This window comes from Peribacillus simplex, from assembly GCF_001578185.1.
GTDB lineage: Bacteria > Bacillota > Bacilli > Bacillales > DSM-1321 > Peribacillus > Peribacillus simplex_A.
Genome location: NZ_CP011008.1, coordinates 3,259,329 through 3,316,999 on the forward strand (window position 1 = coordinate 3,259,329; position 57,671 = coordinate 3,316,999).

The 57,671-nt window shown below is 40.5% G+C and carries 56 protein-coding genes, 1 other RNA gene, 1 pseudogene and 1 riboswitch (2 of these 59 cut by a window edge); of the genes and pseudogenes, 10 read left to right on the forward strand and 48 right to left on the reverse strand.

Annotation, left to right across the window (positions count from 1 at the left end):
• From UP17_RS15065 to UP17_RS15135, 17 genes are all read right to left on the reverse strand, one after another.
• On the reverse strand, window positions 1-179 hold the beginning of the coding sequence (locus UP17_RS15065) for a dynamin family protein (protein WP_061463814.1). The gene continues 3,538 nt to the left of window position 1, outside the view; only the first 179 of its 3,717 coding nucleotides appear in the window; the start codon lies at window positions 177-179; its stop codon lies off the left edge, out of view.
• A gap of 422 nt (window positions 180-601) precedes the next feature.
• On the reverse strand, window positions 602-760 hold the full coding sequence (locus tag UP17_RS27705) for a hypothetical protein (RefSeq protein WP_155727335.1): 159 nt from the start codon (window positions 758-760) through the stop codon (window positions 602-604).
• A gap of 141 nt (window positions 761-901) precedes the next feature.
• Window positions 902-1,432 carry an isoprenylcysteine carboxyl methyltransferase family protein gene (locus UP17_RS15070; RefSeq protein WP_061463815.1) on the reverse strand — a complete coding sequence of 177 codons (531 nt, stop codon included), beginning with the start codon at window positions 1,430-1,432 and terminating at the stop codon, window positions 902-904.
• Window positions 1,432-2,520 carry a type III polyketide synthase gene (locus UP17_RS15075; protein WP_061463816.1) on the reverse strand — a complete coding sequence of 363 codons (1,089 nt, stop codon included), beginning with the start codon at window positions 2,518-2,520 and terminating at the stop codon, window positions 1,432-1,434. Before UP17_RS15075 ends, UP17_RS15070 begins: the two co-directional genes overlap by 1 nt.
• A 683-nt stretch (window positions 2,521-3,203) precedes the next feature.
• The gene (locus UP17_RS15080) at window positions 3,204-4,517 is read right to left on the reverse strand and encodes a nucleobase:cation symporter-2 family protein (RefSeq protein WP_061463817.1); all 1,314 of its coding nucleotides are present in this window, start codon (window positions 4,515-4,517) and stop codon (window positions 3,204-3,206) included.
• Window positions 4,510-5,109 (reverse strand): xanthine phosphoribosyltransferase, encoded by a 600-nt coding sequence (locus tag UP17_RS15085; protein ID WP_061463818.1) that lies wholly within the window; start codon window positions 5,107-5,109, stop codon window positions 4,510-4,512. The genes UP17_RS15080 and UP17_RS15085 overlap by 8 nt, the downstream gene beginning before the upstream one ends.
• 160 nt (window positions 5,110-5,269) lie before the next feature.
• Window positions 5,270-5,371: riboswitch (purine riboswitch) on the reverse strand.
• Between the two features lie 356 nt (window positions 5,372-5,727).
• On the reverse strand, window positions 5,728-7,239 hold the full coding sequence (locus tag UP17_RS15090; protein WP_061463819.1) for a carboxypeptidase M32: 1,512 nt from the start codon (window positions 7,237-7,239) through the stop codon (window positions 5,728-5,730).
• 122 nt (window positions 7,240-7,361) lie between these two features.
• On the reverse strand, window positions 7,362-9,275 hold the full coding sequence (locus UP17_RS15095) for an ATP-dependent DNA helicase (RefSeq protein ID WP_061463820.1): 1,914 nt from the start codon (window positions 9,273-9,275) through the stop codon (window positions 7,362-7,364).
• Between the two features lie 230 nt (window positions 9,276-9,505).
• Window positions 9,506-9,706, reverse strand: coding sequence for a cold-shock protein (locus UP17_RS15100; RefSeq protein ID WP_034307871.1), 201 nt, complete (start codon window positions 9,704-9,706; stop codon window positions 9,506-9,508).
• 193 nt (window positions 9,707-9,899) lie between these two features.
• Entirely contained in the window at window positions 9,900-11,048 is a 1,149-nt protein-coding gene (locus tag UP17_RS15105; protein WP_061463821.1) for a THUMP domain-containing class I SAM-dependent RNA methyltransferase, read from the reverse strand.
• A gap of 683 nt (window positions 11,049-11,731) precedes the next feature.
• Window positions 11,732-12,120: RNase P RNA component class B (gene rnpB / locus UP17_RS15110), an RNA gene on the reverse strand.
• Between the two features lie 80 nt (window positions 12,121-12,200).
• Window positions 12,201-12,512, reverse strand: coding sequence for a cell division regulator GpsB (gene gpsB, locus UP17_RS15115; protein ID WP_061463822.1), 312 nt, complete (start codon window positions 12,510-12,512; stop codon window positions 12,201-12,203).
• Window positions 12,513-12,717: 205 nt separating this feature from the next.
• Window positions 12,718-13,269, reverse strand: a complete 552-nt coding sequence (locus tag UP17_RS15120; RefSeq protein ID WP_061463823.1) for an SLOG family protein — start codon at window positions 13,267-13,269, stop codon at window positions 12,718-12,720.
• A gap of 68 nt (window positions 13,270-13,337) precedes the next feature.
• Window positions 13,338-13,829 carry a CotD family spore coat protein gene (locus tag UP17_RS26725; protein WP_250211681.1) on the reverse strand — a complete coding sequence of 164 codons (492 nt, stop codon included), beginning with the start codon at window positions 13,827-13,829 and terminating at the stop codon, window positions 13,338-13,340.
• Between the two features lie 456 nt (window positions 13,830-14,285).
• Window positions 14,286-15,548, reverse strand: coding sequence for a ribonuclease H-like domain-containing protein (locus tag UP17_RS15125; RefSeq protein ID WP_061463824.1), 1,263 nt, complete (start codon window positions 15,546-15,548; stop codon window positions 14,286-14,288).
• 32 nt (window positions 15,549-15,580) lie between these two features.
• Window positions 15,581-17,860, reverse strand: coding sequence for a DEAD/DEAH box helicase (locus UP17_RS15130; RefSeq protein ID WP_061463825.1), 2,280 nt, complete (start codon window positions 17,858-17,860; stop codon window positions 15,581-15,583).
• 118 nt (window positions 17,861-17,978) lie between these two features.
• Window positions 17,979-18,743 (reverse strand): alpha/beta fold hydrolase, encoded by a 765-nt coding sequence (locus tag UP17_RS15135; protein ID WP_061463826.1) that lies wholly within the window; start codon window positions 18,741-18,743, stop codon window positions 17,979-17,981.
• A 141-nt stretch (window positions 18,744-18,884) separates the two neighbouring features.
• On the opposite strand from UP17_RS15135, the gene UP17_RS15140 reads away from it, so the two are divergent.
• A complete protein-coding gene (locus tag UP17_RS15140) occupies window positions 18,885-19,337 on the forward strand; it encodes an Hsp20/alpha crystallin family protein (protein WP_061463827.1) in 453 nt (150 codons plus the stop codon).
• A gap of 70 nt (window positions 19,338-19,407) precedes the next feature.
• On the opposite strand, the gene UP17_RS15145 is transcribed toward UP17_RS15140, so the two are convergent.
• On the reverse strand, window positions 19,408-19,875 hold the full coding sequence (locus tag UP17_RS15145; RefSeq protein WP_250211682.1) for a YppG family protein: 468 nt from the start codon (window positions 19,873-19,875) through the stop codon (window positions 19,408-19,410).
• On the opposite strand from UP17_RS15145, the gene UP17_RS28330 reads away from it, so the two are divergent.
• On the forward strand, window positions 19,866-20,030 hold the full coding sequence (locus UP17_RS28330) for a hypothetical protein (protein WP_167555956.1): 165 nt from the start codon (window positions 19,866-19,868) through the stop codon (window positions 20,028-20,030). The genes UP17_RS15145 and UP17_RS28330 overlap by 10 nt on opposite strands.
• 94 nt (window positions 20,031-20,124) lie before the next feature.
• Here UP17_RS28330 and UP17_RS15150 read toward each other — a convergent pair whose 3' ends face one another.
• From UP17_RS15150 to UP17_RS15160, 3 genes are all read right to left on the reverse strand, one after another.
• The gene (locus tag UP17_RS15150; protein ID WP_061463829.1) at window positions 20,125-20,493 is read right to left on the reverse strand and encodes a YppE family protein; all 369 of its coding nucleotides are present in this window, start codon (window positions 20,491-20,493) and stop codon (window positions 20,125-20,127) included.
• A 70-nt stretch (window positions 20,494-20,563) separates the two neighbouring features.
• A complete protein-coding gene (locus tag UP17_RS15155) occupies window positions 20,564-20,839 on the reverse strand; it encodes a hypothetical protein (RefSeq protein WP_061463830.1) in 276 nt (91 codons plus the stop codon).
• Between the two features lie 355 nt (window positions 20,840-21,194).
• Window positions 21,195-22,142, reverse strand: coding sequence for a DUF2515 family protein (locus tag UP17_RS15160; RefSeq protein WP_061463831.1), 948 nt, complete (start codon window positions 22,140-22,142; stop codon window positions 21,195-21,197).
• Window positions 22,143-22,285: 143 nt separating this feature from the next.
• On the opposite strand from UP17_RS15160, the gene recU reads away from it, so the two are divergent.
• Window positions 22,286-22,897, forward strand: a complete 612-nt coding sequence (gene recU / locus UP17_RS15165; RefSeq protein WP_061463832.1) for a Holliday junction resolvase RecU — start codon at window positions 22,286-22,288, stop codon at window positions 22,895-22,897.
• Between the two features lie 27 nt (window positions 22,898-22,924).
• Window positions 22,925-25,651, forward strand: a complete 2,727-nt coding sequence (locus tag UP17_RS15170; RefSeq protein WP_081108848.1) for a penicillin-binding protein 1A — start codon at window positions 22,925-22,927, stop codon at window positions 25,649-25,651.
• Between the two features lie 493 nt (window positions 25,652-26,144).
• On the opposite strand, the gene UP17_RS15175 is transcribed toward UP17_RS15170, so the two are convergent.
• The 4 genes from UP17_RS15175 to asnS form a co-directional block, all read right to left on the reverse strand.
• The gene (locus UP17_RS15175; protein WP_061463833.1) at window positions 26,145-26,681 is read right to left on the reverse strand and encodes a YpoC family protein; all 537 of its coding nucleotides are present in this window, start codon (window positions 26,679-26,681) and stop codon (window positions 26,145-26,147) included.
• Complete coding sequence (nth, locus tag UP17_RS15180; RefSeq protein WP_061463834.1) at window positions 26,678-27,334, reverse strand: endonuclease III; 657 nt, start codon at window positions 27,332-27,334, stop codon at window positions 26,678-26,680. The genes UP17_RS15175 and nth overlap by 4 nt, the downstream gene beginning before the upstream one ends.
• Before the next feature lie 22 nt (window positions 27,335-27,356).
• On the reverse strand, window positions 27,357-28,052 hold the full coding sequence (locus tag UP17_RS15185; protein ID WP_061463835.1) for a DnaD domain-containing protein: 696 nt from the start codon (window positions 28,050-28,052) through the stop codon (window positions 27,357-27,359).
• Window positions 28,053-28,168: 116 nt separating this feature from the next.
• Window positions 28,169-29,461, reverse strand: a complete 1,293-nt coding sequence (gene asnS, locus UP17_RS15190) for an asparagine--tRNA ligase (protein WP_061463836.1) — start codon at window positions 29,459-29,461, stop codon at window positions 28,169-28,171.
• A gap of 344 nt (window positions 29,462-29,805) precedes the next feature.
• On the opposite strand from asnS, the gene UP17_RS15195 reads away from it, so the two are divergent.
• From UP17_RS15195 to UP17_RS15205, 3 genes are read left to right on the forward strand one after another with little or no spacing between them, the layout of a single operon-like run.
• Entirely contained in the window at window positions 29,806-30,594 is a 789-nt protein-coding gene (locus tag UP17_RS15195; RefSeq protein WP_061463837.1) for a fumarylacetoacetate hydrolase family protein, read from the forward strand.
• Entirely contained in the window at window positions 30,591-31,379 is a 789-nt protein-coding gene (locus tag UP17_RS15200) for a fumarylacetoacetate hydrolase family protein (RefSeq protein ID WP_061463838.1), read from the forward strand. Before UP17_RS15195 ends, UP17_RS15200 begins: the two co-directional genes overlap by 4 nt.
• Window positions 31,380-31,396: 17 nt before the next feature.
• Window positions 31,397-31,780 (forward strand): 5-carboxymethyl-2-hydroxymuconate Delta-isomerase, encoded by a 384-nt coding sequence (locus UP17_RS15205; protein ID WP_061463839.1) that lies wholly within the window; start codon window positions 31,397-31,399, stop codon window positions 31,778-31,780.
• A 68-nt stretch (window positions 31,781-31,848) separates the two neighbouring features.
• On the opposite strand, the gene hpaB is transcribed toward UP17_RS15205, so the two are convergent.
• Window positions 31,849-33,321, reverse strand: coding sequence for a 4-hydroxyphenylacetate 3-monooxygenase, oxygenase component (hpaB, locus tag UP17_RS15210; RefSeq protein WP_061463840.1), 1,473 nt, complete (start codon window positions 33,319-33,321; stop codon window positions 31,849-31,851).
• 158 nt (window positions 33,322-33,479) lie between these two features.
• Between hpaB and UP17_RS15215 the strand changes: the two genes are divergently transcribed.
• On the forward strand, window positions 33,480-34,349 hold the full coding sequence (locus tag UP17_RS15215; protein ID WP_061463841.1) for a LysR family transcriptional regulator: 870 nt from the start codon (window positions 33,480-33,482) through the stop codon (window positions 34,347-34,349).
• A gap of 158 nt (window positions 34,350-34,507) precedes the next feature.
• On the opposite strand, the gene UP17_RS15220 is transcribed toward UP17_RS15215, so the two are convergent.
• The 21 genes from UP17_RS15220 to UP17_RS15315 form a co-directional block, all read right to left on the reverse strand.
• The gene (locus UP17_RS15220; RefSeq protein WP_061463842.1) at window positions 34,508-36,073 is read right to left on the reverse strand and encodes a solute symporter family protein; all 1,566 of its coding nucleotides are present in this window, start codon (window positions 36,071-36,073) and stop codon (window positions 34,508-34,510) included.
• Window position 36,074: 1 nt separating this feature from the next.
• A complete protein-coding gene (locus tag UP17_RS15225; RefSeq protein ID WP_061463843.1) occupies window positions 36,075-36,416 on the reverse strand; it encodes a DUF485 domain-containing protein in 342 nt (113 codons plus the stop codon).
• Between the two features lie 196 nt (window positions 36,417-36,612).
• Window positions 36,613-36,870 carry a nucleotidyl transferase family protein gene (locus tag UP17_RS15230; protein ID WP_061463844.1) on the reverse strand — a complete coding sequence of 86 codons (258 nt, stop codon included), beginning with the start codon at window positions 36,868-36,870 and terminating at the stop codon, window positions 36,613-36,615.
• A gap of 112 nt (window positions 36,871-36,982) precedes the next feature.
• Window positions 36,983-37,966: a 3,4-dihydroxyphenylacetate 2,3-dioxygenase gene (gene hpaD, locus UP17_RS15235; protein WP_061466130.1), complete on the reverse strand. Its 984-nt coding sequence runs from the start codon at window positions 37,964-37,966 to the stop codon at window positions 36,983-36,985.
• A gap of 31 nt (window positions 37,967-37,997) precedes the next feature.
• Window positions 37,998-39,512, reverse strand: a complete 1,515-nt coding sequence (gene hpaE, locus UP17_RS15240; protein WP_061463845.1) for a 5-carboxymethyl-2-hydroxymuconate semialdehyde dehydrogenase — start codon at window positions 39,510-39,512, stop codon at window positions 37,998-38,000.
• Window positions 39,513-39,591: 79 nt separating this feature from the next.
• Complete coding sequence (gene hpaI, locus UP17_RS15245; RefSeq protein ID WP_061463846.1) at window positions 39,592-40,509, reverse strand: 2,4-dihydroxyhept-2-ene-1,7-dioic acid aldolase; 918 nt, start codon at window positions 40,507-40,509, stop codon at window positions 39,592-39,594.
• 109 nt (window positions 40,510-40,618) lie between these two features.
• Window positions 40,619-41,296, reverse strand: a complete 678-nt coding sequence (locus UP17_RS15250; protein ID WP_061463847.1) for a GntR family transcriptional regulator — start codon at window positions 41,294-41,296, stop codon at window positions 40,619-40,621.
• Window positions 41,297-41,609: 313 nt separating this feature from the next.
• Window positions 41,610-42,794 carry a pyridoxal phosphate-dependent aminotransferase gene (locus UP17_RS15255; RefSeq protein ID WP_061463848.1) on the reverse strand — a complete coding sequence of 395 codons (1,185 nt, stop codon included), beginning with the start codon at window positions 42,792-42,794 and terminating at the stop codon, window positions 41,610-41,612.
• A 20-nt stretch (window positions 42,795-42,814) separates the two neighbouring features.
• A complete protein-coding gene (locus tag UP17_RS15260) occupies window positions 42,815-43,291 on the reverse strand; it encodes a cell wall elongation regulator TseB-like domain-containing protein (protein ID WP_061463849.1) in 477 nt (158 codons plus the stop codon).
• An 18-nt stretch (window positions 43,292-43,309) separates the two neighbouring features.
• Window positions 43,310-43,480, reverse strand: coding sequence for a YpmA family protein (locus tag UP17_RS26730; RefSeq protein WP_064505144.1), 171 nt, complete (start codon window positions 43,478-43,480; stop codon window positions 43,310-43,312).
• Between the two features lie 153 nt (window positions 43,481-43,633).
• Window positions 43,634-46,414: an ATP-dependent DNA helicase DinG gene (gene dinG / locus UP17_RS15265; protein WP_061463850.1), complete on the reverse strand. Its 2,781-nt coding sequence runs from the start codon at window positions 46,412-46,414 to the stop codon at window positions 43,634-43,636.
• Between the two features lie 205 nt (window positions 46,415-46,619).
• Window positions 46,620-47,003: an aspartate 1-decarboxylase gene (panD, locus tag UP17_RS15270; RefSeq protein ID WP_061463851.1), complete on the reverse strand. Its 384-nt coding sequence runs from the start codon at window positions 47,001-47,003 to the stop codon at window positions 46,620-46,622.
• Window positions 47,004-47,025: 22 nt separating this feature from the next.
• Window positions 47,026-47,874 carry a pantoate--beta-alanine ligase gene (panC, locus tag UP17_RS15275; RefSeq protein ID WP_061463852.1) on the reverse strand — a complete coding sequence of 283 codons (849 nt, stop codon included), beginning with the start codon at window positions 47,872-47,874 and terminating at the stop codon, window positions 47,026-47,028.
• Window positions 47,871-48,707: a 3-methyl-2-oxobutanoate hydroxymethyltransferase gene (gene panB, locus UP17_RS15280; protein WP_061463853.1), complete on the reverse strand. Its 837-nt coding sequence runs from the start codon at window positions 48,705-48,707 to the stop codon at window positions 47,871-47,873. The genes panC and panB overlap by 4 nt, the downstream gene beginning before the upstream one ends.
• Before the next feature lie 346 nt (window positions 48,708-49,053).
• Entirely contained in the window at window positions 49,054-50,034 is a 981-nt protein-coding gene (locus tag UP17_RS15285; protein ID WP_061463854.1) for a biotin--[acetyl-CoA-carboxylase] ligase, read from the reverse strand.
• Window positions 50,019-51,212 carry a CCA tRNA nucleotidyltransferase gene (locus tag UP17_RS15290; RefSeq protein ID WP_061463855.1) on the reverse strand — a complete coding sequence of 398 codons (1,194 nt, stop codon included), beginning with the start codon at window positions 51,210-51,212 and terminating at the stop codon, window positions 50,019-50,021. The genes UP17_RS15285 and UP17_RS15290 overlap by 16 nt, the downstream gene beginning before the upstream one ends.
• Window positions 51,213-51,225: 13 nt before the next feature.
• Window positions 51,226-52,365: an N-acetyl-alpha-D-glucosaminyl L-malate synthase BshA gene (gene bshA, locus UP17_RS15295; protein ID WP_061463856.1), complete on the reverse strand. Its 1,140-nt coding sequence runs from the start codon at window positions 52,363-52,365 to the stop codon at window positions 51,226-51,228.
• Window positions 52,366-52,369: 4 nt separating this feature from the next.
• Complete coding sequence (gene bshB1, locus UP17_RS15300) at window positions 52,370-53,083, reverse strand: bacillithiol biosynthesis deacetylase BshB1 (RefSeq protein WP_061463857.1); 714 nt, start codon at window positions 53,081-53,083, stop codon at window positions 52,370-52,372.
• Window positions 53,067-53,492, reverse strand: coding sequence for a methylglyoxal synthase (locus UP17_RS15305; RefSeq protein ID WP_061463858.1), 426 nt, complete (start codon window positions 53,490-53,492; stop codon window positions 53,067-53,069). Before UP17_RS15305 ends, bshB1 begins: the two co-directional genes overlap by 17 nt.
• A gap of 16 nt (window positions 53,493-53,508) precedes the next feature.
• Window positions 53,509-54,309 (reverse strand): 4-hydroxy-tetrahydrodipicolinate reductase, encoded by an 801-nt coding sequence (gene dapB / locus UP17_RS15310; RefSeq protein ID WP_061463859.1) that lies wholly within the window; start codon window positions 54,307-54,309, stop codon window positions 53,509-53,511.
• On the reverse strand, window positions 54,302-54,661 hold the full coding sequence (locus UP17_RS15315; protein WP_061466131.1) for a nucleotide pyrophosphohydrolase: 360 nt from the start codon (window positions 54,659-54,661) through the stop codon (window positions 54,302-54,304). Before UP17_RS15315 ends, dapB begins: the two co-directional genes overlap by 8 nt.
• Window positions 54,662-54,827: 166 nt before the next feature.
• Between UP17_RS15315 and UP17_RS15320 the strand changes: the two genes are divergently transcribed.
• Both UP17_RS15320 and UP17_RS27710 read left to right on the forward strand, forming a co-directional pair.
• Entirely contained in the window at window positions 54,828-55,700 is an 873-nt protein-coding gene (locus tag UP17_RS15320; protein ID WP_061463860.1) for a YitT family protein, read from the forward strand.
• 423 nt (window positions 55,701-56,123) lie between these two features.
• Window positions 56,124-57,482 (forward strand): annotated as a pseudogene (locus UP17_RS27710) (IS1182 family transposase).
• 144 nt (window positions 57,483-57,626) lie between these two features.
• Here the strand turns inward: UP17_RS27710 and UP17_RS15330 are convergent.
• Window positions 57,627-57,671, reverse strand: partial view of a zinc metallopeptidase gene (locus tag UP17_RS15330; RefSeq protein WP_061463861.1) — the 3' portion only. 630 nt of this gene lie beyond the right edge of the window; the window shows 45 of its 675 coding nt (coding positions 631-675); its start codon lies beyond the right edge, outside the window — the gene reads right to left on this strand; it ends in the stop codon at window positions 57,627-57,629.

A 57,671-nucleotide genomic window follows, 5' to 3' on the forward strand; every position in this document is an offset into this window, starting at 1 on the left:
GATTTCCCCGCTGAAAAATGCCCGCAAAAAGCAATGATGAACTCCTCATCATTCACTTTCATGATTAATTGTTTCAGTTTATCTGCATTGCCTGTATCGCCTGCCGATTGAAATTTATCATACATGGCAGTCAAAATCCCCAACAATTTGGACCGTTGTTTTAATGTTTCTTGAATCATGAATCCATACCCCTTAATCTATCGTCATTTTAATACTCTTATTGTAAACGATTTCGTTTGTTATTCATACAGTCAGCTTTAGTTTTACTTTATGATTTATTATAGGCCATGTTCAAAAAAAAACCACCTATTGGCGGATTCATGCAGTTTGATTCATATCTTGTTAATTCATTTGAATAAAAAAGGCTCTTTTCGTAAAGATTGTTGTTTTTAAAACGAAACTATTTAAGGTTGATTGGAGCGGAATTGCGAGACTCCTGCGGGAGCAGCGGGACAGGTGAGACCCCACAGGCGTTTACGCCGAGGAGGCTCACCGCCCGCACCAAGGAAAGCGAGCATCTGGAGGGGAAATCTACCACAACTCACTACCTGGTAAATAGCAACAAAGTATGTGAAAACAGCCATAAAAAAAACCAGGATGATTACCTGGTTGTAGGAGTGGGGTTAAATGCAGCTCGGTTTTCCATTGTTGACCCGGTAAAGGGTTTAACTGCCTTTGCCGGTTTTTGAATATTATTTAATAAATGTTTCATCACAAAACCATATGTAGCGATTGTCAATAAAATGAATAACCAGACCATTACCAACACCATCCTCTTATATATTGAGTAGCTTTAGTTTTATTATAAAATTTATCGATATTTGATTGAGAATAATTTTCATCTTCATTTAGAATCTTATCATGAACGATAATCATTTTCAATAAGAAAATAAAGTTTTTATTATTTTCCCTTAAAAACCGTAGAATATTCCGTATGTTCCTTTAATGCCTTTTCTTCGAGGGGGATTCGAACCGCCATCATCCATGCGTTCAAAAAACTAAAGATGATAGCTGTATAATATGCATTGAATAATAAAGAAATAACTATAATCTCCGTTGCCACTATTATATAGTTCGGATGTTTGAAATATTTATAAGGACCTTTAATGACTACTTCGGCATTAGGAACCACAATGATTTTTGTATTCCAGTGTTTTCCCAATGAACTGATCACCCAAATCCTTCCCGACTGCGCAATCAGAAAAAGGATCAGCCAAATCGGCCAAAGTCCAGCCACATCCCTTTCATAAGCGAGCACTTCAATAATGAGAACAATAAAAAAACTAAGGTGCATAAGAACCATCCATCTGTAATGGGACTCACCGTATTCTACAGCTCCTGCACCTTTCAACTGCTTTTCATTTTGTTTGGCAATATATAATTCAACCAGGCGCTGAATGGCAATCAAGATGATGAAAATGGCAAAGAGCATCATTCCCACCTCATTAACACAAGTTCAGATGAAAAACCAGGCCCCAATGCTGCAGCCAATCCCACCTCACCTTTATTCCCGCCACGCTGCATGAATCTCTCAAGGACGTACAAAATAGTTGCTGAGGACATATTTCCAAATTCCCTTAATATTCTCATTGATACTGCAGTCATGCTTTCATCGAATCCTAGGGATTCGTGATAAGCATCAATTACTTTTTTCCCTCCAGGATGGGCAATGAAATCTTTTATATCCCCGAGATCCATTCCATTTCCCGCTAAGAACTCTTGGACATTCGGTTTAAGCCAATCCTTGATGATTGTAGGGATATCTTTCGAAAAGATCACATATAAGCCTTGGTCTTTAACATCCCACCCCATTACATCCAATGAATTCGGCATTAGCGTGGATTGCGAATCCAAAAATTTCAAATGTCGTCCTTTTCTTGAATACTGTTCATCCGGCACTTCATCACCGCAAACCAAAACACAGCTTACTCCATCAGAGAATAAGGAGGTTCCAATTAAATTACTTTTGGAGATATCATTCCTTTGAAAAGTCAGACTGCATAACTCCACACTTAAAACAATGACCTTAGCCGTCGGGTACGCTCGGCAATATTCAAAAGCACGTGATAGGCCGCTCGCTCCCCCTGCACATCCAAGCCCCCATATCGGAATTCTTTTTGCATGCGGGTTAAATGGAAGTTCATTCATTATCCTGGCATCAATGGTCGGGGTAGCCACCCCGGTGCTTGATATAAAAAAGAAAGCATCTAGTTCGAATGCCTGCAGCTCTTCTTTTAAAAATTCTGAGTTGGTTAAACATTTTTCTATAGCCTCTTTCCCAAACTTTACAGCCTGCTTTATGTATAAATCATTCCGATCAGCAAAAGAATGATCCTTTTTAAACCAATCAAGATCATTGGAAAAATATCGATTTTCCACTTGTCCATTCGTAAAGGCCTTTAATAGCCGATCTATACTTTTAAATGAGGATCCAAAGATTTCTCTTGAAAATTCCATGATTTTTTCCTGTGAAAGTAAATATGGTAGCTTTATATGTGATGCAGATAATAAATATGGCATGATCCCACCCCTTATTATTCATGATATGGTTAATATACCCACCAAGATATCATTTATGCTCTATAGCTTAATGGTCATCTAAGGTGAAACTCTTGAATTTTTCGCAGCAGAACTAAGACAACATGCTTAGCCGGCAATATCGCCACCTCCTTAGCATTTGCGAGAATACAATCATGGATATTACACCTCCCGTCATTGCGGGCCATACAAAAATGTATAGGTTTACATGAAGCAAGCAATTTACCCATTTCATTGGATGGCGTAGGTACCCTACATATCACCTTAATGATCAAAATGTAATCGGAAACAATAAAACCCCCTTACCTAGAAAGTCGGTAAGGGGGCTGCTTTCATTCTTCCTTCTTTACTGAAGATTGATTTTGTACTTGTATTATGATGTTTTGAAACTCCTCTTTACCGCACACACTGCACCTATACTCCTGACTTAAAATGGTCCGACAATGAATACAATATTTTTTCTCCATCTCTATCACTACTTTCCTGAACATATACTATCAATATATTCAAAAAGTGAAGAGAGTTTCCTTTTATCTGACAAAACTCCATTTCATTAAAAAACTTCATTTAACAATGATGAGTTTTCGGACTAATAAAAAATGCCCCCTAATCCTCATCATCTTTGGGTTAGGGGGCATTTAATAGTTTACAGAATCTATTTTTAATCAGGCAACATTCTGTCTTTCAACACGGGCTTCCTTTACTTTCCCTTTTGTAGGGACGATGTTAAAGACGATATTCAAGAAAATGGCTGTCAAACTTCCAGCCACGATTCCATTATCCGTTAATATTTGAATGCTTTCCGGAATTTTAGCAAATAGCTCAGGAACGACCGTTACCCCAAGTCCCATACCTACGGAACAAGCGATGATCAATAAGTTTTCTTGAGAGGCAAAATCTACCTTACTTAACATCTTAATTCCAGCGGCAATTACCATGCCAAACATGGCCACCATTGCCCCGCCTAACACGGACGAAGGGATAATGGTCGTGAATGCACCAATTTTCGGGACAAAACCAATGAAAATGAGCATCCCTGCCGTTGTATAAATGACATTTCTTGTTTTAATACCGGACAATTGAATTAAACCGACATTTTGTGAAAAAGCTGTATAAGGAAAAGCATTAAACAAACCGCCAAGCATGATGGCAAGCCCTTCAGAACGGTATCCGCGTGCCAGATCATCTTCCGAAATCTCTTTGTCCGTGATTTCTCCTAAGGCATAATAGACGCCAGTCGATTCCACTAAGCTGACTATCGCCACCAAAGTCATGGTAATGATCGCAGTGATGTTGAAAGTCGGAGTGCCAAAGTAGAAAAAATGTGGCAGATGCAACCAACTTGCACTTGCAACTGAGCTAAAATCCACTTTCCCAAGGAAGAAAGCTGCAAAAGTTCCGACTAACAGTCCTAATAATATAGAGATGGAGCGCACGAATCCCGTTGAGAATTTATACATGAAAATGATGAAAAGCAAAGTTCCAAAACCAAGGGCTATGTTATCCAAGGCTCCAAAGTCAGCAGCACCTTGTCCGCCCCCAAGATTGTTGATGGCAACAGGAATGAGTGTGATCCCGATGATCATAACGACTGAACCAGTAACGACCGGCGGGAAAAACCTAGCCAGTTTCCCGAAGAATTTACTAATTAAAACGACGATTAATCCCGACACTAAAATGGCCCCATAAATGGTGGTGACTCCATATTGGGTACCTACCGCAATCATTGGGCTGACTGCCGTGAATGTACAGCCTAGAACGACGGGTAGGCCGATTCCGAAGAATTTATTTTTCCAGACTTGCAATAAGGTCGCTATTCCACACATTAAGATGTCAATCGAAACTAAATAGGTTAACTGCGCAGCAGTTAAACCTAACGCTCCCCCAACAATCAATGGAACGACGATCGCACCAGCATACATTGCAAGAACATGTTGTAATCCTAAGGAAGCAACTTTTAATGGTGATTGATTAGACATTGACAGTTGCCCCTTCCATTTCCTCAACGAAAGTTATCTCACCGAATTTCAACTTCGCAATTCGTGCCAGGGATTCCACTTGAAACCCTTGTCCCCGAAGGTCCTTACCACCACTTTGGAATGCTTTTTCAATAACGATTCCGATCCCGGCTACTTCTGCTCCAACCTGCTCACAGATATCCACCAAGCCCCGAGCCGCTTGTCCGACCGCAAGGAAGTCATCGATGATCAGAACCTTATCACCAGCTTCTATATATTTATTGGAAACTGTAATTGTATTGGTTTCTTTTTTTGTAAAGGAATGAACGGACGCCGTCACTAAATCATTTGTCAAAGTAAGTGATTTACGTTTACGGGCAAAAATTAGCGGAACTTCCAATTCCAAGGCAGCCATCAAACCAGGTCCAATGCCTGAAGATTCAATGGTAAGCACTTTAGTTATTTCCTTTTGTTCGAAACGTTTAACGAATTCTTTACCTATTTCTTTCATCAGCATAGGATCCATTTGATGATTCAAGAATGAATCTACTTTTAAAATATCTTCTGATAAAGCTTGACCCTCGGACAAGATTTTTTCCTTTAAAAGTTGCATGAAGGTTCCTCCCAATCTTGGATGTTTATTGACCTATAAACCATGCAAGTGTTTCCCAGATATAAAAAAGCCCAAGAAACATTGCAGCACTTTTTTGAGTGAAGCAATATTTCTTGGGCATGAATGAAAAATGAAACAGCAAAATCCGTCCATTATGCAACAAGATCAATTACTCACCCATAGTCGAATTATTTACGGTAATCCGGTAGAAACTTGCAGGCCATATTCCTGCTATTATACGAGTGAAACTTTATATTTTATTAATATATAAATTATAACAATGCTGTCTTATTTTGAAAAGTCATTTTTAACAAAAACCGAACTTTCAATTAAAAATATAAAACATTATTCGTAATTTTAGAAGATTGCGAAATCACCAAGACTAATTAATCTCGATTTATCATCAACAAAAAGCCATCACTTGAAATTACGGGTATTTTTCAAAAAATTAGAAATATTATAGTCGGAATAACGGCGGCCTCATTTTATTCGCCTAAATGATACCTTTTATTGATGTTAACAAAAATGCCCACCGGGTTTATAAGGATTTAAATTGTGTGAACCATTGAAAAAAGAAGAAGACCTTGATAATTATTCCAAGGCCTTCTTTAATTAAATTCATTTGATTTTATAAACTTCTTTATATTTATTTTCAAGATACTTTATTAAATACTGAACATTCAGGCCTTCCCCTGTCGTTTCTTTCAAAATCTCTAGGGGCTCTTTTGTTTTTCCATATTTATGTATCTTTTCATTAAGCCATTTCCTGATTGGAGCAATATCGCCCGCTTCCAAAAGCCCATCAAAATCAGGCAAATCTTTAAGCATCGACTGCTTGATTTGGGCTGCATACATATATCCCAATGCATACGATGGGAAATAACCAAAACTGCCATCTGCCCAATGTACATCCTGTAACACGCCCATTGCATCATTTTCAGGAACAATTCCCAAATAATCCTTGTATTTTTCATTCCAGACTTCCGGTAAATCCTTCACTTCAAGTTCTCCATTAAAGAGAGCCTTTTCCAGTTCATACCGAATCATTATATGTAGGGGATAAGTTAGTTCATCTGCTTCAATACGGATGAACGATGGTTTTGATTCGTTAATCCCCCGGTAGAATTCATCCAGCGTCACATCATTGAATTGTTCAGGAGCATATTCTTTCAATAGGGAGAATTTATTTTTCCAGAAGCTATAGTTCCGTCCAATGAAGTTTTCAAAAAACAGGGATTGGGATTCATGGATTCCCATTGATGTCCCATTATCGAGCAGTGTCCCGGTTAACTCTTCGGCGATATTCTGCTCATAAATGGCATGTCCACATTCATGAATGGTACCAAAGATCGCCCCCCTAAAATCACATTCATCGTAACGGGTCGTCACCCGGACATCGCCCATATTTATTCCAGTAGCAAAAGGGTGAACTGTTTCATCCAGCCTGCCAGCCTTGAAATCGTATCCTAGATGTTTTAAAACTTCCAGGTTGAGGCGATGCTGTTTTTCTTTTGGAAATTCTTTATAAAGGAACGCTGTTTCAGGTCTATTTTCGCTTTTTGCAATCTGTTTTACCAGAGGTACTATACTCGACCGAAGCTCACTGAATACGCTGTCAAGTAGATCTACAGTCATGCCGGGTTCATACATGTCTAAAAGGGTATTATATTTCTGTCCTTCGTATCCCCAGTACTCTATGAATTTACGGGTATAAGCAACAACTTGCTCCAGATAAGGTTGGAATAACGAAAAATCCGCTTTTTCCCTTGCCTCTTCCCAAGCACTTTCAGAGCGGGATTGTAAAATGACGAATTCCTTATATTCGTTTGCAGGAATCTTCTTATTCCTTTCAAACTCTTTTTTACACTCTTGTACCATCTTATTCGTCGTTTCACTAAGAGGCCCCTTCGAAAGTTCCGTAATGAAGGATTCCATCTTTTTACTTGTGATCATATTAAAAACCTCAGAGGAAAGCACCCCGATCACTTCAGAACGCTGCTCAACTCCCTTTTTCGGTGCACCTGTACGTAAGTCCCAAAAAATTAACGCGAGCGCTTCATTATAGGCCGAGATTTTCTTGACATATTCTTTAAATTCTTTTTCTATCAAATCTATACCTTCTTTTTCCATATTCACTGCTCCTTCCAACTACACTTTACCATATTATACAAAAATCTTTCTTATCAGAACTACCCGTTAAAAAAAAATAAGAGCCAAGGGCACCCCTCCCATGGCTCTTAGATTAAATTGACTTAAAGCGTTACAGGAAGAACGGATACAATCTTCTCTTTCACCAGTTCCGAGAGATCCTTTTCCATCAAAATCTGTACGGTTCCCGAATCATTGCTAGTCCTGATCAAACGCCCTATACCCTGACGCAATCGAAGGAGCATGTATGGAAGATCCACTTCTTCGAATGCATCGGTAACCGAATTACGTTTGGCCTCGAACACTGGATCGCGTGGTGGGAATGGAAGTGAGTGTATCACTACATTTTGTAATGAAGGCCCTGGAACATCAAGTCCTTCCCATAAATGATAGGAGAAAAGAACAGATTGCTCATTCTCTTGAAACTTCTTAACAAGCTCGCTGATTTCCGCTTCCCCTTCAAAATAAAAAGGATAGGATGATGTTGGGCAGTTTTCCTTGAACCAATGCAATTCTTCTTTTGATTGGAATAACACAAGCGTTCGGCCCTCATTTTCCTCAATTGACTTCATGGTGTATTGAAGTTTAGCCAATTGGTCGCCGTTTTCGAAGGCAGGCATGTTCATTTTCATGACTTCATCGTAATCAAATGGTGATTCAACAGAGAAGCTGTCATACTTCTCTATCCCTAAGCTATCTGCAATGTATTGGAAAGATTTATTATCCGATAATGTCGCCGATGAAAAAATGTAAGGGATTTTTTTAGAGAATACCTGTTCAGACAAAATATCCTGTACAAGCCGTGGCATAATGACCAATGTTTTGGTCATTTCATTTTCTTCAAACCAGGAAACGGCCTGTTCATCCTTCACAAATAGAGAAATGGAGTAGCCCAGCTGTTCTAAATATTCTTCTGTCACTTTTAAATCATAATCATTGATCGTATACATTTCCGCCTCGAAAACAAGGTTCTCCTCTAACTCTTCAACCTTTTTATGCAGCTTTTGCGCAAAGCTTGTTATTTCCTTGGACATTGGGATTTCATAACGATTAGATCCGGTGACATGTATGGATTTTTCATCCAACAAATCAAAAAACTCTTCATTAATATCAATTAAGTCCTCAATGATGTATAAGGTTTCTTCACGAACCTGATTGGCAGTAAGCAATTCTAAAACCGAAGCAAGGGTTTGTTCCCCAACTTTATAAGTTAAAGCCTTTTGAGCAGCAAATTCCAGTAGATGACCTTCATCAAAGACAACACAGCTATGTTCAGGCAACAGTGGTAATTGTCCTTCACGCTTACGTTTTTCCTTAGTCCAAACATGTTCCATGAAGAAGTCATGTGAACAAATGATCAAATCGCTTGATTTTCGGTAGTGGTCCCGCGATAGGGTCTGTCCACAACGATGGCGCTTATCACAAGTAAAACAGTTTTGAAGCTGATCCCAGCCAACTTTAGACCAGTCTTCATCATTTAAATATGGATACTGTTTACGGTCCCCATATGCTGAATAAGCGTTCATCGATGAGTTATCATGGACAAACTTGGGAAGTTCATCATAGAGTTGATCTATTCCCTCTGAATCTTCATGATTCACTGCGTAATCCAATTTCTTAAGACATACATATTGATCGTGATATTTGGCAAGCCGAACATCCACTTCAATACCTAAAGCATTCTTAATTTTTTGGATGTCGCCTTCTTCTTTGACAAGCTGTTCAATCAACGTTTCGTCTGCACACGAAATAATTGCCGGTTTATTCGTATATCTCGCATAACAAATCGCATATAGTAAATAGACCAAGGTCTTACCGGTCCCTACCCCTGCTTCAGCAAAGCTTACATTCTTTTCTTTAAAGGCTTTTTCTAACTGAAAAGCCATGAAGATTTGTTCATCACGCAGCTCAAATCCTTTTTCGGGAAGAATATCGTAAAAAACATCACCGATCCATTCTGAAAGCTTATCGTAAAAAGAATCTTCCTTTGTTACCGAAAAAGGCAGTGTTTTAAGCATCTTGGTCTCCCCTTTTATCTATCATCAGTGTATCGATCCGTATCATAATATTTCTAGGCAAAAGGATATTATCCTTTATTTCACATTAATAGTCAAGATATTTACCCTACCATAAGAAACGAAATGTAAAAAGTATGTTTTTCTTCTATGTATGCTGCCATGTTTCCAGACTTGTAAAATAAAAGACAGGCTCCAAAAGAGAGCCTGTCTGTAAATAATATAGGGTTGAATTAAGCTTTGTTTACGTTTGATGCTTGTGGTCCACGTTGACCTTGTTCTACATCAAATGTAACGTCTTGGCCTTCTTCAAGTGTTTTGAAACCTTCGCCTTGGATAGCTGAGAAATGTACGAATACATCGTCTCCACCTTCACGTTCGATGAATCCAAAACCTTTTTCTGCGTTAAACCATTTTACTTTACCTTGTTCCATTTTTGTTGCCTCCTAGTGTGTTCTCCACACATTATATTACTATCCTTGCTCAAAAGAATATTAAGGTATTCCTTAAATCTGAACAAAAATAATTCATTATTAGAATAACAGAAAAGGAAATGATAAGCAAGACTGGAACCTATTATGAATAAATCGTCCTGACTATTGAAATCCTCCGTTATATTTTACCTACTCATTCACCTTGAGGCTGTCTCGGCGGCCTTTTTCCCCAATATTGATAAAGGTCTGCACGGATGAACCCATTGAACAGTTTCCTTTTTTTCGTTGCAGGCTTACCGTAATGCTGTTCGAAGTCAGGATTGGAGGTAATCATGTATACTGACCAGGTGTCAAGCTTCTTGAAAGCTTGACCCATTTCTCTATACATCTGCTCAACCGCTTTTTGCTCACCAAGACGTTCTCCGTAAGGCGGGTTCCCGACAATGACACCATACTCTTTCCTAGTCGAGATATCCCTCACCTGCATTTGTTTGAATTCAATCAGATCACCAAGGCCGGCTTCAAAACTATTCGCTTTAGATATATCGACCATTCGATGGTCAATATCACAGCCGGTTATGTCCAAGTACTGATCATAATCGGCTAAATCTTCAGCCTCAACCCGCGCTTCATCCCAAACCTTGCTGTCAATCCATGACCAGGTCTCAGAAACGAATTCCCTGTTAAACCCAGGTGCTATGTTCTGTCCAATTAAGGCAGCCTCGATAGGAATCGTTCCAGATCCACAAAATGGATCAATGAAAGGTTTATCCGGCTTCCAATTGGTCAGCATGATTAACGCAGCCGCCAATGTTTCTTTAAGGGGCGCCTCCCCCTGCCCTGTGCGATATCCCCGTTTATGCAAACCAGCACCTGAAGTGTCCATGGTAAGTGTCACTACATCTTTTAAAATAGACACTTCAATTTTAAACAAAGGACCAGTCTCTGCAAACCAAGATACTTGCTTATATTTGCTTTTCAATCTATCAACAATCGCCTTTTTGACGATAGCCTGACAATCAGGAACACTGTAAAGCTGTGACTTAACCGATTTTCCACTCACAGGGAACTCAACATCGGCTGATAAGTAATCTTCCCAATTCAAGGCCTTTGTTTTTTCAAACAACTCATCAAATGAATATGCTTTAAATTCTGCAACTTTAATTTTAACCCTGTCGGCACTCCGCAGCCATAAATTAGAGCGGGCAATGGCAGATTGGTCCCCTTTGTACGTGATCTTACCATTCTCGACTTGACAATCGTAACCAAGATCCCGAACCTCCTTAGCGACAATTGATTCCAATCCCATTGCTGATGTTGCGATAATATCGAATTGTTTCATTTATCCTGCACCTTCTTTCCATTAATCCAACTCTATTGCATATCTACCTAAATTCCCCTAATTAAGAATAAGGTATCGATTTTAGACATGTAAACCTTATTTAAAAGTTCCACTGGTCAATTTATATTTTGCTTATAGTCCGTCATTGATTGCCTAGATTAAATGTCATTGTCATGTAGTAGAGCATTTTTTTAATAACCGGGATCAACGCGATAAAATAAAGTTTAACTCAATTATCTATGTATCAATAAGGTAGGCTGCAAATATTCATGAATGAAATCCTCCAAGGCAACGAAGGGCCATTTATTCACAAACAATTATGTATACTCATAACAAAATGCTTAAGGCATATCTTAATACCTTCAAATAAGGGCAATCAGTAAAGGTAAAAAAAACCTTTTATAAATAGGGTACCCATAATCCAGGAAATGCTTAACACTTCAACGCTATTTTTTAAATCGTTACGGTCAGATGTCAATTAGCCATTGTCCTTCTGCTGAACACTTTCAATTAGAAATCTTTCGATGGAATTAAAAAGTTGCCAAGACCTTAGTTTAACACAGCATGGTTTCAGAAAACGAAAAATAATTTGGAATGCCCGGCTTTTTATTAATGGGCAATTCCCAAAAACAAAAACTCTCCTTTTAAAAGGAGAGTTGTGCTTTTGGTGTCATATGATAACGTTCTGTAAGCCATGTTTTGTTCCTCAGTACTGCAAGCGACTCGCGTCTCGTACTTCGGCGGTAATCATCTATCTACAGAAGCATGGCTTCTGTCCTTCTCCTCGTTCAATTCCAAGGAAGAAAGCGCCCCTACCATTAATTTGGGTTTCTCGCTCGTGGGGTTTACCTCGTTCCACCCTTTACATTTCTGTAAAGGCTCCGTCACTGTGGCACTTTTATAGGTATTCATGCCATATCCAAAAGGACTTAGGCATTTTCCCAGCCGTCAGCAATCCAAGATTGCTGCCCAAGCTTATTTTTTCGCCAGGCACGAACACTACGGACATCGCAGTCCGTGCGAGCATGGACTTTCCTCTACTGCAAAAATGCAGCAGCAATTACCCAAACGTTAACATAACATAATTGATTATACTCCATCATTCATTAAAACACAATACCTAAATCAATTTCACTTTTAACATGCAAAACCTCAATCAAAAAGCTTGTTTCCAAAAACGTGCTTTTCCAGGTTGGATAACCGTTTAAGGATGTCAAAGTTAGTGGTTCCCGGAGTAGCACTGGGAGCAGGTTGATTTGGACGTTTTGTACTCTCTTCGGCTTGTTTTTTCAATTTAAGATTTTCTTGTTTAAGATCTTCAATTTCCTGATGGAACACTTCATAATCTTTAATGATCAGATCCAGGAATTGATCCACGTCTTCTGGTTTATAACCGCGCATTGCTGTTTTAAAATCTTTTTCAAGAATATCTTTAGCCGTTAATTTTATCTTATCGGATAGCATAAGACTTCACCTCAATACTTTCGCCAATACAATCGACTTTTTATTATTTTTTCAAATCTGCTTGGGTTTGTCAACGAAACACCTTTTTATCTGCATAATGATGTTTCAGTGAACGATATGTACCCCCATGAATCTGTATCTAAATTTCATCATAATATGAATATGCTTTAGAAACAACTTTTAATCCATAATTATTTTCACTCCGTCATTCTTCGGACCAGCTGCCTTCTTCCGCAGCCAGTTGCAGATCATCAAAGTTTATCTGAAAGATGGGGTATGGCTGTGTTTCAGCCTTTTTCATCGCTTCGAAATATGGATATCGTGCTGACCCTTCTTTTTCGGCTTCGAAAATGATGAGCATGGCGTCACTTTTATGAACCATATACCTATTTTTGATTTTCAGCTGTTGCGGCCCTTCATATGGTTTGTTGAAAATGGACTCAACAAAATCGGCACGGGCCAATATGGAACGGTAATAGTCCTGATTCGTCTCGTTCCATGACTCTTCCTGTTTCAGGAAAGGAGTTAGCACCCCTAATTTAAGCTGACTGTATTCTTCCTGTATATCGAACACCACTTCGGCACCCCATAGCTCCGTACCCAACTGACCTGATATGATCACCCATTCCAGCCCATCTTCCACCAATGGCAGAAGACGTTGCTTCATCGCTTTCTTAATATATTTTACGGCTTCATGGTCATTTTTGAATATCCCGAATTCAAAAGCCTTATAGCCAGTCATATACAAAACCTTCATTGCTTGGTTAATCTCCCTTTTAACATGTTTATGTAAGAAAATAAGGGCTAATTAGGCCCTTACTTTTTTTAGTATCCGAAATGCATAGGCGGACAGCATGGGGGGGGCGGACAGCATGGATTAATCGGCGGCCTTCCGCAAATCAAGTTTTGCGTAAAGCATTGGTTCACCACGGATTGAGTATGTGGGAAGTAATGTTTATACGTGTTCAAATGTTTATTGACAGTTGTAGTGTGTGATGGATGAACGACAGGAATCACTGTGTTCGATACATTCGTATTAACAAATTGCTGTGTTGGAGAGACTTGCGCTGGGGCAAGTTGAGTAGGAAGTGCTTGCGTTGGGCCAAGTTGCGCTGGAGATACAGCCGATGGGCCATATTGCGCTGGAGATACAGCCGATGGGCCATATTGCGCTGGAGATACAGCCGTTGGACCAGTAAAGGCTCCCATTACGTTAGAGTGTTTATGTTTCCCGGTTGATGCGCCCATTACTCCAGGAGCGTTCCCGTATGCTCCCATTACATTGGATTTATTTCCTCCACAATTACGAAAATACATATATAATACGTCCCCTTTCATTATGATAAGTTTAGTCTTACCATTACAGACTATGAAAAAAAGGGGAGACGTGTACTGATGAAATGACCTATTTATACAGAATAAGTATAAAACTATGTATGGCCGTCAATAAGTACACTATTATAATATATGGCTACCCTTCAAATGCACTGTGGGTAATTTTCTATAAAAAGGAATAGAGACTGTCTTTTAATGATGTAAAAATAACAATCGTTAAACAAAGGACAACAAAAAATAGAAATAAAGTCGTTTTATACATTTCTCCGCTCCGCTTTCAACTTAAATTTATTTGATGTAAAGGTATGAAATGAATGCTTCGGAAATTCACCCTCAACTCTTTCCATTTTACACATTATAGTTGAAGGCTACAATATTTGTATCCATATTTTTTATTTTCGGCATTTCGCACTTAAAAACAATTCTGATTCGCTTATCTTATACAGACATACCCTTGGAATCCTCTTTCATTTCGAGACGCTTGATCCTCTTTTCCAATTCCGACTTTTGTTTCACCACAATGGTACCTTCCCTCAACATCTCTTGATGCGCGTTTAATGCACATTTTAGAGCATTGCCGACTTCCTTAAATTGATGTTCATATAATTTTGCACATTCAATCTGTGCCTGTATCCTTATTTGAACATTCCCTTTTATGGCGACCTCCTTCCAAATTTCCAATGCTTCGTTGAATTGTTTTTGCTTCTTTTTCTGAAAGGCTATGGCATGGCCAGCTATTATCCGATCTTCCTCATTTCCCGCTTCCACTATTTTTTCATAAGTCTCGACCGATTCCTCTTTTTTTCCTAGATAAGCGAGCCAGCGTGCAATTTCCATGGAATCTTCCGTATATCCATCAATTTGGAGGATTTTCCGGGACAAATGAATATACAATGTGATCAGTGATAAAATATCCAATTCATTATGCTTCATGATCCCAAATAAAATTTCCGGATTTTCCCTCTCGACAAAATCAAAATAAATCATCGGTGCCAAATATCCAGGAATATCATCTTCTCTATGTACACCTAGAATATCCGTTTCGACTGCTGATAATTTAACTCGTTCCAATTTGTTTCTCCAAAGGCGTCTTGAAGCATGATACAAATCGAAATGTCCGAATTCCGGTAGTTTTGGAACATGTTCTTTAATCAAGGTATGTCGGGTTTTCAGCTGGGGCCAATCAAAAGATTTACCATTATATGTGACAAGCGTTTCGTAATTGATGTTTTCCAGAAAGCTTTGGTAAAGCGGTATTTCACTTCCGGGCTGCGGCAGGATATGTTGTTTCACCACAACTTCATCACCTTCTAAATAGGCATAACCCAGTAAAAAAATGGTATTTCCCGCTCCGCCTCCAAGTCCTGTTGTTTCCGTATCGAAGAAAAACAGGTCTTCACTTTTAACGCCCCTAGCGGATAAGGGATGCTCCAATGGAGTTTGATTCCACTCTTTTACGATCTTTTTCAGCTCAGAAAATGCATATAACCCGTGTTTGTGATTTATAGGGTAGCGGACCTCCCTAATGAAACAATAATCATCATCGAAATGAAAGGAAACGGTATCGTTCTTCAGCCACTTTTCAAGATAAGGAATTTCTTCCTTCACTGCTTGGCTATTTTCCTGTTCAGGAGAAGGATGTTTCACTGGTTCTATGTTCATATGCGTTTTCAAACGGTTCAATTTATTTTTCAAAGACAAAAAAATACACCTCTTTTCACTTATCCCCGTATCTATGATTGTTTTTCCTTACAAAATTGACCTAATAACTGTTTTGCATCATTTTTGGCTGTTTTCGCAGCGGATTCCGTTCCGATACAGGAAGGGCAGCCGCTTTCACAAGAACAATTTCCGATCATGGATATGGTTTCCAGTAGGATGACTTCAGAGTTTTCATATACTTTATCACTTAGCCCTATGCCCCCCGGATAACTATCATAGATAAAAATGGTTGGTTTTTCATTATGTGCTGCCTTAACCTGTGGATAAACATGGATATCATGCGGATCACACATAACATATAACGGAATCATGTAATTAAGAGCATGGGATGCACCTATCATACCTTGTTCTATTCGATTTTCGTCCCACTCGAATATATCAGGCTCCATGGAAAGCATAGCCGAACTCGTGTGCAGTTCCATCTCAGGCAGGGTGATTGGCCCTGAACCAATATTTTCATGAGTTTCAAATTTGATTTTTTTGAAGATCGTAGGCATCGCCCGGATGGCGACGTCACCAAAGGCAGCTGTGGTGGAAGCGAAAGTTCGCTGTTTATCCACTTCCAATACAGACAACTGCACAGCAAGGTTAGCATCCGTATAATAGTCCACATTGACTTCACGTACATATGCCTTCTTTTCATCCCAATCAAGTTCTTCCACCTGAAATTGCATTCCCTGGTGCAAATAAATGGCTTCATCGTGGAGAAGGGTCATTGCACTGAACGTATCCATTTCTCCTATGACCCGGTTAACCGGTGCATTCGTTTGGTCGATGATTACGACATTTTCCTGTGCAGCAGAACGCAGGCTTATATTGCTTGCTGGAAAAGCATCGTTCATCCAATGCCATTTGTCCCCATTTTGGTGTAAGACCCTTTCTTCGGTAAGGAATTCCAGTACGTCCATAATCTCTGTTTTTCCAAAGGCATCACCTTTTTTAAATGGCAGCTCATATGCTGCACATTTGACATGATCAACCAGGATCAAAAGATTATCTGGATTGATTCTTGCAGTTTCTGGATTTCTGGTAAAGAAATAATCGGGATGCTGGACGATATATTGATCAAGGGCACTTGAACTGCCGACCATGATGATCAGCGCTTCACCATGCCTTCTTCCTGCTCGTCCCGCCTGTTGCCAGGCACTCGATATCGATCCAGGGTAACCAGTCATTATGCAAACCTGGAGCTGCCCGATATCGACACCTAACTCAAGAGCATTCGTGGATACCACCCCATAAATGGAACCATCCCTGAGGCCCTGTTCAATTTCTCTACGCTGTGTTGGCAGATACCCGCCACGATAGCCCCTGATTGATTTGGGCCCCAATTGCTTTGACACGAGTCCCTGTAAATAGGTCAATAGAATTTCCACACGAACCCTGCTTCGCGCAAAAACGATTGTTTGAATTTTATTTTTCAAAAATTCATTTGCGAGCTTCCTGACTTCCAAAACCGCACTCCTTCGAATGTTTAGCGGTTTATTGACTATTGGGGGATTATAGAAAACAAAATGTTTTTTCCCACTCGGGGCCCCGTTATTATCGATAAGCACCATTTGTTTTTCCGTAAGCTCTTCTGCCAACTCTTTTGGATTATTGATCGTTGCAGAAGTACAGACGAATACAGGATCACTGCCATAAAACTTGCAGATCCTTTTTAACCTTCTTATGACGTTAGCCGTATGACTTCCGAAAACGCCGCGGTAAATATGGAGTTCATCGATGATCACATACTTCAAGTTTTCAAACAATGAGACCCATTTCGTGTGATGCGGCAAGATTCCGGAATGGAGCATATCGGGATTGGTGATGACGATATGCCCTGCCTGACGGATTTTTTGCCTGATATTTGAAGGTGTGTCCCCATCGTACGTATAACTATTTATCTCGGCATCCATTTCATGTATCATTTCGTTCAATTCGCTTTTTTGATCATAACTCAGCGCTTTTGTCGGAAATATATATAGCGCTCTAGTTTTTTCATCTTCAAGTATTTTTTGAAGGACCGGCAAATTATAGCATAATGTTTTACCAGAAGCCGTTGGGGTGACCGCTACAAGACTTTCGCCACTGACAGCCGTATCAAATGCGGTCGCCTGATGGGTATACAACCCATTTATCCCCCGTTTTTCAAGAGCATGCTTGATCTTATCATTCATTCGATCGGGAAAAGGAACATGTTTTGCCTCTTTCGCTTCAATTACTTGCCAGTGTACAATATTATCCTTATAATCCTCATTGGTTTTTAATTCCGTGATGACTTCTTGTAAATTTTTTCGCAGTTTCATATAACCACCTCATACTCCTATTCTACCGAATGAACGTTCTATGCAAAAGGGAAACTATTTCCTATTCAAAAAAAAATCAGGAAACGGCTACTCCCGCTTCCTGATCATTCTTTTTCAGTTAATTCTTCTCGACATATCGAATGATTTCTTTTGCTAGTCTGCTCGGAGCTTCCAACATTCCCATATGACCGCTTCCCTCAAGTATAACCTCATTAATATGGCTCCCTTTAACAGAAAAGGTTTTTTCAACGGGAATTACTTTATCCTTTTCACCTGCAACCAAAAGGACTGGGAGCTTCGTCTCTTTGAGTACATGATTTCTGTCTGTTCTGTTCCTCATGGCATGCAAAGACCCAATCGCACCACTTTCACTTGTTTTATAACCGATTTCCTTTGTATGTTCAATATTCGGATCATCGGAATTAGCGAAAAGCTTTGGTACAAGTCCATCAATGAAAGGAATGATTCCATCCATTTCTATTTTCCCGACAGATTTTAAACGCCCCTCCTTACCAGCTTCATCGTCAGGCAAAGCGGTAGAATGAATCAGTGAAAAACCAGACAATTTCCCAGGAAACCTTTCTGCGAATGCCAAGGTGATATATCCTCCAAGAGAATGACCAAACATATAAACCTTTCCGATTCCCTGTTCTTCCATAAATGAAGCAATATCAGCAGCCATATCATCAATCGAGAAAGATGCCCCTATTTCTTCACTTGCACCATGCCCTCGTAAATCAATGGCAACAACTCGGTATTCATCTTTTAATTCAGCAATGATGTTCTTCCAATATTCATGACTTCCACAAAACCCATGGATGAACAACAATGTTTTATTTCCTTTCCCGGTATCTATGTAGGAAAGCTTGCTATTTTCTGTCATATCAATCCCTCATTTCCTTTACTAATCAATCAGTAACGTTATTCCCTCTATATCCGTATCTAAAACCCATTGGTTCATTCACAATTCTTCAGTCCTAACATAGCCTATAGGCAAAGGAATTTTTTAGGAAGGAGAACCGTGATGACCTCTTCTGAAAAAAATAATAATCGAAATCGAATTGAACCCTTTACCCATTTTATTAACAAAATGGATCGATTGTTTTCCGAAAGGCCTCCTAAAGGCATGCTGCAATCTCTTGACGATTTCTTCGGTTCTACTAAAGAACGCAGCTTTCCGGTTGATGTCCATGAGACAAATTCAGAGTATACCCTTACCGCTACCTTGCCCGGCATTGCACGCAGCCAAATATCCATTGATGTGCTGACCCATGCCGTGACCATTTCTGCAAAACATGTTGATAGGCAGCATAAAACGCAAGGAATGTTTCAAAAAGAAGCTTCAGCCGGTACATTTTCAAGAACTATTTCCTTTCCAAAACCGATTGATGAAGCAAAAGTCACCGCACGACATCGCGATGGCATCCTCACGCTTCACCTGCCCAAAATTAGAGGGAATCGGATTGAAATCAATTAGGCAAAAATTAAAAGCAGACTTAAATAAGTGGCTGGGTCACTTGTAAGTCTGCTTTTCCTTTATTCACCATCTAAACTTTGAAGAAGCCCCCTACTCCTTTGACCATTGACGAAACTTGAGAAACTGTATTCATCATTTGTCCAGCTGTATTCATCATTTTCGTTATATCCATGGAACCATCTTGTGTTTTGAATTGATTCATGACCGATTTGATACCAGATGGCTGGGGTTTTTGCATGAACTGTTGCTTTGGATAGGGATTATGAGCCTGCTGCTGACCTTGCGGGGGTCGTTTAGCTGGCTGCAACGGATTATCGAACGGACTAAAAGCCTGCGGCTGCAGCTGCTGATTGGACTGAATCGGCTGCATTTGTGGCATTTGCATTGGCTGCATTTGTGGCATTTGCATTGGCTGCATTTGCGGCATTGGCTGCATTACACTGTTACTCGGATAAGCTCCAACAGGCATCGCCTGCTGCTGAATTTGTTGGAATGGATGATAGGCCGCCTGCTGATAAGGATCATGATATGGCGTCATATAGCCCCCTGTATCCTGGGTATGATATGGATACATTAATGGCCGTTCAAGATTATGATTATTTTGCAGAGGATACTGTATTGGCTGCTGGTACCCTCCCCAATATTCCGGCATTGATTGAGGATACTGTCCTTGATTTGGGGAGACTTGGTTAAAACCGGATCTCATCATGTTCAATGAGCCCTCCTCTTTTTTCATTACATGGTTCTGATAATATATGAAAAAAGAGGAAATAAAGTGTAGGTGTTTTTATGATAAAATCCGATCGATCTCCGCTTTTACATTATGAAGGATAAATTCGACTGATTGGACATGACTTTTAAATCGCTTGTAACTGGTTTTAGGAAAGAATGCCTGAACGGCCACATCAGAAAGGTTATGAGCGGTTTGTTCGATTTGCTCGGGGAAAAGATGCTTAAACTCGGTTTCTTTCATCCACTCCTTCATTCCGTTTTCCCAATCGATGCATGAGGACCTGACCTGATCAGCAAACGGCTTGACTTCCGAAAAGAAATCCTTTTCCTTTTCTTCTTTGCGTACATCCTCATAGATATCATCCGCTTGGACCGTATATTTTATTAATTGTTCGGTTAATAGCTGCAGTTTCTCTTTTTGCACAATATATTCCTCCGCACATTTGTTTCCTCTTAGTATAATCCAGTTCTTTATAAAAGGAAATTCTATCGGCTTATACGTGCAATTCGGTGAAAACCTTGTGCTTTATAATTGGTTTTTCCAGAACAATGGAAAAGGAATGGTTTACACCTTCAGCATTCACCCAATAATCCTCGGCATTCTCAATGGCTTCCTGGACATTGTTAACCAATGTATATTGCTCTGCCCAAAGTTTGCACCTCACTGTATTTACAGTTTCCCCATATGAAATTTCCAAACGATCCAGGCTGGTACTGATCTCAGCTATCATCCTTAATATTTCCTCTGTTGAGACACTTTTATTGACCATGCTGATCCCTCCATTCTATACGTGTACTATTCTTTTTTTTAGTAGAAAGCCCTTCAAGGTTGACAAAACTAGAAGGGAATCGGCAAAGAAAGTGCTATTCACTTAATTTATTATGCCCTTCGACAACAATGGCAGAATGAAGAATGGAGTTTTAAACAAAAATACAGACAGGAGGTGATTTTATGCAGTCGAATGAAAGCAGACAGCAAGAAAACGAAAAACGACAAAAGCCGCCTACTAAAAAGGCAGGAACGGGAAACCCGAAACTTAGTGGGGAAAACCGCCCCTCAACGTAAGGCATCAATACCTGTACAATTAACAGGGAAGGCATAATCGACGCCTTCCCTGTTTCCTTTTAAAAAAACCACTTTTTGATCATTGCAGCGGTGTGCAGCTGCTTTTGTTTATGGTCATACCAATCGGTCAATTCCGGGTTTTCCTCCCATTTGGGTTCAATAAACCAATCTTTTTTAATCCTTTTATTCACATCCCATTGCACTGTCCCCCCTGCTTGATGATGAATCAATGGATAAACTCCCCTCAGCATCGGGGTTTCATGGTACCTAGGCTTTTTTCGATATTGTTCGTAATCAAATCTAGCCCCGGTTGGTTCAGTCCTGCAGGAAAATTCATAAAATAACGGAAACAAATCTTCAGAAAATAAAAGGCCGGCCAACCTTTTCCCCAATTCAATCCTTTTATCGATATTTCTAAAATTCGAAACGGACGAACCATACAGCTTACCATTGCAGGTAGGAAATAATACAGTGCTAAAATGCATCCAGTCCTGCAGGAAAAATAATATAGAATGAAAAACGAAAGTTTGCTTTTTAATAACAGGCTTTTCAATGACGTTTTGTTCATTTATTATAAGCGCAGTGACTAACTTTTCACGATTTCCATGTTTCCAAAAGGAATACCATTCGTTCGTCATGAATTCAGTAATAAAAAAATAATGACATAAATGAAACATTGGACGCCCATACTTCGTCGAATAATGATAGAGAAGCAATTGAGGATACGCATCCTGGAATATTCTCCAATTGGCTTCTTCATAAGTTAGGAATAGGTGATGCCTGTATTTAAGGCTAAGCAAATGGGAATACCATATTCCTTCAAGGTCACACATATTCCAGCCTGCATTTCTAGAAACCATCCCGGCTAAAAAAGACCATTGTATTTCTGGGTGGTTTCTGAAAAATTGTTCATATGCCTTTGTTCTTGATATATTATCCCTATTCCCTTTCGCGGTTTGGACTTTTATGGAATGGAGCATTTGCTTTTCCGTATTCAACACTTGCATCTATATGTCCATCCTTTCCATAGCGATTAATTGTGACATTTAGTTGTACATAAATTCTATCGTTCAAAGAAACAATTCTTTTTATTCACATATTGGATTCTTTTTTTGCTAATATAGATAAGTGAAAAAAAGGAGGGGTAAAAGTGGCATTTCATTATCCCAATGGACGAAGATTTGTACCGCAGGCTTTGGAAGAAAAGAAAAGCCCACTAAAAAAAATCAGTTATAGCAACCGGGGAAAAACATTGGAAGACGATTTGAACGAAACCAATCAGTTTTATTTAGCACACGGCATTGCCGTCATTCATAAAAAACCGACGCCCATTCAAATTGTTGATGTCCATTACCCGAAGAGAAGTGCTGCAGTCATTAAAGAAGCCTACTTCAAACAAGCATCGACCACCGATTACAATGGTGTTTATAAAGGAAAGTACATTGATTTTGAGGCAAAGGAAACGAAAAACAGCAGTTCGTTCCCTCTGAAAAATTTTCATGACCATCAAATTGAACATATGAAACACATCGTTCAGCATGACGGAATTGCATTTGTCATCATCCGGTTTTCCGCAATGGATGATATATATCTAATGGGTTCTGAACAACTTAGTTTTTATTGGAAGAGAATGAAAGACGGCGGACGCAAATCTATAACTCTTCAAGAAGTTGAAAGCTGTTCACGAAAGATTACTCTTGGCTTTCAACCGAGAATTGACTATATTAAAGTAGTAGATTCGCTCATCTCAGAAAATTTTTAGTTTTTTTAGAAAGGCAGGTTAGCTGTAATGGCTGAAAAATATAATACTAGAGAAGAACGCCGAAAGCAGGGGCAGACACAAAAAAAGGAACCGAACAAAGGTCCTAAGAAGCCAACCAATATGCTTAAGCGCATTTTCCTTATACTTGTTACAATCGGAATTATAGGCTTGGTTGGCGGAGGAGCTGCAATGGCTTACTTTATAAGCGATGCTCCAAAACTTGATGAAAAGCTTTTAAAAGATCCAGTCACATCCAAAATTCTCGATGAAAATGGTAAATTGCTAGCCGAAGTCGGAACAGAAAACCGGGATTATGTAAATTATGAAGACATTCCCAAACGAGTCGAAGATGCTTTCCTGGCTACGGAAGATTCACGCTTTTATAAACACCACGGGGTGGATTTCTTGCGTCTGGGCAGTGCCGTCATAGCCAACTTCAAACACGGATTCGGCTCAGAGGGTGCAAGTACATTGACGCAGCAGGTTATCAAGCGTTCTTATTTAACACCTGATAAGACCATTAAAAGGAAAGTCCAGGAAATGTGGCTAGCCATACAGCTGGAAAGAAAATATACAAAACAAGAAATTTTCGAAATGTATGTGAATAAGATTTTCTTTGCAAATCGTGCAAACGGGATATTAACTGCTTCCCATACTTATTATGGAAAAGAACTAAGCGAATTGAAATTGAATGAAGTGGCCATGCTTGTAGGTTTACCGCAAAGCCCAAGCCGTTATAACCCTTATTTACACCCAGAACGCGCGAAAGAACGCCGTGATATTGTCCTTCACTTAATGAATAAACATGGATATATCACTGAACAGGAAATGAAAAATGCACAAAGCATCGATATAACAGAAGGACTTCAAGAAATCGATAAAAGCAAAAAAGACACGACTGCTTATGATGCATTCATCGATTTGGTCATTGAGGAAGTCGGACAAATGGGTGACTATAACGTCTTTACCGATGGTTTGGAAATCCATACGACCATTGATAAAGATGCCCAAGAATATGTCTATAAAATGTTGAACGGTAATGAAATCATCAATTATCCAAGTAAAGATCTCCAAGCTGGAGTTACCTTAATAGATACTAAAACTGGTGAAATTAAAGCAGTTGGCGGCGGCAGGAACACGACGGTTAAACGCGGCTGGAATTATGCAACGGACGCCAAGCGTTCACCTGGTTCGACCATTAAGCCAATTCTGGATTATGGTCCTGCCGTAGAATATTTAAATTGGTCCACCTACCATCCAATCAAAGATGAGGAATATACCTACAGTGATGGAACACCGCTTAAAAATGCTTCCGGGAGACATTATGGTACTGTAACAGCTCGCGAAGCACTAGCACGGTCATTAAATATCCCTGCCTTAAAGACGCTTCAAGCAGTCGGCTTGGACCGGGCGCGTGATTTTGCCGTTGACCTTGGCATGCCTTTCAAGAATGAAATAAGTGAATCTGCTGCAATTGGAGGCGGTCAAGACGTTTCTACGCTTGAACTTGCCGGTGCATACAGTTCATTCGGAAACAACGGTATTTATAATAAACCGCATAGTGTGACAAAGATTGTTTTACGTGACAAAACCACCATCAAAAACAAGACGGAATCGAAACCGGTCATGAAAGATTCCACGGCTTTCATCGTGACGGACATGTTGAAGAGCGTCATTAAAGAACCTTATGGAACAGGAAGGCTAGCCAATATACCTAATCTTCCAGTAGCCGGTAAAACGGGTTCAACCAATTTCACGCCTGACCAGCGTGCACGGAACAACATCCCAGCCTCCGGTGTAAAAGATAGCTGGATGGCGGGTTATACAACCAATTATACAGTCGCAGTATGGGCTGGATATGATAATGCACCAGGCAATAAAATGGAATATCTTGGCGATTCATCTCAAAGGATCCCTAAATCAATTTTCAAGAACTTGATGGAACATATGGCTCAGTCAAAAGAAACGAAAGACTTTAATCAACCTGACAGTGTTGTGAAGGTTGGAATCATAAAAGGTTCCAATCCAGCTGTTAAAGCCAATCAATATACACCAAGCGATAAAATCACTTATGAATATTATGTTAAAGGTCACGAGCCAACACAAGTGACGACAGAATATGAGAAAGTCGATTCACCTGGCATTAACGCTTCTTACGATAAGGAAAGTAATGAAATCAATCTATCATGGTCATATCCTAAAGGTAATGCCAAATTCGAGGTTATGATGTCCGTTGATGGCGGAGCACAGAGCGTGTTAAAAAAATCGAAGGATACTAGTTTAACGATCCCTAATCCAACCCCTGGAAGTAAATATACTTTCTCAGTGGTAGCCATAGTGGATAACCAACAAAGTGATCCTGCCAGTACATCGGTCGAAATCCCTGCAGAAGCGGAAGATCCTAAGGGTACTGACGAGGAGATTAAAGATCCGGCAGAGGGTGAAAATCCGGAACAAGAAACTCCTGCTGAAGGTGAAAAAGATAAGCAAGACGAAGATAAAAATAACAACGGCAACAATGGCAACGGCAGTGGAAATGAAAATGGAATTGATAATGGAAACACTGATAATAATGGAAATGGAAACAATCCTGATGATGGAAAAGGCAATAAGGATGATGAAGACGTTGGAGGTGGGGATATTGTCACCGACCCTGGGACTGTAGAAGAAGAAAAACCAGGCGAAACCCCTGACCCTATCCCGGCTCCTGAACCAGAAAAAGAGAAAGACAAGGATAAAGAAAACAAAGATTAACTATTAAACGTCTAAGCTAAATGCTTAGAGCAGTTTGTAGACAAAAAGGTTTCGGAATGAGTACATTCCGAAACCTTTTTCATTTTTTATTGGATTTGAAGCAGTTATAGAGAAAGACCTTTTCTGGCCCTCGGCACCCAGTTGGCCATCGCGAATACAAAAGGTATGTTTAATGAATGTCAGTTTGTACAAATAACTGGATCTATACTTAGGCGTCCTACCTTGGAATACTTTCACCTCAAGTTCTTCTTTTAAAACAAAAAAGACTGTTGGCAAACGGGGTTCTGTCTAAATGTTAAAACAAAGTTGATTGGAACGGGTGTGCGTGACACCTGCGGGAAAAGCGTGTCCAATGGAGACCCCGGGCGGACCTCCCGCGGAAAGCGGGTTCCCTACGTTCCAATCAATGTTTAAATTACAAACCCTCAAAAAAACTGTAGACAAACTCAATTTTTTATCGAGTTTGTCTACAGTTTGCGTCTAAGCTAAAAGCTTAGACGTTTCTATTATTCTTATTTATGGTCATGAACTTCACATATAGTTTCTCAAATTCTCGGAACAACTCACTAAGTTGTCTATAAGAATGGAAAGAAGCGGGTCTTGCAAGGATGAAAGAAACCCTTTCAGCCGCGTTCACCGGAATATTATAAAAGGACTCTATTTGCACTCGGCAGTCACTCAATACCACTGGCTTTCCATGCATCCAGAAGACTGCATTTAAAAATAAACCGATACCCTGCTTCATGAGTCCCAAGGTCCTTCCCGCTTTTCGCTCTGAAAATAGTATGCTGCATTCAGTATCTATTCCCTTCCATTTTTCCAGTAGTTCCTTTATATGCATTGCCCCCTTGGTCCAAGGAGCATACGACACTACATTATTATAATAAAGTATCTCATACGGGAAAGCCTCGAATGGGATTGATCCATTCCATCCTGTATAGCATTCTTTTTCCAAAATGGTTTCCTTTTCAGGGAAAAAGAACGGATGGTCCAATTCGGCCGGGACTTTTAATGATATGGACTGCGTCAATTGGCTTCTTTCCTTTTCATTCTTTTTTTTCCTTCACGGCATACTTCTAGGAGTGGGCAGGTTTCACATCTTGGTGACTGTGCCTTGCAATGATAGCGTCCAAAGAATATCAGACGGTGATGCGTAACGGACCATTCATCCTTCGGTATCTTAGCCATCAACGTTTTCTCAACATCGAGGACACTATCCTTCCAGCGGCATAATCCCAGGCGCTTGGAAAGCCTCTCTACATGGGTATCTACAGCTATCGCTGGCACATCATACGCAACTGAAACGACTACATTCGCCGTCTTTCTGCCCACGCCAGGCAATTTAACAAGCTCATCACGATCCCTGGGAACTTCTTTACCGTATTCTTCGATCAGCATTCGCGACAACTTTTGAATGTTCTTAGCCTTGTTACGAAACAAACCGATTGAGCGAATGTCATTTTCCAACTCTTCTACCGGAACGCTTATGTAATCCTCAGGCCTTTTATATTTTTGAAATAAATCCTTCGTGACTTTATTCACTAATACATCCGTACATTGAGCTGACAGAGCAACAGCAATCACCAATTCAAATGGATTGGAGTGATTCAGTTCACAATGGGCATCTGGAAACATTTCACCCATTGTATCCAGACAATATCGAACTTGAGCTTTATTCAACATATTGGTTCTCCTTCAATTTACATTACTGCTCGAGCCAGTTATAAAAGGGCACATCTTTCAATGGTTGTGCAGTTTCCGTTTTTCGGTCCCTCTTTTGATGCACTCTAAATTTTTTTCCTTGCTCCCTTGCCTGTTCCAAGGTTTTAATTCCATTCTTTTTCCACTCGAACAAAATTCGATCAATGTATCGGAAATTCAATTTACCGGAAATGACTGACTCCCTAAGAGCTGTCTTAATGATTTCAGGTTGATGGTCGTCCTCCATCCACATTGCCAATGTTTCACATTCAAATGGAGATAAAGGGCGGCCGAACTCCTGTTCAAAAATCGTATAAAGGCTCTCTCCCGCTTTTTGGACCTCAGCTGACTCTGACTGTTTCAAAGTTTTTAAGAAGCAGTCCATCATTTTTTCATAAAGTGGAGCCAACGAATATTTTTCCTGTCCGATTTCTTGACTTCCTTCAACCACCATTTCAACAAATCCCCTTTGAACCAAACGCTGGATTAAGAATAGACATTCCGTTTCCTGTAATGTCATTCGGTCAGATAGTTGGGATGGTGCAGGGAAATGGTTACCTTTATCGATAAAGCTTTGCAATTGTAATAATAGGACCATTTCTTGTTCATTCAGTCCCATTGTCTTATAGTTAGTCAACAAAAAGGATGGAATCGTTATCGTTCCTTCCTTAAACCACGCATATAAATGTTCTTTATTCATGTTATTGGACACCTCTGATTAAGTATAACATGAATATGGCTCCCCTAATAAGCTTATAATTTTAACAAAAAACGGTTATCTGCCCAATATGGCAAGATAACCGCTTCATTACGAGATCAAGGATATAAACGATTTAATAGACGTGGGAACGGAATGGTTTCACGGACATGTTCAACACCACTGATCCAAGCAACGGTACGTTCTAACCCCAAACCGAAGCCTGAATGCGGTACAGATCCGTATTTTCTTAATTCCATATACCATTTGTAAGCATCTTCGCTCAAGCCATGCTCATTGATTCTCTGTTCAAGCAATTCCTGATCATGAATCCGCTCCGAGCCGCCAATTATTTCTCCGTACCCTTCCGGAGCAATCAAATCGGCACAAAGAACGACTTCTTCCCTGTCAGGAGCAGGCTGCATATAAAAAGGTTTGATTTTGGTTGGATAATGAGTTATGAAGACTGGCTTATCATAACTTTCTGCTATCGCAGTTTCGTGCGGTGCTCCAAAATCATCACCCCATTGGATATCATCAAATCCTTGTTCATGAAGGAACTTTATGGCTTCATCATATGTAATACGAGGGAAAGGAGCTTTAATTTGTTCAAGCTTCGCTGTGTCACGGCCCAGCGTATTCAACTCAAGCTGACAGTTTTTCAAAACAGATTGGATGATGGAAGATACGAATTGTTCCTGAACCTCCAGATTTTCTTTGAATTCGATGAAAGCCATTTCTGGTTCAATCATCCAGAACTCGATTAAATGCCGTCTTGTTTTGGATTTTTCCGCCCTGAAAGTAGGTCCAAAGGAAAATACCTTCCCTAGTGCCATTGCTGCCGCTTCCATATAAAGCTGACCACTTTGTGAAAGATATGCATCCTCATCAAAGTATTTAGTGGCGAACAATTCACTCGTTCCCTCTGGTGCGCTTCCTGTTAAAATTGGGGGATCGACTTTAACGAAACCTTCTTCATTAAAGAATTCATATGTAGCACGGATTATTTCATTCCGGATTTTCATGACTGCATGCTGTCGTTTTGAACGCAGCCACAAATGGCGGTTATCCATTAAGAATTCAGGACCATGTGCTTTAGGTGTAATGGGATAATCCAATGATTCATGAATGATTTCAATATCTTTCACTTGTAACTCAAAACCGAACGGCGAGCGTTCATCCTTTTGAATGACACCTGTTACATACAAGGATGTCTCTTGCGAAACCGATTTCGCACGTGCAAAAATTTCTTCACCCACATCAGCTTTCACGACGACACCTTGAATGAAACCTGAGCCATCACGGATTTGAAGGAATGCAATTTTACCACTGGAACGTTTGCTGGCAAGCCAGCCTCCAATGGTAACTTCTTGATCGACGAATTTGCTAGCATCTTTTATTGTAATTTTCACGGGATTTCCCTCCAAAAATAGCTTAACTCACTAGGAATTTACTCTACTTATTATACCCATTGCCCTGCTTACAAGCAAATAAATCAGGTTGCATGCCTTTTATATCACTCTTATCAATTTTTCGAGGTGTATCCGCCATATTGCACACTTCTTCACTAACGAATTTGTTGATATAGTATTTGCTCCATCCTAACTAAATGTTCAAGGCATTTTTCTGTTGAAACCCAACTTTTCCCCTAACAATTTTTACCTAATTATACTGAATAATCTAAAAATGTTGAACTTAAACAAAAAATCATATACGATATCATATATGATTAATAAAAAATCAAGGGGGATTGTCCATGGCAAAAGCAAGAGTGAAACTAAAGAAGTCAGATTATTCGGAAGAAATGGATATATTGTCGGACGGTTATATATTAAAGAACGGTGATAAATACGATGTATCCCAAATAAAGGTGGATATCCCTATTTCAGGGACTGTATATGGGACATTATTAAACTATAAAGGATCATTGGAAGCATTGAAGGAAAAGATCGGCCACCCTCCTTATAATGAGCCTCCTAAAGGGCCGATCCTTTATATTAAACCTAGAAACACGTTTTCTTCTTTTTCAACTCCAGTTCCCCTTCCAAATGGTATACCTGAATTGGAAATCGGGGCGGCCCTTGGAATAGTGATCAATAAAACGGCCACTAGGGTCAAGAAAGAACATGCATCGGATTATATAGAAGGTTTTACGATCGTCAATGATATTAGCATTCCGCATGAAAGCGTTTACCGTCCTGCGATTCGTTATAAAGCCCGAGATGGATTTTGCCCGATCGGCCCCTGGGTCGTATCCAAGGAATCCATATCCAACCCCGATTCATTAGGAATCCGTGTATTTATAAATGGGGAGCTCAGGCAAGAAAATTCAACTGTAAATCTAATTCGCTCCATTTCCCACCTCATTGAGGATGTAACAGACTTCATGACTCTGAATTCGGGTGACGTCCTTCTAGTTGGAGTTCCTGAGAATGCACCACTGGCAAAAGCCGATGATCATATTAGAATTGAAATTGACGAAATCGGATATTTGGAAAATACAATCATTTCGGAAGTAAAGCTATCAAAGGAGGGGGTTTTATGAAGAGAGCCCGTGTAGCCTATGCAGGTGCCATACATCTAGCAAGTGAATATAATGGCCGGCTTCAATTGACGGATGGCCGGTTTGTCAATGAGCAAGATGTTGTCTGGCTTCCCCCGGTGGAACCCCGTACTGTATTCGCGCTTGGCTTGAATTATGCCGACCATGCGAAGGAGCTGGCTTTTAAAGCCCCGGAAGAACCCCTTGCGTTCTTAAAAGGGCCAAATACCTTTATCGGGCACCGGGGACAGACAAGACGGCCTTCTGATGCATCTTATATGCATTATGAATGTGAACTGGCAGTCGTCATCGGTAAAAAGGCGAAGAACATAAAAAAAGTAGACGCCTTTAAGTATGTAAGTGGATATACCATTGCAAATGATTATGCAATACGGGATTATCTGGAGAATTACTACCGGCCAAACTTAAAGGTCAAAAATCGCGATACCTGCACCCCAATTGGACCGTGGCTAGTGGATGCCGAAGATATTCCAGATCCTTCGAATCTTTCCATCAAGACATACGTCAACAAAAAATTGACTCAGGAAGGCAACACGAAAGACATGATATTCAGCATTGCTGATTTAATTGAATATTTCAGCGGCTTCATGACATTGAGTCCAGGCGATATCATATTGACAGGCACACCCGAAGGATTGGCGGATACTGCTGTAGGTGATGAAATCACCACTGAAATTGAAGGTATCGGAAAACTCGTTAGCACAATAGTCGGTGATGATATATTTAGAGAAGACGGGGATCGGTCGCATTTAAAAATTCATAATTAACGGAAGGGAAGGATCACATGCCTCATATAATTATAGAATATACCGATAATATCAAAGATGAACTCCAGATTGACGGTTTGTTAAAGAAAGTGAATGATGTATTAATCTCCTATCCTTCCATCTTTCCAATTGGAGGCATTCGATCTCGAGCCATTGAATTAAAGCATTATCGTGTTGCCGATGGTTCAGAGGATGATGCCTTTGTTCATGCCATACTAAAAATTGGCGCTGGACGCCATGACAAGGCTAAAACCAAAGTATGTGACCACCTTTTTGAAACGCTGGAGTCCCATTTGGCAGCCCTCTTCTCAAAGAGATATCTTGCCCTTTCCATGGAGCTTACGGAATTCAGTGATTTTGGCACATATAAAAAGAATAATATCCATAACCGATTTAAATAAAAGATTTCATATTTAAAGGCCTTCCTGAGCATCGGGAAGGCCTTTATGGTTACATACTGCTACAGGGCTCAGTTGATTTCTGCAAGATTTTCAGCACGGTTTAAGAACTCCTTGACACGGTCCACATATTCCTGTTTATCATAGCCAGAATATAAAGCGCTGGCCATGCGAACCGGATCCCCAAAAAAGAAGCGCTCATATAGTGTTTGCCTAGTTCCAAATGAACTCATGCATACATCCCATGCGAGACGATACAGTTTAACTCTGTCATACGCCCCGCCATTAGCGGATTGAAGGTATTTATCCAAATCCGGTCGAAGCTCCGAATTGAAATCGGCTTCATTTGGTATCGCCATTAAGCCACTAGCCCCAAGAAGCTGCATGATTTCACTGAATCTAGGGTAAATCTTTGGATAATAATTACGGGCAATGTTTAACGGTGTGAAATCCGGTGTCATTATTCCCCACTTATCCACTTTTGCGTTTGCCTCCGAAGCTGTAATGAAAGCTTTTACCGTTTCAAGTGCTATGATGACTTCCGAAATTTTCTCCTGAACATGCTGGTATTGCCCAATATTGATCGTTTCCACCATTAGTTGCAAAATACCCAGAATGAACTCGGTTTTGACAATATTCTTCGATACCACCTGATGGGTCATATGAACAACCGCATTGCTTTCATTATAAGCCTGGTTGCAAATGCCGACATCCCCATATGCGAATACCCGGTTCCAAGGAACGACTACATCATCAAAAACGATTATAGTATCCATTTCTTCAAATCGTGAGCCAAGTGGATGGTCAAAATTTGATTTGCCATAGTCGAATGATTCACGACAGATGAATTTTACCCCCGGTGTATTATTCGGTATGGAGAATGCGAATGCATAAGGGTTTTCTTCTTCTGATTGTTTAAGCAACGTTGAAGGAAAAACCATGATTTCATCCGTAATTCCGCCTTGTGTAGCTAATAATCTGGCTCCCTTTATAATTAGCCCTTCTGAATCCTTGCCAGCAATCCGTGCAGCGATGTAAGGGTCCGGAAGCTTTGCCGCACTAACTCCCCTATTAACCTGTGGTTGAATCAGCGTATGTGTCAACGACAAATCCATTTCCCGGCAGAGCTCATAGTAATCTTTCATATTTTTAGCAAATGCCGAATCCTGAGTGCCGAACATATCCGCCGCAGAACCATACGCCATCATCCCACTGTTGATGTAATCAGGGGAACGTCCCATCATTCCATTATTATGTCTTGCCCATTCTTGAATCATTTTCCTCCTTTTTTCAAGATCTTCCTTAGTCCGGGGCTGCATGAATGAGGCCCCTACACTTTCATTGGAGGTTGGTGAAATATAAGTCATGATATCTTTTTTCCCGGGATCATGCTGGAGGTCATATAATTCGGCCTGTGTTTTCATGACCCCTTTAAAAGCTGGGTGTTCACTGATTTTATCTTTTACTTGCTCCCCATTTATCCATACGTTCGCCTTTGCGTTGTCTACCCTATTAATATATTCTTCACCTGTTTTTGCCGGCATGATTGCATCCCCCTTTAAAATAAATGAAGCGTTTACAATTAAAAAATTCCAAATATTGAGTTAATTCCTATAACAAAATATACCATGTGTTATGATATATATATAATACTTAAAAAATTCAATATGTATATGTAAATCATATGTATGAGGTGTATATAATGGACATCCGGCAGTTAAAGTATTTTGTGACCATCGTTCAGGAAAAACAAGTAACAAAAGCCGCAAAAAAATTACATATGGCCCAACCGCCTCTTAGCCAGCAGCTTAAATTAATGGAAATGGAAATCGGTGAAAAGCTTTTCGATCGGAATGGAAAGAAACTTGAACTCACTGAAACTGGCAAGGTCCTATATAAAAAAGCTGAAGCTCTATTAAACCAGTTTGAAGAATCCCTACTGGAAGTGAAGGAAGTCAGTAAAGGTGTAAAGGGCACTCTTTCCATAGGATCTGTAAAAACTTGCTTTTCTTACATTCCGCAAAGGATGAGAACCTTTAGAGTTGAATACCCTGACATACGCTTCAAGTTAATGGAAGGAGATACGTTCCGTTTGACGGAAGGCTTAATAAACAGGGAAATCGAGTTGGCCATTGTACGGCTTCCTATTAATGGTAAGCAATTCTCAGCGATTAACCTTCAGCCGGAAGATTTTGTGCTTGTCACCCCAAAAGATTGGGATATCCCAGACTCCATTGAATTTAAACATATTAAAGAATTTCCCCTTTTATTGCTGCATAGGGTTAGCGGTCAAGGTACTTATGAACTTATCGTGGATGAATGCTTCAGACATGGATTTGAACCTGCCATTGTATGTGAATGTCCTGATGCAGCAATGATATTATCTTTAGTGAAAGAAGGAATAGGTGCTACTATCATGCCGCGCACCACCTCTAAATCTTTTTCAACTCAGGGTATAAAAATAGTCGAATTCAAAGATTGTGCAGTAAAATCGGAAGCCGCCCTTATATGGCTCGAAGACCGCTACCTTTCCAAAGGCGCCGTCAAATTTCTAGAAACTTTTTCTGAATGAGTTGCCATTATCCATGGATCTTCATTTCATTTATACTCATTCATCGATCAATTTTGTGTGGATTTGAATTTTATCCAATAAAAGGGGGAAAACCACCTTTAGATAGATGGCTGATTTTTCCCAGTTCATTCACAAGGGCAGGTATGCTTTTACATCCTTCAATGTCGCACAACACCCTTAACGTCATGTCCAGTATTGGACTTTACAAGGATTTCATTAAAATTATCTTTTGTTACCGTTTTTAAATTTGCCCGGCGGTTACCGAACAGAGCACCTAAATAACATGCCAGGAACCCAAGCGGAATGGACACAATCCCTGGTGAATTCAAAGGGAAAATCGGGTTACCTGTAATTATGGTGGCACCCGGAACAGGGTTCCAGACATTTGGACTTAAGGCTACGAGCAAAAGTGTACCTAAAAGACCAGTCATCATACCGACTATTGCACCGGTTTTATTGAATTTTTTCCAATAGATCGTAAGAAGGATGACTGGCAAATTCGAACTTGCGGCCAATGTAAAGGCAATCGATGCTAGAAACGCTACATTGAATTCCTGCAGACCTAATGATAAAACGATCGCAAGCGCCGTCACACCTACGGAAGCCCATCTTGCCATCTTCATTTGCTGTTTTTCCGTCGCTTTTCCATCTTTTAATATTTCATTATAAAAGTCATGTGAAAAAGCCGTAGCACCTGTTAACACGATTCCTGCAACTACTGCGAGTATCGTTGCAAAGGAAACCGCTGCAATAAAGGCGAATAAAATGTCCCCGCCCACAAGTTGGGCCAATAATGGTGCAGCCATGTTCCCTGCTGGGTTTGCAGCAATGATATTCGGTGTTCCAACCAACTTCGCTGCACCGAACCCGAGAAAAATGACCATGATGTGAAAAGCACCCATAATCCACATCACCCAAACAACCGACTTTCTTGCCACTTGTGCATTCGGGACAGTCAAAAAACGTATTAAAATGTGAGGCAGACCTGCTGTTCCTAGAATAAGGCCTAGTGACAAGGAAGCTGCATCCCAACCACTGGCATATTTAATACCTGCCTTCAAATAGTCCGCACCCATAGGTGTCGCTGTTTTCATATCCGAGAAAATTCCGACGAAGTTAAAATTCAACTTCCACATGACAATCATGAATAATATAAACACCCCGCCAATTAACAGGATGGCTTTAATGATCTGCACCCAACTCGTTGCAGTCATCCCTCCAAATAGAACAAATACCAACATTGCAATACCTACGATGATAACAGATGCATTATACGGGATGTCTAAAAGCAATTTAAATAAAGCACCTGCCGCAACAAGTTGACCCAGCATGTACATGACTGATATCACCAGAGTATTAAAGGCGGTCACTCCCCGGACCTGTTTATACTTAAACCTCGTAGTCACCATATCGGCCAATGTGTATTTTCCTAAGTTCCGTAAAGGTTCAGCCACTAGGAATAAAACGACCAGGAACGAAACAAGTGCCCCATACATCAGGAAAAACCCATCATACCCCGTTAGGGAAAATGCCCCAATCAATCCTAAAAAAGTTGAAGCAGACATAAAATCCCCGGCCAATGCGAGTCCATTTTGCCTAGCTGTCAACCCGCCCCCTGCCGTATAAAAAGAACCTGCCGTTTTAGTTTTTTTGGATGCGAAATACGTGATGAAAAGGGTGCCTATCGACATTAGCGCAAATAGAATAATAACTGTCCAATTCATGTTAAAGCCCTTCTTTCTCGATGATTTTTTTTATTTGTTCATCGATTCTTTCTGATTTCCTTACATATATGCTGCAAACCCCTACAGACATAACCGTAATGGAGACACCGTACACCCACGCCCATGTTATGTCTCCAATGAAAGGGTGATCCAGGATATCCGTGTAAAAAACTAAGAAGGGCAGCAGAAGGGAATACCCCATAAAAAAAATCGTAAAAGGAATGACAAATTTCTTTTTATCGGAAATCATCTGCTGAAACTCTTTGGAAACAACAATCTTTTCATAATCCAATAGCTTGGTTTGTTCCGATTCTTCAGGGTTTTGTTTTTCAAACTGTACCATCACTTCACACCTCTTCTGGCATTTATATTTCCAAGGACGGTAACCTAGCAAAAGTATTGATCTTCACCATTGTAAGCAGCTCTCCTCAATATGGGATATAGGCTCCCCTCCTCATCCAAATGCAAGGCCATTGTAAAGATTTCAAATGAACTGCAAGTCAGCGGATAAAAAAAATCTACTGTAAGAGGTTCTAAGGTCAGGCTCCTTTTGCTCCTTGATTCACAACCCGAATTCCTTCCGTGACGCTTACAGATAGGGCAGCAGTAAGTACCCACTGCTGCCCTGCCCCAGACCACATATCTTTTAGTAGGCATGCACTTTCTTTATAGACTTGGCCCTTAACGACTATAAAGGTTCCAACACCTATTTCCTGCATTACTTTTTGCTCTAATGGAGTTATGTTGGGGTGTTGATCGCCATCCATGATTTGTCTTGCGTGTGGAAAAAATGTCATGACCGCCAATTTCAAATCTTGCTGTAATGCAATGCTTTTTGGCTTATAAATGCTTGAGTGTCAAGTCAGTTTTAATGGGACGCTCGCCCCTTCACCCTAATCCCTGCTTCATTCAGATGATGAATTCAGGCTTGCTTTTTTCCAGTATCGGTTCTTCAAGAGAAACTTCTTGACCTGATATTATATCAAGGACAGCAGAAGCCTCATCAAACCATGAATCCGGAGCTTTTGCCCCCCAGAATGTCTGACGCCTTGGATCATCCAGATTCCAATGAATCGGTTCGGTATCTGGGTCAGACGTTAAGTAATCCCCATTGTATAATTCGATCCTGTGACCGTCAGGATCTCTTAAATATAGGAAGAATGCATTCGATAGGCCATGTCTTCCGGGCCCGCGTTCGATCGACCCTGCATATCCGAGTGATGCCAGCACATCACACGCATGGATAAGCGCAAGGGGGTCTGGCAGAAAGAAGCCTACATGATGAAGTCTTGGGCCGATTCCGTTCATGAATGCCTGGTCATGGACCGTTTGTTTTCTATGTAGCCACGTGGCCCATAATTGACCCGACTCATCGACAGTATCTTCCGAGCAGGCAAAGCCTAATTCTTTCACATAAAAATCATGGGCTTTTTGTACATTTGGAACACTACAATTCACATGATCGATCCTTTGGACCCTTGAACCTCTATGCAAATGGAATTTTTGCAGCAATCTCTCGGCTTTATCCATTTTGCTGAAAAATTCCACTGGCAAGCCTGAAATGTCCTGAACTCGGAGTGATTTGCCCAGTGCATGCTGTGTTCCTTCATTCATCCACTTCATTTTCATTCCCTTAGAAAGGAAAATAGTTTCCAATTCTTTAAGGTCTTCCTCTTTTTCAACCTTGTATCCTATCACTTCCACGCTTGGCTTTTCTGCCTTTTGCAAGATAAGCGAGTGATGATGCGCTTCCTCTAAACCACGTAAATATATGTGATCATTTGTTCGTTCCGTTTCAGCAAAACCTAAAGCATCCACATAAAAGGCTCTTGATTTGTCTAAATCTGTTACATTAAGTATCGTTCTCGCAACACGAATAATAGAAAAATTCATAGTATTCTCCCTTTCATTAATGAAAACCGGATTATTTTTCAGCAGAAGAAACGGCATTTTGTTTGAAATCCCCAAACTTTGGAATATGATGTTCTCCAATTGCCACGTGGATAACCTGTGTTTCTGTATAGAATTCAAAGCTATAATGGCCACCCTCACGTCCTACCCCACTATATTTCGATCCTCCAAAAGGTATCCGCAAATCCCTCACATTTTGTGAATTCACCCAGACCATACCACTATCTACAGCTTGAGCAAATCTATGCCCACGCTTCATATCATTGGTCCATACATAAGCAGCAAGCCCATACTTTACATCGTTGGCCATACCCAATACTTCCTCTTCCGACTTAAAAGGAATGACTGCCATGACTGGTCCAAAAATCTCTTCCTGTGCCACCGTCATATCATTTGTACAGTTCAAGAGAAGCGTCGGGGCGATATAATTACCTTCCTTGAATTCACTCGGTATGACACCGCTTACAATATCTGCCCCTTCATCTTTTGCTATATCCAGATAACGGGAGACATTATCAAAATGGTTTCGATGGATCAGCGGTCCGATTTCCGTTCCTGGTTCCATTGGATTTCCAATTTTGATATTATGAACACGTTCCTTCAATTCTTCAACGAACTGGTCTATTATCGATTCATGGACAAATAACCTGGAATTAGCTGTGCAGCGCTCCCCATTGAATGAATAGATTCCCCAAACCACTGAATCCAGGGCCTTTTCTAGATCGGCATCTTCAAAAATGATCGCTGGTGATTTACCTCCGAGTTCCATGGAAAAACGTTTCATTGTATCCGCACCATTTTTAATGATTTCAGTGCCGGTCGCCGTTTCCCCGGTAAAGGATATCAATTGGACTTCAGGATGGGCAACCAAGGACGCCCCTGCTGTCTCCCCAAAACCGTGAACGATATTGAATACGCCTTTTGGTAAACCGGATTGATCAATGATTTGAGCCAATTTATTGGCTGTCAAGGGAGACCATTCCGCCGGTTTTAGGACACAAGTATTACCTGTTGCAAGGGCCGGGGCGATTTTCCAGGTTTCTAACATGAAAGGCGCATTCCAAGGAGTGATTAATCCCGCCACTCCAATCGGTTTATGAATCGTATAATTGATGAAAGTGTCATCCATTTGATACGATTCTCCTATAAGCCTGCTTTTCACCATTTCAGAATAGAAACGGAAATTCTCCGCTCCCCTTGCTGCCTGTTTTTTTGTCTGGCTAATCGGCAACCCAGTGTCAAGTGATTCCAAATAGGAAATTTCTTCGGCATTTTCTTCAATTAATTCAGCTATCCTATTAATGTACTTCAATCTTTCTGCCACTTTCATCGCTCTCCATGGACCGTTATCGAATGCTTCTCTTGCAGCAGCCACCGCTTGATCAATGTCCTGTTTAACCCCTTCTGCCACATTATTGATTGCTTGATTATTAAAAGGGCTTAGATTTTCAAATGTTTTTCCTGAAGCACCATCAACAAATTGACCATTGATGTAATGCTGGACATCTTGCACTGGAAAAGTTGGCATGATAAATCCTCCTTTAAAAAATATATTATGGAAGAAGACAATAATCGTTCGGATCCTGCAATCTTTCCCAATCTAGCAATTATGATTCAATCACTTGGTCAATCAATCCGTATGATTGAAGGGTTTCACGCAGTTCCCTTTCTAATGGTTCCGAAGGCGGGCCCATAGGCGGCCTTAATGCAGGATTGATTTTTCCCATCATCCCCATCGCAGCTTTTAATGGTCCTGGATTGGTTTCTTTAAACAAAACATCATTCAATGGCATTAATTTATAATGTAGGTCCAGAGCCTTATCCACATCACCTTCCACCCAATGGTTATAAATTTCCGCCACCTCCTTAGGAGTGATATTGGCTGTAGCACTAATATGTCCTGCTCCTCCGATAGCCAGCATTGGATAGCATAATAATTCGATACCCGAATATAAGAGGAAGTCTCTTCCACAATTCAATAAGACACGGTTTACATGTTCGAAATCCTTATTAGATTCCTTTACACCAATAATATTCTTACAATCTTCAGCAAGACGTGCCAATGTCTTCACTTCTAAATTCGTCGCCGTTCTTCCAGGAATGTTATAGACGATAAGCGGGATGTCAACAGAATCAGCAACCGTTTTAAAATGATTGTAAAGTGCCTGTTGATTTGGCTTATTGTAATAGGGAACGATCACTAAAGCAGCTTCCGCCCCCATTTCTTGTGCCCTTTTTGTCAAATGCAACGTTTCTTTCTGATTGGCAGAGCCAGTACCTGGTGCGACCGGAACACGGGCATTTGCTGTTTTAATTGCCGTTTCCATCACTAATTCCCGCTCTTCAATCGATAGTGAACTGGGCTCCCCGGTAGTGCCGCATACCGAGATTCCATGGGAACCGCTTTCAATATGCCAGTTTACTAGATTTTCAATTGCTTTTACATCCACTTCCATCTTGTCATCGAACGGAGTGATTACTGGAGCGATGGATCCTCTTAAACGACTTTTGATATCCTCATACATTTTTTCTGCCACCCTCTCATTATTTGAATATTCGGAATAATATAAGTAAAAAAATCGGCTTTGTTTTTATAAATAATCGATCGACTATCATAAAACAAAGCCTAGGTCATCATAGTGCCTGATCGTGATTAGATTCCTCCCTTTGCTTGAATGTACTGATGGCATTCAATTTATGCTTTCTTACCAATGATTCAATTTCTTCAAAAGAAGCTTTTTCCTGTAGAAGCTTTATGATGATTTCATGTTCACGAATGGATTGGACTGCTCTTTGCGGCACCATGGTGAACATGGATTTTCTGACTCTATTCATTCTTTGTTGCGCCTGTTTAATTTCCTCCATTAAAAAGGAATTTCCGCACTTTTCATAAATTTCAGCATGAAAACACTCGTTTAACTTACCAAACAGCTCTAATTCAAAGTGATGGAGCGCTTTTTCCATTTCTTTGTTTAATTTAATTAGATTATCAAAATCATGATCAGTCATCGTTAAAGAACTGAGGGCAGCTGCATAGCCTTCAAGCAAAGATAAAACAGAAAGGGTTTCAATGTATTCGCTCTCATTAATGCTTGTAACCACTGCTCCACTATAAGGCTTATATTGAATAAGCCCGTCAGACTCCAGTTGTCTGATCGCTTCCCTGACAGGAATAGGGCTTAAACCAAGTTCTTTTGCCATTTGATCGATAATGATTCGCTGTCCGGAACCGTATGTTCCATCCAAAATTAATTTACGAAGGTGCTCATAGGCAATTTGCTTTTTGCTGGGGTTTTTGTTTTTATCTTCCATATTTTTATCATATATGAAATCATATATGATTGCAATCGGTTTTTACCAAATATCATATATGATTTTCATTTTTTCATTTACAAATCCTGATTCGCATTATGATCGGTTTCATATGCATATAGAAAAACTCCCTTGGCGAAGGGAGGAGTTTATTAATTCCATGAAATCCTTGAGGATGCCTCTTTTTCCTCGAATTTTTTAATAACCTGGAATGGAATATCATGCCTTCTTCCCAAATGTACTAATTCGATATTTTTAAACAAAAAAAACCTGCAGACCCTGTTGTAGCCAGGTAGTCTGCAGGTTAAAGTTTTTATGACATTTTTGATTTAACGAATGAATGGATTCTTTCAATGGCTGCTTCCAGCAATTCCAATGAAGTTGCATAAGAGAGCCTGATATTATCAGGTGCACCAAATCCTGAACCTGGTATAACAGCCACTTGAGCTTCCTCCAGCAACGCAGTCGAAAAATCATCAACATTGCTGTAGCCAGTTAATTCAACTGCATGTTTAACGTTCGGGAATAAGTAAAATGCTCCCTGTGGTTTAATGCAGCTTATACCTGGAATCTCAACCAATTTATCATATGCCTTATTCAAGCGGCTTTCGAATGCCTGACGCATTTCTTCCACGGGCTCCTGCGAACCTTCATAGGCGGCAATCGCTCCATATTGAGCAGTTGTCGTAGGGTTTGACGTGCTATGGCTAGCAAGGTTCGTCATTGCTTTAATGATGGACTCTTCACCAACGGCATAACCAATTCTCCAGCCTGTCATCGAATGCGATTTAGAAACACCATTGATGATGATCGTTTGCTTTTTCAATTCAGGTGAAATCTCTGCAATGGATGTATGTTTAGCATTTCCATAAACCAATTTTTCGTAAATTTCGTCGGAAACGATCAATATATCATGAGCTAGGCAAACTTCCCCGATAGCCGCTAGTTCTTCCCTGGAATAAAGCATACCAGTTGGATTGCTTGGCGAGTTGATGATAACCGCTTTCGTTTTTTCGGTAATCGCTTGTTCTAATTGTTCCTTAGTGATTTTATATTGATTTTCTTCCGTACCTACAATATAAACCGGCTTTCCGTCAGCAAGCTTGATTTGTTCTGGATAACTTACCCAATAAGGTATCGGAACGATGACTTCGTCTTCTTCATCCAGAATCGCTTGAAACAATGTGTAAAGTGCATGCTTTGCACCTGAGCCTACTACAATTTCAGAAGGTTTGTAATCCAAGCCTTGATCACGCTTCAATTTAGCCGCAATTGCTTCTTTTAGCTTCGGCAGACCAGCTGATGGCGTGTATTTAGTTTGACCTTCATTCATGGATTGAAAGGCTGCATCTATAATATGTTTGGGCGTATTATAGTCTGGTTCCCCTGCCCCCAAACCAATAATATCAAGACCTTGGTCCTTAAGTTCCTTTGCTTTTGCCGTGATGGCCAATGTTGTTGATGGCGTTAATGACTGAACTCGGTTAGCTAATTTCATTTTAAATTAATCCTCCATTTCTAAATGCTTCGATAATACTTAAGCCATTTCCCAGTTTTAAAATCATAATAATCATAGTTAAAACGCTCGGATTTATCAAGATAAGTTACTTCCCAAAGAGGAACATTCTTTTCCATGCCCAGCTTAACTGAAATGATTTTTTGGGGATTGAGTTTATCTTTGACAATGCTTAAGATTTCTTTTTTTGATTTACCATCTTTATAATTTTCCACTACTATTTCTTTCTTCTTGTCCTCAGGAAGCCAGACTACTTTTTTAGTCCCTTTTTCTCCCTTACCAATGATGACGGAGTATGAATCCTTTCCATTATAAAGGTAGAATTCATCCATGGTCACAAGGCCGCCCTTTTCCTTCGCCTTTTTAAAAGCCTCATTACCAGCTTCTTTTTTAGGCTGCATCGCTTTAATATATGCACCGCTGACAAATCCGATAAAACAAAGGACTAGGATAGAAGCAATAATCAACCATTTTTTCAAAGCTGCTTTTCCCTCTTTCTATGTACGATAAATTGTAAATATCGCTTTTTCTTGATCTTCGGAATCCAATGCCAGACCGAACATTAAGTCATCTTTTTTTAATGTTCGGTTCAAAGAATCCACAATTTTATACAGATCAGGAGAATGTTGCAACCTGACTGTCGAAATTACTTCTATTTTACTCTCCATGAAAACGCCCCTCCATTTTAAAGTTTGTCAACAACCACTGGTATGAATAGGATTTGAAGGCTTTACCACCTTTCACATTATACCAGTTCAAAAGTTATTTTTCTTTATAAATTCATAAAAATTCTATTAGATTAATGAATAATCTAAAGCTCATTAAATCCACTCTTCTATCATATCAGCCATTTCTATTATTGAGGTTTGGTGCCAGTCGACTTGCGGAATGGCCTTTTGAAATTCAGAACCATATTTGGCAGTGACGATGCGGCGATCGAGAATAACCAAAATCCCTTTATCTTCTGGAGTGCGTATAAGCCTGCCGAATCCTTGTCGGAACCTTAACAGCGCTTCTGGTAAAGAATACGCAGAGAAAGGATTGCGCCCTTGCTTCTCGAGAAGTTGGCACTTTGCTGCTGTCACTGGTTCATCCGGTGGAGAAAAAGGCAGCCTGACGATGATTAAACAAGATAAATCCTCGCCTGGAATATCGACTCCTTCCCAAAGGCTTGTTGTCCCAAAAAGGACGGCTTTCTCGAAGTTTTGGAAATTCCTGAGCAGCCTCATACGGCTTCCACCAGAAATCCCTTGTGCAAAGAGGGTGAACTCATCCAGAACCCCAGTGTCTTTGATGGAATAATAGGTTGCCCGCAGCATCTCATGCGAGGTGAATAATACCATCATCCTGCCTTTGGCTGCCTGAGCTGCGGCAATAATGTGGTTTGCCGCGGTTTCGGAAAATTCCTCCATTGATAAGCAATTGATATCCGGTATATCATTTGGAACCAGAACCTTTACGAGTTCCTTATATGGAAAAGGCGAAGGAAACCTTGCTGTCTGCATTGGCTCATTCTCTAAACCGAGTTGTTCTTTAAAATAATTGAAAGAATCCTTCACGACAAGGGTCGCTGATGTCATTACCACACTTTTTTGGTGCCCGAAATAGGAATCCCACAACCATTTACTTCCTGCAATCGGCTGAACCGTCAGTGTCACCCCATGCTGAGGTGCCGCATTCGTATAATCAAGCCAATATATATTCTCTTCATGCGGCTTAATGAAAAATTCATGTAAGGAGTCCCTTGTGTCCTGCAATTTTCCAAGCAGGACTTCGATATCATTTAAGTAAAACAATGAATTTTTCCCTAAGGGGGACTCATTATTCAATAAAAGAGCCAATCTTTTCTCTAACTCCGTAATGATATACCCTAACAAGTCCACCAATCGCTCAGCCACCAGGATCGCTTTACCCCATCTACCATCATCAATTTTAAATGAAAGCCGTTTCGGACTCATGGAACGTGAAAGTTTTTCCGCCTGATTGGAGATGTAATAAAATAGCTGTTCGAATTCATAGGAGAAATCATTCAGCTTTTGGTCTAATTCATACGTCGGCTTCCCATCTGTCAGTCCCTTATTTAAGAGTAATCTGTCCAATTTGTACAATAATTGCTTTTGATCTGATGTCCCTATTCTGTTCAAAACCGTCTTCACCGAAATATAGTTAAGTCTGCTTCCTAGTTGTTTAGATGCAGCCTGTTCCAAATGGTGTGCTTCATCGAGTATCAGATACCCTTTTTTGGGAATCAAGGCGTCTTCTGTCAGTAGATCCGTCATTAAAAATGAATGATTAGTAATGATGATATCCGCCTTGGCCGCCGTTCTTTTGGCCCTTTCAAAAAAGTCCAATTCAAGCCAGGGCTGTTTTAAACCGGCGTATGTAAGACCATCACTTTGCAGTCTATTCCAAAACAGCTGACCACCGCTTGTAAGATTCAATTCATCTTTATCTCCTGTTACGGTTTCAGTAAGCCAAACCAATATCTGCATTTTCGTTAATGCCGTTTCATAATTATCTTCCTTTTCACGCAATGCCCTTTCAAACTTTGCCAAACTCAAATAATTACTTCTCCCCTTTAACAAAACAGCTTGAAAGGTGAAGGGAAGGATTGCCTTCAGCTTAGGAACCTCGTTTTGGAGAAGTTGATCCTGTAGCTGAAGCGTATATGTCGAAACGACGACCGGTTTTTGATGTTTTCTTGCAAAATAAACGGCTGGAAGCAGATAACCTAAGGATTTTCCAATACCTGTCCCAGCTTCAATGATTGCATCATGGCTGGATTCGAAGGAATGGTGAATCATGTTCATCATATCAAGCTGTCCGCTTCTTGCTTCAAAAGCCGGAAATGCACGTTGAAGCAAGGCTATTTTTTCCTCATTATCGAGCGGGAATTCTGACTCCGTGTCTTTATGATCACTTTCAACGACTGCCTTTTTAAATGCAAGGCCCCGATAAGTTATAAGTTCAGGTGAATGGACTTCTGCTTTAGCAAGTTTGCTTGCAATGCAAGCATCTATCAATTCGGAAATCTCACTTTGTAAGGAATAAGATAATCGATATAACTGTTTAAGCGTCATCACTGGAAGTTTCATCAGCTTTTTTTTCAATTCCAACAATAATAAAGCGGTGGCATATGCATCACTATCCGCTTGATGGGGCCTGGAATGATCTAGGTTTTCTTCTTTAGCCAGTTGGTGCAGCTTGTATCCATCGGATGTTGGTTTTAATATTTTTGCTAACTCCACTGTATCAAGGGTGGAACCATAAAACGGCTCAAATCCACAGCGTACTAGTTCCTCCTGTAAAAAAGATAAGTCAAATAAAACATTATGGGCAACAAAACAAGCCCCTTCTATCAGCCGGGCAATATTTTCTGCGACATCTTCAAAGTCAGGTGCATTTTTTACCGTCTCGTTGCTTATTCCGGTCAATTCTTCAATAAACAAGGAAATTTCCTGACCAGGGTGGATGAATGTCGAGTATTCATCGACAATTTGGTCATTTTCGATGACCACGCCAGCAAATTGAATAATCCTATCCCCTTTTTTTGGGGAATTCCCTGTTGTTTCCAAATCAACCACTACATATCGTTGCGTCATGAATTGTACACCTCAAACTTCGCTTTCTCCACTTCCTGATGGAATTCTCTTATCTTTTTTATACCATAATAATCGTAATAAAGGAAACAAGCCGTTCATCATGCCCATTCTAAAAAACAGGTTCCCCACGATTCCACCATTCATCATTAGACGAAAAGGGCCGGCACCCGTATGCATGATTCATGCACATGTGCCGGCCTTCCGCTTACATGATTGTTGCTGCAGGTTCGTTTGAAATCAGCTCAATGATTTTGTTGTTTTTATCCATAATCGCAACTTTTGGTTTGTGATCTCCCAGATCATTCTCGGATACCATCACGTAAGAAATGATAATCACGATATCATCCGGCTGCACCAGTCTTGCTGCCGCTCCGTTCAAACACACAACACCGCTCCCCCGTTCACCCGCAATTACATACGTTTCAAGTCGCGCACCATTATTATTATTCACGATGGCGACTTTCTCGTTGGGCAGAATACCCACCGCATCAATTATGTCTTCATCAATTGTAATACTGCCAACATAGTTCAAATTAGCTTCAGTTACCCTGGCACGGTGGATTTTTCCATTCATCATCGTTCGAAACATTTAATTTCCCCCCTATCATTATTTATTCTATATTTATAGTGATATTATCAATTAGCCTTGCATGCTTGAACTTAATTGCCATTGCAATGATGACGTGTCCAGATAGCGTTTCAATTGGTTTAAGTTCCGGGTATTGATAGACTTCAATATAGTCGATCACTCCACTTGTATGGGCACCAATATGTTCACTTACTAGAGCAGTGACGGCTGCAGCATTTCTTTCACCTGATTCAACCGCCTCTTTTGCCTTTAATAAACTTTGGTAGAGCTCTTTAGCTTCCATGCGTTCCTGAACTGATAGGTTTACATTTCGCGAGCTCTTCGCTAACCCATCTTCTTCGCGTACGGTATCTACAGCAACAAGCTGGATCGGGAAATTAAAGTCTTGGATCAATCCATCTATCACGGCAACTTGCTGGGCATCCTTCTTACCGAAGTAAGCCCTATCAGGGAGGATGATATTGAAGAACTTCGTTAAGACTGTCGCTACACCATCAAAGTGTCCAGGCCTTTGTTTTCCGCATAAACAATCCGTCCTGCTTTGGACAACAACTTTGACCGATGGTTCTTCACCATACATTTCGTGGACTGTTGGGTAGAAGAGATAATCCACTCCGGCCTTTGCTGCGACATTCTCATCCCGCTCCAAATCACGTGGATATGTTTCAAAATCCTCATTTGGTCCAAATTGCAACGGATTAACAAAAATACTCAATACCACAATATCATTTTCATTGCGCGCCTTTTCCAGAAGGGTAGCATGCCCCTGGTGTAAAAAGCCCATTGTCGGCACATAGCCAATGCTATTATGATGGCTTTTTTCCTCTCGGAGCGCCTGCTGCAACTCAGCTGCTGATGTAAAAGTTTTCATCTTTTCCCTCCGTAAAGTTCTGTAAGCTGCTCTTCCTTCATCGTAAATGAATGTTCTTTCGACGGAAAATCTTTAGATTTCACTTCATTCACATACCTGTTTATCGATTGGCCAATCAGTTCATTGGCATCTCCATAAACTTTTACGAATTTTGCAACGCGATTTACTCCATACCTGATGACATCATGATAAACGAGGACTTGACCATCCGTATCTGCACCTGCCCCAATTCCAATGGTCGGGATTCCCAAATTGCGTGTGGCGAGTTCTCCCACTTGATATGGTACACATTCAAATACTACTGCCATCGCCCCCGCCGCTTCACACTTTTTCGCATCTTCCACGAGCTGTGCCGCAGCATCGGCGTCTTTTCCTTGCACTTTATATCCGCCAAGAACTCCGACTGATTGAGGAGTCAAGCCAAGATGGGCTACAACCGGAATGCCTGCCTTCGTCAATGCTGATATTTTTTCAATAACATCATCTGCTCCCTCAAGCTTCACGGCATCAGCATGACCTTCCTGCATGATACGGGCTGCATTCTTGAGTGTTTCATCCATAGACAGGTGATAGCTCATAAAGGGCATATCGGTCACGACAAATGTATTTGGGGCCCCGCGTTTTACTGCCTTTGTATGATGGATCATGTCATTCACCGTAACAGGGATGGTTGATTCATAACCCAAAACGACCATTCCTAAAGAATCGCCGACTAAAATCATGTCTACACCTGATTGTTCCGCTAACTTTGCTGACGGAAAATCATAAGCCGTAAGCATGACAATTTTCTCTTGATTTTGTTTCATTTTCAAAAAATCCCCGGACAATTTCATTACGTTTCCTCCTTTTTGATGGAGGAGATGAAAACATCAGCGTTACAAAAACTGGTGTCTATACATTCATACGCAAAAAAAAGACTGACTAAAAAAGTAACTGTTTCCAACGAAAAATGGTTTAAAAACCATATATCGTTCAAAAAACAGCACTTGTCTTTTTAGCCAATCCCTTTGTTCCATCAGAAGTTTCATCCCTCCGTCCCAGTCCAATTCTCTGGATCAAGGCAGATTTTCAAATAATTTGGTATTTATGGGGGTGCAGTTCACATGAGATACTGCCCACTTGAATTATATCAAGCCAAATTCAAAAATTCTATTTATTTTTCACGAATTTGACAAAAATCTACTGAATTTCAATATCTGCTGAATAAATCGAATGTACGGTTCCTTTTCCGTCTTCAAGGAGTAAAACGCCTGAATCCGTTATGCCCAATGCCTTTCCAACAATCGTATCATTGACAGTACTGGCTTTGATAACCTGTCCAAGGCTGATCGCATAACTCTCCCATAATTCCTTTATTGGCATGAAGCCTTCATTTAAATAGAGGTCGTACAAGTTTTCCAGACGAAACAATGCTCTTTGAATGACCTTGGACCTTGAAACCGTTTCTCCACTTTCTATGAAAAGGGACGACGCTTTTCCGTGCAGATCTTCCGGAAAATCCACCAATTTCTGATTGATATTCATTCCAATCCCGATAATGACAGAATGGATCCTATCCGATTCCGCCTGCATCTCCGTCAGGATGCCTACCACTTTCTTACGATTCACCAAAATATCATTCGGCCATTTTATTTGTGGTTTTAAATCAGTTGTATCCTCTATCGCCTGTGCCACAGCGACCGCGGCCAATAATGTCAGTTGAGGAGCCTCATGAATCGGAATTTTCGGTCTTAGGATTAGACTCATCCAAATGCCGCTGAATTTTGGGGAATGCCAAGATCTCATCAATCTTCCTTTTCCGGATAACTGCTCCTCGGCAACGACGAGCGTCCCCTCCTGAACTCCTTCATTCGCTAATTGATGCGCAATTTTTTGAGTGGATTCCACTGTTTCTTGATAGTGGATCATCTTGCCGATTGTTTTTGTTTCCAGACCAAGTTGTATTTCGCTTTCGGACACTTTTTCTGGCGCTGATATAATTCGATAGCCTTTTTTCCTAACGGCTTCAACATTATAACCTTCACTGCGCAAGTCTTCTATATGCTTCCAGACCGCTGTACGCGAACAGCCAATATATTCAGCAATTTCCTGACCGGATTTAAATGCACCATCTGCTTTTGAGAGGGCTTCCATCAGCTTTGTTCTTAACTCAGATTGCATTTTTCCAGCCACCTCTTTATTTCTTCTTTATCATTTCTTAATTCTTCATTCAAGACAGCTTTCAATATTATTTCCAAGTATTCTTTCACCCATGGACCTGGTTTTTCTTGATGCCAAATTAATAAATCCGTCCCTTTAACGGCAAGATCCGACATATCCTTTATAATGAGTTCATTATATCGGTGATGGGCGTTCTCCTCTGCATCCGTTACATTTCCCCCTGTCAGGGCTGCCTTGACTTTAGCAGCTTGTACAGTTATGCCCTGACCTGCCTGAAATACATCGATGGTTGAATTTTCAAAGGATGGTTCTTTCTTCACCAGCTTTATGATACGTTGGACGTTCCTTATTGTTTTCAATGGCAGCTTCCATGCCCTTAATGCCTCTTCCATGTCCTGATCACTTGTATGAACCATGATTATAGACCATATTTCTGTGGCTTTTAGCTGATGAAGCGGAAGATTTAGTAATTTCCCTAAATGATCCTTCTTACTGGAGAATTGAGGAAGGTATTGATATAATCCGCTTTCTAGCAAGAGTGAGAAAGCCCTTTTTTTATTGATGCCGGTCAATAGCTTCTCAAATTCAACCAGGATTCTTTCGACAGCTATTTCACTGATGATCTGGGCGTTCTCTTTAAGGGAATCAAAAGATTCTTGATCCAATTCAAAATCAAGTTGACTGACGAACCTTAATGCACGCATCATTCTCAAAGCATCCTCATGAAACCTTTCGTGCGGGTTGCCAACCGTGATAATCCTTTTTTCTGCTAAATCATGTCTACCATTAAATGGATCGATAATATTACCGGACTTATCCATTGCCATTGCGTTCATTGTAAAATCCCTTCTCTGTAAATCCTCAGTCAAAGAACGGACAAATTGCACAGAATCAGGTCTCCGGAAGTCCGAATAATCGCTTTCTGTTCTAAAAGTCGTAATTTCGTATGTACCCGAATCCGCAATTACAAGCACTGTTCCATGGTCAATCCCGATATCAGCCGTTTTTGGAAAAATCCTTTTGATTTCCTGGGGTGTTGCGGAAGTAGCGATGTCCACATCGTTGATGGGACTGCCGAGGATATAATCCCTCACAGAGCCACCAACGAAATAGGCCTCGAATCCTGCTTTTTCAATTAATTCAAGAATGGGTACTGATTTTAAGAATAACTGATCCATCAGCATCCCCTCCTTATTTCATAGATTTTCCTTCAAGTGCTTTAATGTAGATGGCTTCATACTCTGACATGATTGTATCCGAGTGAAAATCGGTGTTGGCCCTTTTCAGCGCAGCCTCTGAAAAACGTTTATGTAAAACCGGGTCGCTTAAAAGCCCAATCGCTTTTTCAGCAACCGTTTTAACATCTCCCAATTCACAAATATAACCAGTCTCACCATCAACGATGACCTCCGGAATCCCTCCGATATTCGTTCCGATACAAGGAACTCCACATGCCATCGCCTCGAGCAGCACAAGTCCGAAACTCTCTTTTTCCGATAACAGGAATATCACATCACTGATTGAATATAATTCGGCAAGGTTATCCTGCTTACCAAGAAACAAAACCGATTCATCGATTCCAAAATCTTTAGCCAATTTCAATACGGTTGTAACTTCCGGACCGTCCCCTACGAGTAGAAGCTTAGCGGGCATATCCTTTTGAGTTAAATAAAATGCCTGGATGACGTCTTTCACACGCTTGACCGAACGAAAATTCGATACATGTATGATCACTTTTTCATTTTCCCTTATACCGTATTCATCCCTTAGATATTCGGAGTTCGTTTTATGGTAATCCCTTTCATCAATAAAATTATAAACGGTTTTTATTTCCTTATCCGGAGCGATTAAATCATGCGTTTCCTGCACAAGAGAATTAGATACCCCTGTAACTACATCGGATTGCTCTATCCCGAATTTTATCAAATTGGTCAATGAGGGATCATGCCCTAATACCGTTATGTCCGTACCATGCAGTGTGGTCACGATCTTTACTTCATTACCTGACATCTGCTTTGCAAGGATTGCACAGACAGCATGCGGAATCGCATAATGAACGTGAAGGATATCTAATTTCTCCCGTTTTACGACATCCGCAATCTTGCTCGCAAGTGCCAGGTCATATGGTGGATATTGAAAGACTGAGTACGAGTTCACTTCAACTTGGTGATAAAAAATATTGCAGTACATCTTATTCAAGCGAAAAGGAAGGCTTGAAGAAATGAAATGTATCTCATGTCCTTTTTCTGCAAGCATCTTGCCTAATTCAGTTGCTACGACACCAGAACCCCCAACTGTAGGGTAACAGGTAATTCCAATTTTTAATTTCATAAGATTATTTTTCTCCTAACAAGTCGGCATCGATCAGTAGCGGTTTTTTTGTCATGAATCCTTCCGCATAGGCGACACCCACTTCTTTTCCGAACATCCGCTCCCGTGCCTCCACAGTTTCGATATAGCCATTCACTAGCGGGGTTTCAACAGTTACATCACTTTTTTCGAATTGGCTGCCATATGCTCTAAGGCTATCCAGCTTTTTCGTTATTGAAGAAGTGATGTCCACTACGAAGTCCGGTTTGTGAAAACCATTTATCATATAATAGTACATATTTTGGACACGATGAGAACCAAGTCCATTTTCTTCCATATACTTTTTGACTCCTGCCGAAAAAACTGCTTCTTCCACTAATTTGGCACAGTTTCCATGATCGGGATGGCGATCTTCCAAAAAAGGTGCAAATACAAGTGCAGGTTTATATTTACGGATCACCTTAATGATTTGATCTATGTACTCCGCTTTCATATATAAACCCCGGTCAGGTAAATCAAGGGAAATCCTCTTCGCCCCAAGGATTTCTGCAGCATTTCGTGCTTCCTCTTGCCGTAATGGAACGGTTCCATTGGATGACATTTCAGCTTTTGTCAAATCACAAATGACAATTTCCCTGCCTTGTTGCACATATTTAGCAATCGTGCCTCCCATACCGATTTCAACATCATCCGCATGTGCGCCGAAAGCCAGGATATCTATATTACTTTTGTTTATCATTTATCTCACCTTGTTTTTTCCGTAGTTTAAGCCAATCCATATACCCATGTTTCAAACCTTGTATCAGTACTTCTGCCGTGCCCATATTGGTCGCTAAGGGAATTTCATAGACATCGGAAAGGCGTATAAGCGCTGATACATCAGGTTCATGTGGCTGTGATGTCAAAGGGTCGCGGAAAAATAGGATCATATCCATTTCTCCGCGTGCAATCATTGCACCTATTTCTTGATCTCCACCAAGAGGTCCCGAATGAAAGCGATGGACAGGCAGTGATACTTCTTCCATAATTCGTTTTCCGGTCGTACCTGTAGCAAATAATTCATGCTGCTCGAATACAGCTTTATAAGCTGTTACAAATTGAATGATATCTTCCTTTTTCTTATCATGGGCAATTAAGGCAATCCTCATCGTATATCTCCCATCCCTATTCGACAATATTTTCCAGGCCGTATACAAGAATATCCAATTTCATGACGGTATCGACCGCGAGTTTGACCCCTGACATGAAGGATGCCCGATTAAAGGAATCATGCCGAACCGTCAATAGCTCTCCATCACTACCGAAAAGCACCTGTTGATGAGCAACCAGTCCCGGAAGCCGTACACTATGGATATGCATGCCATCTACATTTGCCCCTCTTGCCCCCTGAATGGTTTCTTTTTCATCAGGGTGCCCCTGTTGTTTCATTTCACGTACAGCAGCAATCATATCTGCCGTTTTGGAAGCAGTCCCCGAAGGTGCATCCAGTTTTTGATCATGATGCATTTCTATGATTTCCACATCCGGGAAATACTTTGCAGCCATTTGTGAAAACTTCATCATCAAAATGGCTCCAATTGCAAAGTTTGGCGCGATGATGCAACCGATGCCCTTTTCTTTTGTTAACGAATCCAGCTTCGCTAAATCTTCCTTTGTAAAACCTGTCGTTCCCACTACAGGCCGGATGCCATGGTTAAGTGCCATTTCGGTATGAAACATCCCCACTTCAGGTGTGGTTAAATCAATCAATACGTCAGCTTTTACAGAAGAAAAACATTCATTTATATCCGAATAAACAGGTGCTTCAATACCTTGAAAACCTTCTATTGTGGAGAGGCTTACCCCGTTATGCTTACGATCTATGACAGCTGCCAATTCAAATCCTTCTGTCCTATGTACAAGCTTCACCGCTTCATTTCCCATTCTGCCACGAGGACCAGCCACGATCACTTTTACTTTACTCATCTTTACCTTCACCCTCCATTTTCTCTTCTTTTTTTGTCCATCTATCTTTATCACGGGTTGTAAACTTATGCATGACCTTATCATGTGAGCTTTGAAGGTCAATCCCTAAAGAATTGGCAAAACAAATTAAAACAAAAAGCATGTCCCCCAATTCCGCTTCTACGGTATTCTCTTCCTCAGTTGCTTTCTTTGGTTTTTCGCCATGATAATGATTGACTTCCCTGGCCAATTCCCCAAGTTCTTCAGACATCCGTGCGAGCATGGCCAGCGGGCTGAAGTATCCTTCTTTGAACTGTCCTATGTATTGGTCGACTTCCGCTTGCATTTGTTGGATCGTCTTGTGATTTTCCATATAGTCACCCATTCTTGATTTTCGTTTTCACACATTATACCTTCTCCATGTTAGCTAAAAGTGAAACATATGACAACAGATACGTTCGAGAATCAAAATTGCTCATAGTTGGTTAATTAGTTATAATTAGTAAATTGATGATATGCGAACCTTTGGAGGTATGGACATGCTTTTGGGCTTAAAATTGAAAAATACTATATTCATCCTTTTTGGGGCTGGAATCTTCGCCTTTGGACTTGTGCACTTTAACATGCAGAACCATTTGGCCGAAGGCGGATTCACCGGTCTCACCTTGATTATATATCAACTTATTGGGATAAATCCTTCTTATTCTAATTTGGTTTTGAATATTCCCTTATTTGCAATAGGCTGGAAATATTTAGGTCGAACATCTTTCTTTTATACGATTATCGGAACGGTTGGCCTCTCCGTTTGGTTATGGGTTTTCGAGAAATATCAAATCGAAATCAATCTCGGAAACGATTTGATGCTGGTGGCATTGTTTGCCGGGGTATTTGTTGGTGTCGGGTTGGGCATCATCTTTCGTTACGGAGGGACTACAGGCGGTGTAGATATCATTGCCCGTTTTGCCCACCGGTACTTGGGAATTGGCATGGGACGGACCATGTTCATCTTTGATGCCGTAGTTATCGGCCTGTCCATCCTTACCTACCTGGATTACCGGCAAGCGATGTATACCCTCGTTGCCGTATTTATAGGTGCTAGAGTAATCGACTTTATGCAAGAAGGAGCTTATGCCGCTAGAGGTGCCATGATCATTAGTGAGAAAAACAAGGAAATTGCAGAAAAAATCATGAATGATATGGAGCGGGGCGTAACAGTATTAAGGGGATATGGGTCCTTTACACGCAATGACCGGGAAGTGCTCTATTGTGTTGTTGGGAAAAATGAGCTTGTCCGCTTAAAAAATGCCATAACATCGGTGGACCCCCATGCATTCGTATCTGTAAGTGAAGTGCATGACGTATTAGGTGAGGGCTTTACCCTTGATGAGAATAAGAACCCGATTGAAAGATAATCGATTGGCAGAGGCATTACCGAATTGAATGTAATCCTTTTGAATTTTCCCCCGAATACTGAAATTTATAAGCAGTATACAACAAATATTTTTATAGGCTTTTAAAAACGCATATTAATTTAAAAAAAGGACGCCATAATGATGGCGTCCTCAGACTGTAGACAAACTCGAGGAAAACGAGTTTGTCTATTTTTTATGAGTTGTACAATTTGGCCGTTGATTTCCACTCCAGGCACTCGCTTTCCGCGGGCGGTCGGGGAGCCTCCTCGGCTTTCGCCTGCGGGGTCTCCCCTAGACGCGCTTTTCCCGCAGGAGTCTCGTACCTTCCGTTCCAATCAACTTTGTCTTATCTTTTAGATAAACACTTTTGCCCTGAGTCGCTTTTGTTTTAAAATAGAAGTATTAAAACTTGAGGTGATGAGGATGCTTTCGAAACATGACTCTATTCAGCGAGATCAACTTGAAATGATTACGTTAGATCAACTGGTGCCACCGAACCATTTGGTTCGTAAACTAGAGGCTGCCATTGACTTCACTTTCATTTATGACTTGGTGAAAGATATGTATTCAGAGGTAGGACGCCCAAGTATTGATCCAGTTATTTTAGTTAAACTGACATTCATTCAATATACCTTCGGTATTCGTTCCATGCGTAAAACGATTGAAGAAGTTGAAACTAATATGGCTTACCGTTGGTTCTTAGGCTATGGTTTCCATGATAAAGTACCTCCTACTCCACGTTTGGGAAAAATTATGAGCGACGCTTTAAAGATACAGACCTGTTTGAACAGATTTTCTATCGCATTTTAATGACAGCTGCTAATAAAAAGTTAATAAGTGCTGAACACGTTTTCGTGGATTCCACACATGTGAAAGCCAGTGCGAATAAACGGAAATTTGAAAAGAAAATCGTTCGTAAAGAAACACGAGCGTATCAAGGGCGTCTTCAAGAAGAAATCAATCGAGATCGTGAAAACCATGGAAAGAAGCCTTTTCCATCAGATAAATTTGATAAAGAAGAGACCAAAGAGATTAAAGAAAGTACAACGGATTCTGAGAGTGGCTACTATGTGAAAGATGAACGAACAAAACAGTTTGCCTATTCATTCCACGCGGCCGCAGACCGCAACGGTTTTGTATTGGGAACGATTGTAACACCTGGAAATATACATGACAGTCAGATCTTAGAGCCACTAGTTGAACAAGTGATTGAGAAAATTGGAAAACCGGAAGCCGTTGCCGCAGATGCAGCTTATAAAACACCAGCGATTACAAGCTACCTATTTAACAAAGAAATCATACCGGCTTTACCTTATACACGTCCTCGCACCAAAGAAGGATTTTTCCGCAAACAGGACTATGTATACGATGAACATTTTGATTGTTACCTTTGTCCTTCGGGAGAGCTATTAAAGTACTCAACAACCAATAAAGAGGGCTATCGCGAGTATAAATCACCCAAACACACTTGTGCGACATGCTCATTTTTATCTCAGTGTACAGAAAAGCAAAGACCATCAAAAAGTGGTGACACGGCATATTTGGCAAACACATGTGGAAGAAGCAGATCATCTGCGTCATCATCAAGATGTAAAAACTATATATGCGAAACGTAAAGAAACGATTGAGCGTGTATTCGCAGATGCAAAAGAAAAGCATGGTATGCGTTGGACAACTTTAAGGGGACTTAAAAAATTGTCGATGCAGGCGATGCTTACTTTCGCTGCCATTAATTTAAAGAAAATGGCCAATTGGACATGGGGAGGTCCAAAAATGGCCTAACATAGTGGGCTCGTAGAGCCCCAATCTCCTAACTTCAGGCAAAAATTCAAAGGGAATCTCAAAAAGGGGTTCGGAATTTTTTAATTCCGAACCCCTTTTGTCTACAAACTGAGGACGCCAGAATGATGGCGTCCTCCTTCTAAATTAATCCTCTTCTCTCATTCCTGAATACATAAGCAGAAGACGAAC

Coding starts and splice junctions, on each gene's coding strand:
- UP17_RS15230 (WP_061463844.1), bottom strand. CDS start 36,870: ATGACATTTTTTCCACACGCAAGACAAATCATGGATGGCGATCAACAC.
- dinG (WP_061463850.1), bottom strand. CDS start 46,414: ATGACGCAACGATATGTAGTGGTTGATTTGGAAACAACAGGGAATTCC.
- UP17_RS15320 (WP_061463860.1), top strand. CDS start 54,828: ATGCTTTTGGGCTTAAAATTGAAAAATACTATATTCATCCTTTTTGGG.
- UP17_RS15155 (WP_061463830.1), bottom strand. CDS start 20,839: ATGGTCAATAAAAGTGTCTCAACAGAGGAAATATTAAGGATGATAGCT.
- UP17_RS26730 (WP_064505144.1), bottom strand. CDS start 43,480: ATGGAGAGTAAAATAGAAGTAATTTCGACAGTCAGGTTGCAACATTCT.
- hpaE (WP_061463845.1), bottom strand. CDS start 39,512: ATGCCAACTTTTCCAGTGCAAGATGTCCAGCATTACATCAATGGTCAA.
- bshA (WP_061463856.1), bottom strand. CDS start 52,365: ATGAAATTAAAAATTGGAATTACCTGTTACCCTACAGTTGGGGGTTCT.
- UP17_RS15305 (WP_061463858.1), bottom strand. CDS start 53,492: ATGAGGATTGCCTTAATTGCCCATGATAAGAAAAAGGAAGATATCATT.
- UP17_RS15220 (WP_061463842.1), bottom strand. CDS start 36,073: ATGAATTGGACAGTTATTATTCTATTTGCGCTAATGTCGATAGGCACC.
- UP17_RS27705 (WP_155727335.1), bottom strand. CDS start 760: ATGGTCTGGTTATTCATTTTATTGACAATCGCTACATATGGTTTTGTG.
- UP17_RS15255 (WP_061463848.1), bottom strand. CDS start 42,794: ATGAAATTAGCTAACCGAGTTCAGTCATTAACGCCATCAACAACATTG.
- UP17_RS15160 (WP_061463831.1), bottom strand. CDS start 22,142: ATGCAAGTGTTGAATACGGAAAAGCAAATGCTCCATTCCATAAAAGTC.
- UP17_RS15200 (WP_061463838.1), top strand. CDS start 30,591: ATGAAGAGAGCCCGTGTAGCCTATGCAGGTGCCATACATCTAGCAAGT.
- panB (WP_061463853.1), bottom strand. CDS start 48,707: ATGAAATTGTCCGGGGATTTTTTGAAAATGAAACAAAATCAAGAGAAA.
- panD (WP_061463851.1), bottom strand. CDS start 47,003: ATGTTTCGAACGATGATGAATGGAAAAATCCACCGTGCCAGGGTAACT.
- UP17_RS15290 (WP_061463855.1), bottom strand. CDS start 51,212: ATGGATCAGTTATTCTTAAAATCAGTACCCATTCTTGAATTAATTGAA.
- UP17_RS15070 (WP_061463815.1), bottom strand. CDS start 1,432: ATGCTCTTTGCCATTTTCATCATCTTGATTGCCATTCAGCGCCTGGTT.
- UP17_RS15250 (WP_061463847.1), bottom strand. CDS start 41,296: ATGGAAGATAAAAACAAAAACCCCAGCAAAAAGCAAATTGCCTATGAG.
- hpaB (WP_061463840.1), bottom strand. CDS start 33,321: ATGCCGGCAAAAACAGGTGAAGAATATATTAATAGGGTAGACAACGCA.
- UP17_RS15285 (WP_061463854.1), bottom strand. CDS start 50,034: ATGCAATCTGAGTTAAGAACAAAGCTGATGGAAGCCCTCTCAAAAGCA.
- UP17_RS15215 (WP_061463841.1), top strand. CDS start 33,480: ATGGACATCCGGCAGTTAAAGTATTTTGTGACCATCGTTCAGGAAAAA.
- UP17_RS26725 (WP_250211681.1), bottom strand. CDS start 13,829: ATGTATTTTCGTAATTGTGGAGGAAATAAATCCAATGTAATGGGAGCA.
- UP17_RS15170 (WP_081108848.1), top strand. CDS start 22,925: ATGGCTGAAAAATATAATACTAGAGAAGAACGCCGAAAGCAGGGGCAG.
- UP17_RS15205 (WP_061463839.1), top strand. CDS start 31,397: ATGCCTCATATAATTATAGAATATACCGATAATATCAAAGATGAACTC.
- UP17_RS15185 (WP_061463835.1), bottom strand. CDS start 28,052: ATGAATAAAGAACATTTATATGCGTGGTTTAAGGAAGGAACGATAACG.
- UP17_RS15085 (WP_061463818.1), bottom strand. CDS start 5,109: ATGCAACTTTTAAAGGAAAAAATCTTGTCCGAGGGTCAAGCTTTATCA.
- UP17_RS15140 (WP_061463827.1), top strand. CDS start 18,885: ATGACCTCTTCTGAAAAAAATAATAATCGAAATCGAATTGAACCCTTT.
- UP17_RS15120 (WP_061463823.1), bottom strand. CDS start 13,269: ATGAAGGTTTTGTATATGACTGGCTATAAGGCTTTTGAATTCGGGATA.
- UP17_RS15315 (WP_061466131.1), bottom strand. CDS start 54,661: ATGGAAAATCACAAGACGATCCAACAAATGCAAGCGGAAGTCGACCAA.
- UP17_RS15195 (WP_061463837.1), top strand. CDS start 29,806: ATGGCAAAAGCAAGAGTGAAACTAAAGAAGTCAGATTATTCGGAAGAA.
- panC (WP_061463852.1), bottom strand. CDS start 47,874: ATGAAAACTTTTACATCAGCAGCTGAGTTGCAGCAGGCGCTCCGAGAG.
- nth (WP_061463834.1), bottom strand. CDS start 27,334: ATGTTGAATAAAGCTCAAGTTCGATATTGTCTGGATACAATGGGTGAA.
- dapB (WP_061463859.1), bottom strand. CDS start 54,309: ATGAGTAAAGTAAAAGTGATCGTGGCTGGTCCTCGTGGCAGAATGGGA.
- UP17_RS15225 (WP_061463843.1), bottom strand. CDS start 36,416: ATGGTACAGTTTGAAAAACAAAACCCTGAAGAATCGGAACAAACCAAG.
- UP17_RS28330 (WP_167555956.1), top strand. CDS start 19,866: ATGGCGTCATATAGCCCCCTGTATCCTGGGTATGATATGGATACATTA.
- bshB1 (WP_061463857.1), bottom strand. CDS start 53,083: ATGATAAACAAAAGTAATATAGATATCCTGGCTTTCGGCGCACATGCG.
- UP17_RS15130 (WP_061463825.1), bottom strand. CDS start 17,860: ATGAAACTGCGAAAAAATTTACAAGAAGTCATCACGGAATTAAAAACC.
- UP17_RS15090 (WP_061463819.1), bottom strand. CDS start 7,239: ATGGAAAAAGAAGGTATAGATTTGATAGAAAAAGAATTTAAAGAATAT.
- UP17_RS15135 (WP_061463826.1), bottom strand. CDS start 18,743: ATGACAGAAAATAGCAAGCTTTCCTACATAGATACCGGGAAAGGAAAT.
- hpaI (WP_061463846.1), bottom strand. CDS start 40,509: ATGTATGAGGATATCAAAAGTCGTTTAAGAGGATCCATCGCTCCAGTA.
- UP17_RS15105 (WP_061463821.1), bottom strand. CDS start 11,048: ATGAAACAATTCGATATTATCGCAACATCAGCAATGGGATTGGAATCA.
- UP17_RS15100 (WP_034307871.1), bottom strand. CDS start 9,706: ATGGAACAAGGTAAAGTAAAATGGTTTAACGCAGAAAAAGGTTTTGGA.
- gpsB (WP_061463822.1), bottom strand. CDS start 12,512: ATGCTATCCGATAAGATAAAATTAACGGCTAAAGATATTCTTGAAAAA.
- hpaD (WP_061466130.1), bottom strand. CDS start 37,966: ATGAATTTTTCTATTATTCGTGTTGCGAGAACGATACTTAATGTAACA.
- UP17_RS15095 (WP_061463820.1), bottom strand. CDS start 9,275: ATGCTTAAAACACTGCCTTTTTCGGTAACAAAGGAAGATTCTTTTTAC.
- UP17_RS15080 (WP_061463817.1), bottom strand. CDS start 4,517: ATGTCTAATCAATCACCATTAAAAGTTGCTTCCTTAGGATTACAACAT.
- UP17_RS15145 (WP_250211682.1), bottom strand. CDS start 19,875: ATGACGCCATATCATGATCCTTATCAGCAGGCGGCCTATCATCCATTC.
- UP17_RS15075 (WP_061463816.1), bottom strand. CDS start 2,520: ATGCCATATTTATTATCTGCATCACATATAAAGCTACCATATTTACTT.